Origin of the sequence: Paraburkholderia sp. SIMBA_030 (genome assembly GCF_046535245.1) — a bacterium.
Classification (GTDB): Bacteria; Pseudomonadota; Gammaproteobacteria; order Burkholderiales; family Burkholderiaceae; genus Paraburkholderia.
The window spans coordinates 114481-172151 of the sequence record NZ_JAWRXB010000002.1 but is presented as its reverse complement, the minus strand read 5'-3'; the positions used below and the strand labels follow the sequence as shown (position 1 = coordinate 172151).

The 57671-nt window shown below is 62.9% G+C and carries 50 protein-coding genes and 3 pseudogenes (2 of these 53 only partly in view); 33 read left to right on the top strand and 20 right to left on the bottom strand.

What is annotated here, in order from left to right; translation table 11 throughout:
• From SB772_RS03910 to SB772_RS03900, 3 genes are all read left to right on the top strand, one after another.
• Positions 1-298: the 3' end of a CHAD domain-containing protein gene (locus tag SB772_RS03910; RefSeq protein ID WP_410831968.1), read on the top strand. Its footprint begins 545 nt before the window's first position; 298 of the gene's 843 nt are visible here — the last part of the coding sequence; the start codon falls outside the window, past its left edge; its stop codon occupies positions 296-298.
• Positions 299-612: 314 nt separating this feature from the next.
• On the top strand, positions 613-1275 hold the full coding sequence (locus SB772_RS03905) for a UdgX family uracil-DNA binding protein (RefSeq protein ID WP_410831967.1): 663 nt from the start codon (positions 613-615) through the stop codon (positions 1273-1275).
• Positions 1276-1315: 40 nt separating this feature from the next.
• A complete protein-coding gene (locus SB772_RS03900; RefSeq protein ID WP_410831966.1) occupies positions 1316-2401 on the top strand; it encodes an IS630 family transposase in 1086 nt (361 codons plus the stop codon).
• A 9-nt stretch (positions 2402-2410) separates the two neighbouring features.
• Here the strand turns inward: SB772_RS03900 and SB772_RS03895 are convergent, their stop codons facing one another.
• Positions 2411-3232: a permease gene (locus SB772_RS03895; protein ID WP_410831965.1), complete on the bottom strand. Its 822-nt coding sequence runs from the start codon at positions 3230-3232 to the stop codon at positions 2411-2413.
• Here SB772_RS03895 and SB772_RS03890 point away from each other — a divergent pair.
• Positions 3221-5113, top strand: a complete 1893-nt coding sequence (locus SB772_RS03890; protein ID WP_410831964.1) for an AI-2E family transporter — start codon at positions 3221-3223, stop codon at positions 5111-5113. The two genes, SB772_RS03895 and SB772_RS03890, sit on opposite strands and share 12 nt — an antisense overlap.
• A gap of 228 nt (positions 5114-5341) precedes the next feature.
• On the opposite strand, the gene SB772_RS03885 is transcribed toward SB772_RS03890, so the two are convergent.
• Entirely contained in the window at positions 5342-5743 is a 402-nt protein-coding gene (locus SB772_RS03885) for a hypothetical protein (protein WP_410831963.1), read from the bottom strand.
• An 83-nt stretch (positions 5744-5826) separates the two neighbouring features.
• Here SB772_RS03885 and SB772_RS03880 point away from each other — a divergent pair.
• Together SB772_RS03880 and SB772_RS03875 are read left to right on the top strand one after the other, a co-directional pair.
• Positions 5827-5940, top strand: a pseudogene (locus SB772_RS03880) (bacterioferritin); the annotation flags it as partial.
• A gap of 136 nt (positions 5941-6076) precedes the next feature.
• Positions 6077-6196, top strand: a pseudogene (locus SB772_RS03875) (DJ-1/PfpI family protein); the annotation flags it as partial.
• A gap of 124 nt (positions 6197-6320) precedes the next feature.
• On the opposite strand, the gene SB772_RS03870 reads toward SB772_RS03875, so the two are convergent.
• The 7 genes from SB772_RS03870 to SB772_RS03840 form a co-directional block, all read right to left on the bottom strand.
• Positions 6321-8096: a glycoside hydrolase family 15 protein gene (locus SB772_RS03870; protein WP_410832247.1), complete on the bottom strand. Its 1776-nt coding sequence runs from the start codon at positions 8094-8096 to the stop codon at positions 6321-6323.
• Between the two features lie 16 nt (positions 8097-8112).
• Positions 8113-9123: an SDR family oxidoreductase gene (locus SB772_RS03865; RefSeq protein ID WP_410831962.1), complete on the bottom strand. Its 1011-nt coding sequence runs from the start codon at positions 9121-9123 to the stop codon at positions 8113-8115.
• Between the two features lie 74 nt (positions 9124-9197).
• Complete coding sequence (locus SB772_RS03860) at positions 9198-10841, bottom strand: GMC family oxidoreductase (protein ID WP_410831961.1); 1644 nt, start codon at positions 10839-10841, stop codon at positions 9198-9200.
• Positions 10831-11484: a gluconate 2-dehydrogenase subunit 3 family protein gene (locus SB772_RS03855; RefSeq protein WP_410831960.1), complete on the bottom strand. Its 654-nt coding sequence runs from the start codon at positions 11482-11484 to the stop codon at positions 10831-10833. Before SB772_RS03855 ends, SB772_RS03860 begins: the two co-directional genes overlap by 11 nt.
• Positions 11481-12461, bottom strand: coding sequence for a hypothetical protein (locus tag SB772_RS03850; RefSeq protein WP_410831959.1), 981 nt, complete (start codon positions 12459-12461; stop codon positions 11481-11483). The genes SB772_RS03855 and SB772_RS03850 overlap by 4 nt, the downstream gene beginning before the upstream one ends.
• Positions 12462-12530: 69 nt before the next feature.
• Positions 12531-14327 (bottom strand): thiamine pyrophosphate-requiring protein, encoded by a 1797-nt coding sequence (locus SB772_RS03845; protein ID WP_410831958.1) that lies wholly within the window; start codon positions 14325-14327, stop codon positions 12531-12533.
• A 226-nt stretch (positions 14328-14553) separates the two neighbouring features.
• Positions 14554-16473, bottom strand: coding sequence for a potassium transporter Kup (locus tag SB772_RS03840; protein WP_410831957.1), 1920 nt, complete (start codon positions 16471-16473; stop codon positions 14554-14556).
• 322 nt (positions 16474-16795) lie between these two features.
• Here SB772_RS03840 and SB772_RS03835 point away from each other — a divergent pair, with 322 nt between their 5' ends.
• On the top strand, positions 16796-16975 hold the full coding sequence (locus tag SB772_RS03835) for a DUF2934 domain-containing protein (RefSeq protein WP_410831956.1): 180 nt from the start codon (positions 16796-16798) through the stop codon (positions 16973-16975).
• 108 nt (positions 16976-17083) lie between these two features.
• Here the strand turns inward: SB772_RS03835 and SB772_RS03830 are convergent.
• A pseudogene (locus SB772_RS03830) lies at positions 17084-18007 on the bottom strand (efflux transporter outer membrane subunit); the annotation flags it as partial.
• A 193-nt stretch (positions 18008-18200) separates the two neighbouring features.
• Here SB772_RS03830 and coxB point away from each other — a divergent pair.
• From coxB to SB772_RS03805, 5 genes are all read left to right on the top strand, one after another.
• Positions 18201-19277, top strand: a complete 1077-nt coding sequence (gene coxB / locus SB772_RS03825; RefSeq protein WP_410831955.1) for a cytochrome c oxidase subunit II — start codon at positions 18201-18203, stop codon at positions 19275-19277.
• 16 nt (positions 19278-19293) lie between these two features.
• The gene (ctaD, locus tag SB772_RS03820) at positions 19294-21306 is read left to right on the top strand and encodes a cytochrome c oxidase subunit I (protein ID WP_410831954.1); all 2013 of its coding nucleotides are present in this window, start codon (positions 19294-19296) and stop codon (positions 21304-21306) included.
• Between the two features lies 1 nt (position 21307).
• Positions 21308-21922 (top strand): heme-copper oxidase subunit III, encoded by a 615-nt coding sequence (locus SB772_RS03815; RefSeq protein ID WP_410831953.1) that lies wholly within the window; start codon positions 21308-21310, stop codon positions 21920-21922.
• The gene (locus SB772_RS03810) at positions 21919-22371 is read left to right on the top strand and encodes a hypothetical protein (RefSeq protein ID WP_410831952.1); all 453 of its coding nucleotides are present in this window, start codon (positions 21919-21921) and stop codon (positions 22369-22371) included. Before SB772_RS03815 ends, SB772_RS03810 begins: the two co-directional genes overlap by 4 nt.
• 128 nt (positions 22372-22499) lie before the next feature.
• A complete protein-coding gene (locus tag SB772_RS03805; protein WP_410832246.1) occupies positions 22500-23804 on the top strand; it encodes a c-type cytochrome in 1305 nt (434 codons plus the stop codon).
• A 136-nt stretch (positions 23805-23940) separates the two neighbouring features.
• Here the strand turns inward: SB772_RS03805 and betA are convergent, their stop codons facing one another.
• The 3 genes from betA to betI are packed head-to-tail and all read right to left on the bottom strand — an operon-like array spanning position 23941 to position 27723.
• The gene (betA, locus tag SB772_RS03800) at positions 23941-25626 is read right to left on the bottom strand and encodes a choline dehydrogenase (RefSeq protein ID WP_410831951.1); all 1686 of its coding nucleotides are present in this window, start codon (positions 25624-25626) and stop codon (positions 23941-23943) included.
• Positions 25627-25638: 12 nt separating this feature from the next.
• Positions 25639-27108 (bottom strand): betaine-aldehyde dehydrogenase, encoded by a 1470-nt coding sequence (betB, locus tag SB772_RS03795; protein ID WP_410831950.1) that lies wholly within the window; start codon positions 27106-27108, stop codon positions 25639-25641.
• Between the two features lie 27 nt (positions 27109-27135).
• Entirely contained in the window at positions 27136-27723 is a 588-nt protein-coding gene (gene betI, locus SB772_RS03790) for a transcriptional regulator BetI (RefSeq protein ID WP_410831949.1), read from the bottom strand.
• A 249-nt stretch (positions 27724-27972) separates the two neighbouring features.
• Between betI and fdhA the strand changes: the two genes are divergently transcribed.
• Complete coding sequence (gene fdhA, locus SB772_RS03785; RefSeq protein WP_410831948.1) at positions 27973-29172, top strand: formaldehyde dehydrogenase, glutathione-independent; 1200 nt, start codon at positions 27973-27975, stop codon at positions 29170-29172.
• 102 nt (positions 29173-29274) lie between these two features.
• Here fdhA and SB772_RS03780 read toward each other — a convergent pair whose 3' ends face one another.
• Positions 29275-30270 (bottom strand): GlxA family transcriptional regulator, encoded by a 996-nt coding sequence (locus tag SB772_RS03780; RefSeq protein ID WP_410831947.1) that lies wholly within the window; start codon positions 30268-30270, stop codon positions 29275-29277.
• Positions 30271-30413: 143 nt separating this feature from the next.
• The gene (locus SB772_RS03775) at positions 30414-30701 is read right to left on the bottom strand and encodes a hypothetical protein (RefSeq protein ID WP_410831946.1); all 288 of its coding nucleotides are present in this window, start codon (positions 30699-30701) and stop codon (positions 30414-30416) included.
• Here SB772_RS03775 and SB772_RS03770 point away from each other — a divergent pair.
• The 10 genes from SB772_RS03770 to SB772_RS03725 all read left to right on the top strand — a co-directional run bounded on the left by SB772_RS03770 (position 30700) and on the right by SB772_RS03725 (position 43209).
• A complete protein-coding gene (locus SB772_RS03770) occupies positions 30700-31974 on the top strand; it encodes a serine hydroxymethyltransferase (protein ID WP_410831945.1) in 1275 nt (424 codons plus the stop codon). The two genes, SB772_RS03775 and SB772_RS03770, sit on opposite strands and share 2 nt — an antisense overlap.
• An 18-nt stretch (positions 31975-31992) precedes the next feature.
• On the top strand, positions 31993-32964 hold the full coding sequence (locus SB772_RS03765; RefSeq protein ID WP_410831944.1) for a dipeptidase: 972 nt from the start codon (positions 31993-31995) through the stop codon (positions 32962-32964).
• A 47-nt stretch (positions 32965-33011) separates the two neighbouring features.
• Positions 33012-33548: a DUF5943 domain-containing protein gene (locus tag SB772_RS03760; RefSeq protein WP_410831943.1), complete on the top strand. Its 537-nt coding sequence runs from the start codon at positions 33012-33014 to the stop codon at positions 33546-33548.
• A 96-nt stretch (positions 33549-33644) separates the two neighbouring features.
• Complete coding sequence (locus SB772_RS03755; protein WP_410831942.1) at positions 33645-35708, top strand: FAD-dependent oxidoreductase; 2064 nt, start codon at positions 33645-33647, stop codon at positions 35706-35708.
• Between the two features lie 2 nt (positions 35709-35710).
• Entirely contained in the window at positions 35711-37624 is a 1914-nt protein-coding gene (locus SB772_RS03750; RefSeq protein ID WP_410831941.1) for a (Fe-S)-binding protein, read from the top strand.
• Positions 37625-37628: 4 nt separating this feature from the next.
• Complete coding sequence (locus SB772_RS03745; protein WP_410831940.1) at positions 37629-38798, top strand: electron transfer flavoprotein subunit alpha/FixB family protein; 1170 nt, start codon at positions 37629-37631, stop codon at positions 38796-38798.
• Complete coding sequence (locus tag SB772_RS03740; protein ID WP_410831939.1) at positions 38795-39580, top strand: electron transfer flavoprotein subunit beta/FixA family protein; 786 nt, start codon at positions 38795-38797, stop codon at positions 39578-39580. The genes SB772_RS03745 and SB772_RS03740 overlap by 4 nt, the downstream gene beginning before the upstream one ends.
• A 73-nt stretch (positions 39581-39653) precedes the next feature.
• The gene (locus SB772_RS03735; protein ID WP_410831938.1) at positions 39654-40967 is read left to right on the top strand and encodes an aromatic ring-hydroxylating oxygenase subunit alpha; all 1314 of its coding nucleotides are present in this window, start codon (positions 39654-39656) and stop codon (positions 40965-40967) included.
• Between the two features lie 33 nt (positions 40968-41000).
• The gene (locus SB772_RS03730) at positions 41001-42218 is read left to right on the top strand and encodes an FAD-binding oxidoreductase (RefSeq protein ID WP_410831937.1); all 1218 of its coding nucleotides are present in this window, start codon (positions 41001-41003) and stop codon (positions 42216-42218) included.
• A 133-nt stretch (positions 42219-42351) separates the two neighbouring features.
• Positions 42352-43209 (top strand): glycine betaine ABC transporter substrate-binding protein, encoded by an 858-nt coding sequence (locus SB772_RS03725; protein ID WP_410831936.1) that lies wholly within the window; start codon positions 42352-42354, stop codon positions 43207-43209.
• A gap of 87 nt (positions 43210-43296) precedes the next feature.
• Here SB772_RS03725 and purU read toward each other — a convergent pair whose 3' ends face one another.
• On the bottom strand, positions 43297-44172 hold the full coding sequence (purU, locus tag SB772_RS03720) for a formyltetrahydrofolate deformylase (RefSeq protein WP_410831935.1): 876 nt from the start codon (positions 44170-44172) through the stop codon (positions 43297-43299).
• A gap of 125 nt (positions 44173-44297) precedes the next feature.
• The gene (locus SB772_RS03715; RefSeq protein WP_410831934.1) at positions 44298-45212 is read right to left on the bottom strand and encodes a choline sulfate utilization transcriptional regulator; all 915 of its coding nucleotides are present in this window, start codon (positions 45210-45212) and stop codon (positions 44298-44300) included.
• Between the two features lie 151 nt (positions 45213-45363).
• Between SB772_RS03715 and betC the strand changes: the two genes are divergently transcribed.
• The 9 genes from betC (at position 45364) to SB772_RS03670 (ending at position 54951) form a co-directional block, all read left to right on the top strand.
• Complete coding sequence (betC, locus tag SB772_RS03710) at positions 45364-46911, top strand: choline-sulfatase (RefSeq protein WP_410831933.1); 1548 nt, start codon at positions 45364-45366, stop codon at positions 46909-46911.
• A gap of 63 nt (positions 46912-46974) precedes the next feature.
• Complete coding sequence (locus tag SB772_RS03705) at positions 46975-47925, top strand: choline ABC transporter substrate-binding protein (protein ID WP_410831932.1); 951 nt, start codon at positions 46975-46977, stop codon at positions 47923-47925.
• Between the two features lie 258 nt (positions 47926-48183).
• On the top strand, positions 48184-49332 hold the full coding sequence (locus SB772_RS03700; RefSeq protein ID WP_410831931.1) for a porin: 1149 nt from the start codon (positions 48184-48186) through the stop codon (positions 49330-49332).
• A 583-nt stretch (positions 49333-49915) separates the two neighbouring features.
• A complete protein-coding gene (locus SB772_RS03695; protein WP_410831930.1) occupies positions 49916-50089 on the top strand; it encodes a hypothetical protein in 174 nt (57 codons plus the stop codon).
• Complete coding sequence (locus tag SB772_RS03690) at positions 50086-50358, top strand: hypothetical protein (protein WP_410831929.1); 273 nt, start codon at positions 50086-50088, stop codon at positions 50356-50358. Before SB772_RS03695 ends, SB772_RS03690 begins: the two co-directional genes overlap by 4 nt.
• On the top strand, positions 50358-50753 hold the full coding sequence (locus SB772_RS03685) for a PIN domain-containing protein (RefSeq protein WP_410831928.1): 396 nt from the start codon (positions 50358-50360) through the stop codon (positions 50751-50753). Before SB772_RS03690 ends, SB772_RS03685 begins: the two co-directional genes overlap by 1 nt.
• Before the next feature lie 133 nt (positions 50754-50886).
• A complete protein-coding gene (locus SB772_RS03680) occupies positions 50887-51588 on the top strand; it encodes an AIM24 family protein (protein ID WP_410831927.1) in 702 nt (233 codons plus the stop codon).
• Positions 51589-51632: 44 nt separating this feature from the next.
• A complete protein-coding gene (locus SB772_RS03675) occupies positions 51633-53342 on the top strand; it encodes a tetratricopeptide repeat protein (protein ID WP_410831926.1) in 1710 nt (569 codons plus the stop codon).
• Between the two features lie 427 nt (positions 53343-53769).
• Positions 53770-54951 carry an acyltransferase family protein gene (locus SB772_RS03670; RefSeq protein ID WP_410831925.1) on the top strand — a complete coding sequence of 394 codons (1182 nt, stop codon included), beginning with the start codon at positions 53770-53772 and terminating at the stop codon, positions 54949-54951.
• Here SB772_RS03670 and SB772_RS03665 read toward each other — a convergent pair.
• The 3 genes from SB772_RS03665 to SB772_RS03655 form a co-directional block, all read right to left on the bottom strand.
• On the bottom strand, positions 54948-55214 hold the full coding sequence (locus SB772_RS03665; protein ID WP_410831924.1) for an SDR family NAD(P)-dependent oxidoreductase: 267 nt from the start codon (positions 55212-55214) through the stop codon (positions 54948-54950). The two genes, SB772_RS03670 and SB772_RS03665, sit on opposite strands and share 4 nt — an antisense overlap.
• A 51-nt stretch (positions 55215-55265) precedes the next feature.
• On the bottom strand, positions 55266-56120 hold the full coding sequence (locus tag SB772_RS03660; protein ID WP_410831923.1) for an alpha/beta fold hydrolase: 855 nt from the start codon (positions 56118-56120) through the stop codon (positions 55266-55268).
• Positions 56121-56200: 80 nt separating this feature from the next.
• Complete coding sequence (locus tag SB772_RS03655) at positions 56201-56908, bottom strand: alpha/beta hydrolase (RefSeq protein ID WP_410831922.1); 708 nt, start codon at positions 56906-56908, stop codon at positions 56201-56203.
• Between the two features lie 173 nt (positions 56909-57081).
• Here SB772_RS03655 and SB772_RS03650 point away from each other — a divergent pair, with 173 nt between their 5' ends.
• On the top strand, positions 57082-57671 hold the 5' portion of the coding sequence (locus SB772_RS03650) for a CGNR zinc finger domain-containing protein (protein ID WP_410831921.1). The gene runs 43 nt beyond the window's last position; the window shows 590 of its 633 coding nt (coding positions 1-590); it begins with the start codon at positions 57082-57084; the stop codon falls past the right edge of the window.

The following is a 57671-nucleotide window of genomic DNA, read 5'->3' as shown; positions in this document are numbered from 1 at the left end:
GCGGTCGGATTATGCGTCATTCCACGCCGTGCGCAAGGCGGGAAAGAAGCTCAGGTATCTGCTCGAATTCTTCGAGCCGTCGCTGAAAAAGAAGCAGGTGAAAGGCGTGAGAAAACTCAAGAAGATCCAGAAACGGTTCGGCGAACTCAACGATGTGGTCGCAAGCGAGAACCTCGTCAGGTCCAACCTGGGGGTTTTCCGTGACCGGTCATCCGCCGACCGCGGGCTGGCCGCGCTCGACAAAGAGCGGAACCGGCGCATGAGGGAGGCAGCCAAGCTGCTCAGGCAGGCCGCGTGACGAATGTGTATTGCCTGGGCCGGTCCGCCGCGAAGGTGGGTAATCGCATGATTAATCCTTACAAGGCGATGCAAGTTATACATTGGCGCGGCAAGTGCAGGCGTGCGCGACAACGACGACGTCGCCATCCTCGTTTAATCGCCTGGTGAGCCGGGCATCTCATCCGGTTCGGGTTCGGGCGTGCCTGCTTCGGACGATTCGCCGCCAACAATGCGAGGAACGCGGAATCCGCAAGCCGGAGACCTTTGACGTTCTGAGGTTCACGTACTGCTGCAGCACGCGGCAGTAATGGCAAATTCAAGAGAGGAATGCCCATGGTCGACGAAAAGCCCATCAAGCGCACGCGTGGCAGCGCGCAACCCGGTCCGGAGGTCGACCGCGATCAGCAGCCGGCGATCATGGACGAGTGCCGGCGCTGCGCGCTATGGGCCAACGCCACGCAGGCGGTGCCCGGAGAGGGCCCGGTGCCTGCGTCGATCATACTGGTCGGCGAACAACCCGGAGACGCGGAGGATGTGCAAGGCAGGCCGTTTGTCGGACCGGCCGGCGCATTGCTCGATAAAGCGCTCACGGAGGCGGGCCTTGGGCGCGACAGCGTTTATGTCACGAATGCAGTCAAACATTTCAAGTGGACGCCGCGCGGCAAGCGGCGGATGCATAAAACCCCGGCGCAACGCGAGATCGAAGCGTGTGGTTATTGGCTGGACCAGGAACTGCGCACGGTAGGCCCGTGGGTCATCGTTACCTTAGGCGCCACCGCGCTTAAAGCGGTGCTGGAAGATGCGCATTCACGGTTACAGGACGCACTCGGCAAAACGATCGAACATGGTGAGCACTGGGTTGTAGCGACCTATCACCCGTCATTCGCCTTGCGCGCGCCGGACCCGGCCACCCGCCAGCGCGTATACGCCGCGATCGTCGAGGCACTTCGCACTGCGGACAAGCTAGTGTGGTGCGTCACAAATAATGCAACTTAATCGCGATTTGTGAGTCTCCATGTACATGGAGGGAGAACCCATGAGAATCGCGGCGAAAGTTGAGCTGAGCGAAGCACAGCGCAAACAGTTGGAGACGTGGGCTACCGGCCGGACGATTCCGGTTCGACTGGCCGAGCGCGCCAAGATGATTTTGCTCGCAGCGCAGGGCAAGACGGACAAAGAGATCGGTGCGGACCTTGGTATCTGGCGAGGCACGGTGGCACGCTGGCGCGGTCGCTTTATAGCTGATGGTGTGACGGGGATCGAGCGCGATGAGACCCGACCCGGGCGCCAGCCGAAGATCTCCGCGCGCAAGGTCAAGAGCATCGTGGCACTGACGACGCAGCAGCGTCCAGATAACGCGACGCACTGGAGTACGCGCAGCATGGCAGCAGTGGCTGGCGTCAGTGAAGCGAGCGTGCGGCGCATCTGGCAGGCCCACGGGCTCAAGCCGCATCGGGTCGCGAGCTTCAAGGTGTCGAACGACAAGCGCTTCACGGAGAAGCTGGAAGATATCGTCGGGCTGTATCTCGATCCCCCGGAGCACGCCTTGGTCTTCTGTTGCGACGAGAAGTCCCAGATCCAGGCGTTGGATCGGACGCAGCCGGGTCTGCCACTGAAGCGAGGTCGCGCTCAAACGATGACCCACGACTACAAGCGTCATGGCGTGACGACGTTGTTTGCCGCGATGAACACACTCGATGGGAATGTCATTGGCCAGTGCCAAACGCAACATCGTCACCAGGAGTGGCTGAGCTTCTTGCGCAAGATCGATCGCAACACGCCCAAGAACAAGGAGCTGCATTTGATCGCTGACAACTACGCAACCCACAAGCACCCGGAGGTGAAAGCATGGCTGGCCAAGCACCCGCGATTTCACATGCATTTCACACCCACCAGTGCATCCTGGCTCAACATGGTCGAGCGCTTCTTTCGCGACCTGTCAGAGAACCAGTTGCGGCGCGCGGCCTTCCGCTCGGTACCCGATTTGGTGAGCACGATCGAGCAGTACATCGTGAAGCACAATCGTGATCCGAAACCATTCATCTGGACCGCTAAGGCTTCCGACATCCTGGCAAAGGTCACACGCGCCCGGGCCAAGCTGAATAAGATGCAATCCGTTTGACGCAGACCACTAGGCCATTCGCGCAAGCGGTCCGGCTGATCCGGCGGCACGCGCTGGCGCGCCCGGTTCGGTTGAGATACAGGGTGCCGCTGTGTCATGGCGCCGCGGTTCGGTCAACATTATGAAAACGGCGCCGAAGATAATGTTGAGAATCGCGGTGTAGTTGAAGCTGATCGGTACCCCTGCGCCGAGCGCCCCCGCCACAAGCATCCCCACGCCGACGTCGCGCCAGAGCATCGTCCAGTTCGTCACATAGCTGTGGCTGATGACTGTCCAGCCTTCTTTGGAAGACAGACGCTGCGTCCAGGTCATGGGCTGTTGCGCCATCGACATTGCCGCATGAGCTTGCATCCTTCCGGTGACCCCTTTGCCGGCCTGGCCGATCGCTGCCTGCCTGAGCGAGTCCTTGAGAAAGAACCGGAACAGCACCACCAGTACCGCAATCATGATGGGGCCGCCGATGAATTCTGCGGCGGCGAACTGCCAGGAGATCAGCAGCCACAGCAGCACACCGAGTTCGAGTACGAGGTTCGTCGCCGCGAACTGGAACGCCATCGCGCAAGTGAAGTCGCCTCCTTTTCGCACGATCGAACGAGCCATGGCCACGGCGGCATAGGAGCAGGAGGAGGATGCGGCCCCGAGCAGGCTCGCGACAGTCAACGAGCGAGGCGATGCATCCGGCAGAAGGCTCAAGTACCTTGAGGAAATGGGGTTAGTCCACACAACAAAGTGGCGAAGATTTCCGACGTCGATAGCAAAGCCCGCGCCCGGGAACAGTGTTTGCGTCGTGACGGGCATGTGAATTGCGCCGACCCCTTCATGAAGCCCCATTCACTACCTCAACCGTCGCCGAGGCGGGAAGAAACGGCCCCCGCAGCGCAAAGCTTGCGAGCGCTGAATTCGCTAGCCAGCGGCGTGGTCGTGATCACCGCGCTGTACGTCGGGCGGGGCGTGCTGATTCCGATTACGCTGGCTGTGCTGCTCAGTTTCATCGTTGCGCCGCTCGTCGGGCTGCTCAGGCGGTTCCGCTTCGGCCAGTTACTGTCGGTGATCGTCGCGGTGCTATTCGCGCTTTCCGTCCTGTCGGCTGTCGGTGTGCTGATCGTCGCGCAAGTGGCACAACTGGCGGACGATCTGCCGCAGTATCAATGGACAGTCGAGCACAAGATCAGTGTCGTGCAGGAAAATACTCTCGGCCGCGCGGATACGCTGCTCGCGAGCGCATCGAATGCACTGAAGCGCTTCACACCACCGCGTGGCGACGCACACAGGAAAGATAATCCGGTTTCGACGAGCGATGGTGCGCCGCTGCCCGTCGAAGTGCACGAGCCGACACCGTCGCCGATCGAACTGGCACAGCGCTATCTGTCGCCGGTGGTCAGCCCGCTGGAAACAGCTGGTATCGTGCTGGTGGTCGCGATCTTCATCCTGCTGGAACGCGAGCGCTTGCGCGACCGCATGATCCGGCTATTCGGCTCGGGCGACCTGCATCGCACGTCAACGGCGATCAATGAAGCCGCCACCCGCCTGAGTCGCTATTTCGCGATGCAACTGGCGATTAATGCCGGTGTCGGTGTTTTTGTCGCAATCGGCCTTGCGATCATCGGAATGCCGGGCTCGCTGCTGTTCGGCGTGATGACGGCTCTACTGCGATTCGTGCCGTACGTCGGCGCCTGGATCGCGGCGCTGATGGCGATGGTCATGGCCGCCGCGGTCAGCCCAGGATGGTGGATGGCAGCCGGCACGGCGGGTCTCTTCGCCGTGACCGAGGGCATTTCGAGTCAGTTGATCGAGCCCTTGCTGTACGGGCGCGGCAACGGGCTCTCCCCACTTGCCGTGATCGTCGCGGCGATTTTCTGGAGCTGGCTATGGGGGCCGGTGGGATTGGTGCTATCGACCCCGCTGATGCTGTGCGTGGTCACGCTTGGCCGTCATGTTGAACGGCTCGAATTTCTGGACGTCCTGTTCGGCGATCGACCCGGCCTGACGCCAGCCGAAAATCTCTATCAGAGACTGCTGGCCAACGATCCGATGGAGGCGTTGCAGCAGGCGGGCGAACTGTTGAAAGAGTGCTCGCTGGCGGCATACTACGACGACGTGGTACTGGCCGGTCTGCGGATTGCGCACGCCGACGTCCGGCGTGGTGTAGTGCCGGCGGCCCAGCTCAGGCTGGTCCGGTCGGCGACGCACACGATCGTCGCCGGACTGGAGGAGATCGGCGATGTGACGATGATCGCTGCGGACGGCGCGCCGGTGCAGCCGGTACCCGTGTTATGTATTGGCGGTCGCGGCAAGCTGGACGATCTGCTGATCGCAGTCGCCGTGCAACTGCTGAACCGACACGGTTTCGAGGCTTCGCTAGCAAGCCATGATCGGTTTGCCGCAGGGCGTCTTGATGAAGCGCGGCTGGCGTCGCGTCCAATCATATGCGTGATTTCATTCGACGCGGGCGAGTCTCCGCCATATCTGCGTAATCTGCTGATGCGGCTGAGCGAGGCGCGGATGTCCCGTGAAGTGATACTGGGTATGACGACGGAAGACGAATCCGCCAGCGAGCATTCACCTGTCGCGATACCGGGACGCACGATTCCCGTCGTTGCGTCGTTCCAGCAGTTGCTGCGGACCTGTGCACAGATTGCGCAAATGCGGATGCAGGCACAGGAGCCGGAGCGCGGCAATGCCGGCCATGCACATGCCGGGACGGATGCGTGACGTTCCGGATGCGCCGCCGGCGGCGCGGGTAACGGATACCGGCCGGTTTGCAATTCTTTCGTATGACATCTGGTTCGCATCCCGGATGCCTTGCATTGCACCAGGCATCATTTTCAAACGCGCTCAAAATAGCCTTAAAGAAGTCTTCCAGCCGATAGCATGCCGCGCTCGCGAAAGGCGGTCGTACGGCCGCTCGCCCCACGATGATCGTGTGTTCGACGCTCACCGTTATTGGCCATTTTGCAACGTATCCGGCTTCGGCGGGTTCATGTCGTTGCCGTTCGTGCTGTTCGTGCCATTTGGATACATTGAATTCGTGCCATTCGGCGTCATTGTGTTCGGCGAGGCACCCGTGCCCGTGCCTTGTCCGCCGCCGGTAACAGTACCGCCGGGGCTGCCGTAGCCGCCCATGTTTTGTGCCGGCGTGCCCGGTCGAACCGTGGTGCCACCTGAGCCCGCCGCTCCTCCGCCGCTGATGCCGCCGCCGGTTCCTACACCACCTCCGCCACCGCCTGCGCCCGCGGCAGTACCGCCACTCATTCCGGTGCCGCCGGCCTGCGCGTACGCGCCGCCGGCAAATGCCATCACCAGCGCCGAAAAAATCAGTTTCTTCGTCGAGATTTTCATCATTGGATCCTCCAGAAATAAGGGTTAGGTTGCAGCGAGTCTGGTGACCCGCGTACATGCAAGGCCGCAAGGCCTGTGCCTCACTGGAGCCCAATCTCTCGCCCGACGGACTGCTCTCGCGCAGTCACGCGGAATACGTCGAAGGCAGCACGCTGGTCGACACGATTCGCGAGGACTTGATTGCCGGGCGCGTTGCGATCAAATGAGGAAGCAAGCGCGGCGCGGGCACCGTGCTTGCTCATCCGAATGGAAGGCCGCGCGCCGGGGGGTGAGAGATCCGACCCGATACCAGGCGATCGCGGAATGTCCCTGGTTTTCCCAATGGAGCAGGACAGATGGGTCGACGAGAAGGTTGTCGAGGATGACAACTTCATTACGAGCCGCAAGCCCGACGATCTTCCCGCATTCAACAGGACGCTGATTGCGCAACTATCGAGCCGCCGACGGGGCGCCTGAGATGCGCGCGGGCCGGGCCCGATCGCCTACAAGCGGATCTACGAGCGCACTAGCAAACGGCGCGTTCCGCCCGGTCGGCTCCGCTGTCGTGAATGCGGTCTGCAAAGGGAAGCCGCCGTCATCATCATCGCCGTGGCGCGCGGCGGCTATCCTCATGCAAGCTCAATCCTGCATTGACGAGCGCCACATGCGAGAACGCCTGCGGAAAATTGCCGACTTGGCGCTTGCGGACGTTGTCATACTTTTCGGCGAGAAGGCCGACATCGTTTCGCAGTGCGATTAACCGGCCGAACAGTTCGCGCGCTTCCACAACACGACCTTGCATCTGTCTCACCTGGGCAAGCCAGAAGCTGCATGGCAGGAACGGGCGTTGGTCCTCGGCGCGGCCGCCGTCGACGCCGTCTTCCCGATAGCGCAGCACCAGGCCCTCGTCCATCAGGCCCGCTTCGATTGCCTTCACCGTTCCCGTGACCCGTGGATCGCCGACAGGCAAAAATCCCGTCACGGGAATCAACAGGCAACTCGCGTCGAGCTGCCGGCTGCCGTAGCTTTGCGTGAACGTCTGGAGCTGCCGGTCGAAGCCGTGCGTGAGCACGTCCTGACGGATCTCATCGGCTAGAGCGGACCAGCGCGCCGCCGGAGCGGGCATGCCGAATTCGCCGGCCGAGCGCAGCGCCCGATTGACCGCGACCCATGCCATGACTTTCGAGAACGTGAACTGCCGGGCACCGCTGCGCACTTCCCAGATACCGTCGTCGGGCTCGCGCCAGATGCCTTGCATATGGTCGATCAGGCTCTGCTCAAGCGACCATGCGCCGGCGTCCGGCGGCAACCCGGCGCATCGCGACATATACAACGCGTTGAGCACTTCTCCATACACGTCGAGCTGCGACTGATTCACTGCCGCATTACCGAAACGCACCGGGGCTGAATGCTCGTAGCCGGGCAACCACGGGCATTCCCACTCGTCGACACGACGCGAACCGTCGATCCCATACAGGATCTGCAATTGTGCCGGATGACCTGCGATCGCTCGCACCAGCCAGTCGCGCCAGCGCGCGGCCTCTGTGTGGTAGCCGCCGCCGAGCAAGGCAAGCAGCGTGAAACCGGCATCGCGCAGCCAGCAAAAGCGATAGTCCCAATTACGCGTGCCGCCAATCAGTTCAGGCAGCGAACTGGTAGGCGCCGCGACGATTCCCCCGGTGGTGGTGCTCGTCAATGCTCGCAGGGTGATCAGCGAACGCCGGATAGGCTCGGCGTATTCACCTTCGACCTTGCTCTGCGCGGACCAGCCGTCCCAGAAACGGGCGGTGCCGGCAAGGAGGCGTTCGATGTCCGGACGCGGCGGCGCTTCATCGTATGACCGGCAACATGTCAGAGCGAAGTCCCGCTGCTCTCCCGCTGACATATCGAAGCTGGCGCGCACCGCGTCCTTGTCGCTCGTGCTGCGCACGGTGCTATCGAGCCAGAGTGCCCGCGGACCGCACACGATCTGCACGCGCTCATTCGCCTCCGCGCACCATGGCACCGCCTTGCCATAGTCGAAACGTGCTGCGAGTTTGCTGACAACCCGCACGCTGCCGCGCTCGCAACGCAACTGTCTGACGAGCACGGGTCGCGGAGCGTTCCACGCCATCCAGTCGGTCAGGATGAGGGTGCCGCCCGCGCTTTCGAACCTCGTCTCGAGAATCAGCGTGTCGCCGAGATAGCGTCGCGAGCTGCTCATTACGGGTTCGCGCGGCGCAATCTGCCAATGCCCATTGCGCGGGCCGCCAAGCAGGGCCGCGAAACACGTATCCGCGTCGAACGTGGGCCAGCAGAGCCAGTCGATGGAGCCCCGCCGGTCGACCAATGCCGCGCTTTCACCGTCGCCGAGCAGCGCGTAGTCCTCGATGCGCATGGCCATGGGACACCGCCTAACGAACCGGCCGCCGACGCCACCGATGCCACGTCAACGCTGCGATGGCCAATGCGGCGCCGAGCGCGAACGGCCGGTGGGTGTTCATCCATAGCGCGACGCTGCGGCCGGTCGCTTCCCGGTCGAATGGGCCATGAACGCGATGGGCGCCCGCCACCGGTTGCCAGAGGTTGGAGGAGGCTGTTGCACTGGCCGGCGCCGCTCGCTGCTGCGCCTGATACCCGGTGCGCCCGAGGTAACGATCCAGCCAGCCAGCGGCGACCTTGTTGGCGAGAATGGCCTTCACCGTCGATGTGCCGACATAGACTTCCCGCCGCCGGTGGGTTGCCGCCCACACAATCGCGCGCGCCGCGACTTCCGGCTGAAAGATCGGCGGCACCGGCTGCGCAGCGTGGGGCATGCGGTTCTCGGCCCAGTCGAATTGCGGTGTGTTCAAAGCGGGCATCTGCACCATCGTCAGGTGGACGCGACTGTGCTCGTGCAGCAGTTCACATCGCAGCGCGTCGGTGAAGCCGCGGATCGCATGCTTGGCGCCGCAATAGGCCGATTGCAGCGGAATCGAGCGGTAGGCGAGTGCGGAGCCCACCTGAACGATGCAACCGCGATTGCGCGGCATCATGCGTCTTAGCGCGGCCATCGTGCCCCAGACATAACCAAGGTACGTCACGTGCGTGACCCGCGAGAACTCGTCCGGCGTCAAGCTGGCTAGCGGGCCAAACACGGTGAGCATCGCGTTGTTGACCCACACGTCGATCGGCCCCAGATCCGCTTCCACGCGCCCGGCTGCCGCCTCGAGCGCGTCGGCATCGCTGACGTCGAGCGCAATCGGCATGGCTCGCACGCCGAACCCGCGCAACTGATTCGCGGTGTCGTTCAGCGCCGCCTGGTCACGCGCGATCAGCGCGACATGCGCGCCGCGTCGGGAAAACGCGAGAGCGGTAGCCCGCCCCACGCCCGCGCTCGCCCCTGTGATAACCACGACTTTCGGCCAGTCAAGCTTGCGCCGCATAAGTCCTCCTGGTTTCGATCCTGTTGACGGCCTGCGCGCGCCGGTTTCGCGCCGGTGCGGATTGCGGATTCGCGCTACAGTTCGCCGCGCGCGGCGAGCGCCGCGATGCGGTCCGCTGTGCGGCAGGCAATCGCCTGGATCGTCAGCGACGGATTCACACCGCCCACGGTCGGGAACACCGAACCGTCGCAAATCCAGAGATTACGGATATCCCAGCTTCGGCAGTCGGCATTGACGACGCTTGTTGCCGGATCGTGACCCATGCGCGCCGTGCCGTTCAGATGGCAGGTGTCGTCGGTTTCGCGCCAGATGTCGCAGCCGCCGGCCGCGGCGAGCGCCTGCTCCATGAAGTTAAGCGAATGCGCGATCAGGCGCTTGTCGTTATCGCACCATGAGTACGTCACACGGGCAATCGGTAGTCCGTACTGATCGTTCTCGTCGGCAAGCGTCACGCGGTTGCGCTCCTGCGGCAGCATTTCGCCGACGATCTTCAGCCCCGCCTGATGGTTGTACTTCTGCATCTCGCGAGCCAGCGCGTCGCCCCATAGGCCGCGCTTGTTTTGTGCCGCAACCCACACTCGCGGCAGCGGACCCTGGCTCATGTACGCATAGCCGCCAAAAAAATCCTTGCCCGCGTCGGCGTAGTTCCAATGCTCGGTGATGGCGAGCGAAGGCGGCCCCTTGTACCAGCGGATTTCTTCGTCCAGCGTGCCGTAGACCGCCTGGTTCGACTGCGCCATCAGGTTCTTGCCGACTAGCCCCGAGCTGTTCGCGAGACCGTCGGGATACTGGCTCGTTGCCGACATCAGCAACAGGCGTGGTGTTTCGATCGCATAGCCGGCCACCACCACGTTTTTGGCGCGCTGAAACTGCCAGCGTCCTTCGCGCAGATAGTCGACTCCGTTCACGCGGCCGGCGGCGTTCGTCGCGATCCGGCCGACCATGGCGAGATCGCGGATCTCGGCGCCCGCCTGCAACGCACGCGGAATCCACGTGACCAGCACGCTTTGCTTGGCGTTGGTTGCACAACCGGATATGCAAAAGCCGCGATACACGCAAGGGTGCGCGAGTCCGCGCGGCGCGGACAGGGTGGCGAGCGGCGTCGCGGTCCAGCGGATGCCCATTGCCTCGGCGCCGCGCGCGAGCACCAGCGCCGCGGCATTCAATTCATGCGCGCGGTACGGGTAGCGCGGCCGGGGCGGCCCCCATGGATAGGTGACGGGCCCGGATATCTTCAACGCCTCCTCGACCTGCGCGTAGTAGCGCCACATGTCGCGCCAATCGAGCGGCCAGTCCGCCCCGTAGCCGAGTACGCTGCGCGATTTGAACCACTCGGGACGAAAGCGCAGCGACACCATGGCGAAGTGCACCGTGCTGCCGCCCACGGCCTTGCCGCTATTGTTGTTGCCGAGTTGCAGCGGATTGTCGCCGTCGCAGATGCGCTCGTCGCTCCAGAACAGTTTGGCCTGGTGCGTTTCGTCCGAAGCGAACTCTTCAAGCGGACGCCACCACGCGCCCGCATCGAACGCGACTACCTTGAGGCCCTGTTCGGCGAGGCGGCACGCCAGCGTGCCGCCGCCCGCGCCGCTGCCGACAATCGCAAAGTCGACTTCCTCGTCGTTGCGATACTCGCGCATCGGCACCCATGCGCCAGCGCGGAATACGTCCGGGGCGCGTCCGTCCTTGCCGCGCGGATGATGCAGGGCGTCATCGAGCACGGCGATTCTCCCTGCGCGCTTTATCTTCGACACCGGGACGTGCCTCGGCCGCCTCCCACGGATCGCGCCGGTCGAAATACATGCGCACATAACCACGCGGATTCGCCGGCCCGCCGAAGCCCATTTCGCTCCATGCGTGGGGATGCGAGTAGTACACGCTGCAAATATCGTGCAGCAGGCGCTTGCTGAAAAAAAGCTTCGCCGACATGCGTTGCCATGCGTCGTGATGCATGTCGCCTCGCTGCATCTGTTCGAGCAGCGCGTGCTGAACGGGCTTTTCCAGGTTCGGGAACGGCAAGTCGAACTGCGAGCGGCTTTCCGCATCGAGCGCGGCGAGGCCGATGCGCCAGGCGTCGCGGATCGGCGGCAGGCGCGCGTCACGATAGCCGTCGCCGGCGTTTTCCGCGAGCTTCGCGTCGAGTAGGGCCGCGAGCGGCACCACCGGCTCGGCGTCCGCTTGCGGCACGATGCAGCGGCACAGATGAACCGCGGCAAGCCATTGCACGGCGTTGAAAAATTGCGGCTCATGCGGTGTGGCGAGACGTTCGTCAATGACCGCGCGCGTGGCGTTGTCCCACGACGGCGTACCGCGTTTGTTCAGCACGTCGTAGTCGGGATAGCGAGTGCTTCTGGGGCGGGTCATTTTTCTGTCTCCCGCAGGCGCAGCGCCGCAAGACCGGCCATTGCCAAAGCTGAAAAACCGGGCGGCGCGGGCAAGGGCGGCCCGTTGAAAAGATTCTGGCTCCAATTGCGCCAACCGCCCTGATTGCGGGCAATGCCGCGCGCGTGGAAACCAACGCCGATAAAGCCGAGTGCCGCGGTGACTCGTAGCCATAGCCGCGTGAACCACCGTTCGCGCGGCGCGCCGAGCGCGGCTTGTACGAGCAACGCGGCCGCGACGGGCGGCAGGCTGACGGGTGCGTACATGACCGGGTTCTGGAAGGCGCCGCGAAAATGCAGCAGCCCGACCTCGGCGATCGTGCCGGCAAGACCGGCCGCCACGAGCAGGCCGAGTGCGCGTCCGGCGGGCATGCCGAACAATTGCGGGGCGACGGAGGGTTGGTCGCGCAGACGTTCCGCGGCCGCGCCCAGCGCGCCCGAGAGCAGCAACGCCATGGGCGCGCCGATCGGCGCGGCATGAAACAGGTTGTTCCAGCTCCAGCCGCCGGGACGTTTGATGACGTTGTAGACATGGAACGCGGTGCCCGATACGCCGGCGATAGCCGCCGTCAGATAGACCGCGTGCCGAAGAGCGTGCTGGCGAGAAACCGGATCGCCGCCGTGCAGACCCGCGAGCAGCGAGAGTGCCGACGAGACGAGCGGCGCATACATCGCGGGATTGTCGAATGAGCCGCGATAGTGTTCCATCGCGCTATCGGCGAGCACGGAGAGGGCGAGTAGGGCCGAGCCATGATTGAGCGAGCGCGCGGCGGCGACGTGGGTCAGTTCGCGTGGCGCATGCTGCCGCGCGTGCGCCACGCGAGCAGAGGGGCGTGTAGTGGAAGGGAGGCGTTGCGTGGCTGCCTTGAGGGGCGCGGTTGCATTGCGCGAAGCGACCGCGGTGAGCGCGGCCGCACCCGCCGCGGCGCAAACCAGACCGAGAAGACGTTGAGAACCCATTCGCCAGATCGCTCCGTTCATTGGATCAGATAGCGCTGCGCATCGCGGTGCCTGAATTCGAACGCGGCGTCATTTGTCGCGATGCCCCGGCAATACCGCGTCGAGCACCTGCTTCGCCGTTTCGACGATAACGTTGGCTTCGTTCGGATCGCGCTTGATTAGCGTCGACGCGAATGCTTTTGCTTGCGCCAGCGTGATATGCGGCGGTAGCGGCGGAATATCCGGATCGGCCTTTACATCGATAACCACTGGCCGGTCCGACGCGAGCGCCTCGTCCCAGGCTGCGCCCATGCGTTCGGCGTCGTCGACGTAAATGCCCTTCAGGCCGATCAGTTCCGCAAATCGATGAAACGGCACGGACGGAATATCCTGCGACGCCTCGAACTTCGGATCGCCTTCCATCGCACGTTGCTCCCACGTCACCTGATTCAGATCGCCGTTGTTGAGCACCATGCAGATCCAGCGCGGACTGGCCCAATGTTTCCAGTATTTGGCCACCGTGATGAGTTCCGCCATGTTGTTCATCTGCATCGCACCATCGCCGATTAGCGCGATGACAGGCCGCTCGGGGTACGCGAATTTTGCGGCGATCGCATACGGCACCGCCGCGCCCATCGAGGCAAGACCGCCTGACAGCGAGCACATCATGCCGCGCTGTACTTTCAGGTCGCGTGCGTACCAGTTCGCGCATGAGCCGGAGTCGCTTGTCACGATTGCATTAGCCGGTATGCGCGGGGATAGCTCCCACACACTGCGCTGAGGGTTCATGCCGTTCTTGCCGGTCTCATGCGCACGCCTGTCGAGCGTCTTCCACCAGTCGGCAGTCCAACCCTCGATCTTCTTGCGCCACGTGCGGTCCTGTTTCTGCTCGAGCAACGGCAGCAACGCGCGCAGCGTCTCGACGCTGTCGCCCACCAGGTTGACTTCCATCGGATAACGCAAGCTCAGCATGTCGGCCTTGAGGTCGACCTGCACCCCGCGGGCGGCGCCTTCTTTAGGCAGAAATTCAGAGTATGGAAAACCCGAGCCGATCATCAGCAGCGTGTCGCACTCGCTCATCAGGTCATAGCTGGGCTTTGTGCCGAGCAGTCCGATCGACCCGGTGACCCAAGGCAAATCATCCGGCAAAGCGGCCTTTCCAAGCAGCGCTTTGGCAACGCCCGCGCCGAGTTTTTCCGCTACGGCGATGACTTCATCCGTGGCGTGCAGCGCACCTGCACCGATCAGAATGGCGACTTTCTTGCCGGCGTTGAGCACGTCGGCGGCCTGCTGCAGATCGTCGGGGTAAGGGACGAGTCGCGGGGCGCGATAGCCGACGCCCGAATGCAGGGTGCCGTGTTTGCGGCCCGGCGCTTCGTAGGCCAGATCCTGTAGATCGTTGGGCAGCACGATTGCCGTGACCGTGCGTTCCGAGAGCGCGGTACGTACCGCGCGATCCACCAGATGCCGGACTTGCGAAGGCACGCTTGCCTGCTCCACGAACGCGCCGGCGACGTCCTTGAACATCGACACCAGATCCAGTTCCTGCTGGTAGTGGCCAGCGAGTGCGGCGCGCGCCTGCTGTCCAGCAATCGCCAGTACTGGCATATGGTCCATGCGGGCGTCGTAAAGTCCGGTGATCAGATGCGAGGCACCCGGTCCTGAAGTTGCCATGCAAACACCCAGTTCGCCGGTGAACTTCGCGTGCGCCGAGGCCATGAATGCGGCCATTTCCTCGTGGCGCGCCTGCACGAATTCGATCTTGCCCTGCGCCCGGTTCATTGCCCCGAACACGCCATTGATGCCGTCTCCCGGGTACCCGTAAATTCGTCGCACGCCCCACGCGTGCAGTCTTTCTACAATAAAGTCACCGACGGTTTGGGTCATTGCAGTCTCCACAAACGGATGGCGAGCACGGCTTCACGCATACGCCGTGCCGCGCCCGACGTCACGTATGACGCCGTATCCGTGGCGTCCGACGGCACCGTATCGGGTGCACACAGTCCACCTGCCAGCAATGAATGTACCCGCTTATTTTCTTCAGCTTTCGAGCAGAATTCCCGCGTCGCATCAGGCTTTCACCTGGGGCGCGAAGTGGGTCGGGCGTCGCACGCTACAGCGCAACCTGCACCCCCAGCTCGACGACGTCCTCCGCGCGCAGGCCGTAGTACTCCGCGCTCGACGTCGAGTGAAACGACATTTGTGCAAACAGCGCTTCGCGCCAGCCGTACGGCGCGTCGTGCGCTTCGCTCTTGATGATTTCGTCACGCGGCAGGAAGAACGTCGTGTGCTTCGCATCGAAACGCCAGTCACCGAGCCGGCCGTTCAGCGATTCCAGCAAGCGCGGCAGATTCGGCCGCTCGACGAAGCCGTGCCGCGCCACGACTTCATAACAGCCGTGTCCCAGGTCGCGCGTTTCGATGCGTGTTTTATCGTCGACACGCGGCGCCGACTCCGGCAAGTCCGTAAAAAAGATCGAGGTCTGATGCAGGACGCCGTTATGGCGCACGTTGCTGCGCAGCGCCGCAGGCGTCCGGTCAGGCAGATTGCCGGGGTAGACGGCGGTGCCGCGCACCCGGGCGGGCGGCTCTGCTCCGCCAAGCGCTTCATGCAGGAACGCCTGCAACGATTGTGTGGCGTCCGCGCGCCGCCGCGCGGTTCGCCGGCCGTACCGCCACGTGCTCATCAGCACGAACAGCACACCGCCGACAGTGACGGGAAACCATCCCCCGTGGGGAATCTTCGGCAGATTCGCCGCGACCAGTGTGCCGTCGACGATCAGGAGCGGCACGCTGACCGCTGCCACCGCCAGCCTCGGCCAATGCCAGACGATGCGCGACAGCGCGATCATCTGGATCGTGGTGATCAGCATTGTCAAGCCAACGGCGATGCCGTATGCGGACGTGAGCCGCTCCGAGCTGCGAAACGTGACGACAAGGAACATGACCGCTGCGAAGAGGATCGCATTGACCGCCGGAACATACACCTGGCCGCGCTGCTCACGAGACGTTTCGATGAACCGCAAGCGCGGCAGGAAATCGAGTTCGATGGCCTGGCTCGTCATCGAGAAAGCGCCTGAAATGACCGCTTGCGACGCGATGACCGTGGCGAGCAGCGCCAGCACGACAGTGGGCACGAGTGCCCAGCCCGGTGCCGCATAGAAGAACGGCTGCTGCGCCGAGCCGGGTTGGAACAATAGTGTCGCCCCCTGCCCGAAGTAGCCGATGATGATCGACGGAAGCACGACCGCGAGCCACGCAATGCGGATCGGCTTGCGGCCGAAATGGCCGATGTCCGCATAGAGCGCTTCGGCGCCCGTCAATGCGAGAACCACCGCGCCTAGGATCACGAACGCAATGCCGGGCCGCGACAGCGCGAGCGCCATCGCCCAGCCCGGCGACAACGCGCGCAGCACCTGCGGATGCTGCGCGACGCGATACGCGCCGACCACCGCCAGCCAGAGGAACCACACGCTCATCACCGGCCCGAACCAGCGGCCGACCACTGCCGTGCCGCGTCGTTGAAACGCGAACAGCGCGACGAGGATCGCCAGCGCCGCCGGCACGACGAACGGATCGAATTTCATGCTGATCTGCCGCAGGCCTTCCACTGCGGATAGCACCGACACCGCCGGCGTCACCATCGAATCGCCATAGAACATCGCGGCGCCGAACAGGCCGATCAGCAGCAGCGCGCGCGGCGCGGCCTTGCCGTTCTGCTGGTAGCCGCTTTCGACGAGCGCGCTCAACGCGACGATGCCGCCTTCGCCCTCGTTATCCGCGCGCATCACATAGCAGACATACTTCAGCATGACGACGATCAGCACGGCCCAGACAATCGCCGACAGCACGCCCATGACGATTTGCGCGTTCGAAGCGCCGGCATCGAGCACGCCTTGGCGCAACGCATAGATCGGACTGGTGCCGATGTCGCCGAACACCACGCCGAGCGCGCCGAGGACCAGCGCGGGTGTTCCTGAGCGGTGCTCCTGTCGCTCAGGCCGGGCGTTCCGATGACGTGCGTGTTCGGGCATGAAAGGCGGGCTTTGGTGGTGATCCCGGATGCGACGACATTTAGCAAAAATTGTTCCGCGCGGCGCGCATCGCGTTCGTGTTGCCGAACGTGCACGGCGTGCCGCCGCTGTCTTCAAGCGTTCAACGGGTGGCAAGTCCCTGTTCGGGCGGAACAATTGAGAGGAGAGCATAGTAAGCGACCGCGCCCGCCAGCAGCATGCCCTGGTCCTGGCAAGGAACAGCGCTTGCTAAGCTTCAGGTTGCCGCCGCGCAACCCGTTGCAAACAGCAAGTTCCGCAAATCCGGAGCGGGTCTTTTTTAGGGCTTACGAGGAGCACGAACATGGAATATATGTCGGTGGAAGAACGGATTAGGACCAGGGCTTACCAATTGTGGGAAAAGGCGGCCGAGCCCAAGGGGACACCTGAGGAATACTGGGAACAGGCGCGAGCCGAGATCGACGATGAAGACGCGCATGCGGACGCTTCGGGCATACCCACGGAGCCGCCCGGAACGCTGTGACAGTCTGCCTGTGACGGTCTCCCGCGATCCGCTGCCCCCGCACGGTCCACCCAGCAGTGAGGCAGGTAGTGGCGACGCGTGACGCGACTGCGGCAGTGGACCGCGCAGCTACGGCGCGCGCGGCGCCACTACCGCTGTTGCCGTGTCCTGCCAGCCGCCGCCAAGCGCCTTGTAGAGCGCAACCAGATCGGTACTCACCTGCATCGTGCCCTGCGCGTCTTGCTGACGAGCCTGCGCGAGTTGCCGCTCGGCATCGAGCACGTTGATGAACGTGACAAGTCCCTTGCGGTAGCTGTCGCGCGCCAGTTCGAAAGCGGTTTGTTGCGCGGCGACGTCCGCATCGAGCGCGGCGCGGCGGTCCTGATCGGTACGGTACACCGCGAGTGCGTTGTCGACATCGCGCAGCGCCATCAGCACGGTCTTGCGATAGTCGAGCGCCGCTTCGGCCTGCTCCGCCTGCGACAGGTGCAGGTTCGACACCAGCGCGCCGCCTTCGAACACCGGCAGCGAAATGCTCGGACCGAACGAATAGAACAGATGCGACCAGCGCGATAGATCGCTCACGTGGGTCGCGCGCGTGCCGATCTCGCCGGTGAGCGAGATGTCTGGGTAGAACTGCGCGACCGCCACGCCGACGTTCGCCGTTGCCGCGTGCGGATTGGCCTCGGCGCGGCGGATGTCCGGGCGCCGCCGCGCTAGCGTCGCGGGCAGGCCGACCGGCACCGCGGGCAGCACCGGCGGCACGGCGGCGGGCGCCGAGAGTTCGGCGGCGAGCGAACCCGGCGGTTCACCGAGTAGATAAGACAGCGCGTTTAGCGCCTGGGCGATCTGCTGATCGAACTGCGGCAACTGCGCCTGCGTTTGTGCGAGCTGCGCGGCCGCGCTTTTCACGTCGAGCTCGCTTGCGAGGCCCACGCGTGCCTGGCTTTGCGTGAGCGTCACGATCCCGCTCTGCTGCTCGACGAGGCTTGCGCCGATCTGCCGTTGCGCCTGCGCGCCGCGCAATTGCACATAGGTCTGCCCCACTTCCGCACCGGCTAACGGCCCCACGGCACACCGACAGGTAGGAAGCATTTGACGTGCCCGCGCCGGCGTGATTGCAAGGCCCTTGAGTTTTTCGCAAGCCGATTTGCGGCGCGGCTCATTTTTTGCTTATCGCCCACACGCAGGACGTTCTCCTTTCGAGTGGCCTGCGATGACACCAGGATTGACGGAGATGGGACAGATGCGGGTACGGCAACGGTTCGCGACGGCATTGCGCGACGGCCGTTTAATGCGCGCGTGGGCGGCGCCAGCATGGCTTGCCGCGACGTTGTCAGACGCAACCTCTGCCGCCGCGCAACCGGCACCGGGCATCGCGCCGCTCAACTATTTCCTGCACGCGGCCGGTCCTGCCGCGGCGCCGACCATGTACCTCGGCTGGATGCTCACCGCGCTGGCGGTAGCGGTGTCGTCGCTGGTCGCGGTGCTGTTGTTCGCTGCCATCGTGCGCCGCCGGCCAGGTGCCGATCCGGCCACGCAGCATGCGGATAGCGGCGGGGTTGCGTGGATCTACATCGGCACGGGCGTGTCGTCGGTCGTGCTGTTCATGGCGCTTGCCTACGTGCTGATGACCCTCGAAACCGTCGCGGCGCCCGCCCGGCAGCCGAACCTGACGATCACTGTCACCGCGTACGACTGGTGGTGGAAAGTGTCCTACAGCGACGCGCCCGACCCGGCGCGCAACTTCGTGACCGCCAACGAAATCCATATTCCGGTCGGCGAGCCGGTGAAGATCGAATTGCAGAGCGCCGATGTGGTCCACGCGTTCTGGGTGCCGCAACTGGCCGGCAAGACGCAGACGATTCCTGGCCAGATCAACCAGCAATGGATCGAGGCCGACCGGCCCGGCACCTATCGCGGCCAGTGTTCGCAGTTCTGCGGCGCGCAGCATGCGCACATGGCGTTCGAGGTGGTCGCGCAAAGCGCCCAGGATTTCGACGCGTGGCGCCGCGCCCAGGGGCAGGCCGCGCAACCGGTGAGCGGCGCTGACGCTACCGCGGGACAGAAGCTCTTCGGCGAGCGCTGCGCGGGGTGTCACACGGTGCGCGGCACCGATGCGCTGGGCACCCAGGCGCCTGATCTGACACATCTGGATTCGCGTCGCCTGCTGGCGGCCGGCGCGCTCACCAATACGCCCGGGCATCAGCTCGACTGGATCAGGCATGCGCAACGGATCAAGCCTGATTCGCTGATGCCGTCCATCGCGCTGAGCGCAGCGGATGCCGCTGCGTTGTCCGCGTATCTGTCCACGTTGCACTGACGAAGGAGCTCAGCCGATGGCCGATACCACCGTGTCTTCAGCGCAACCCGAGGCGTTGCGCCTGTCGCGCACGCTGCGCATCGGCCGCATCGAACCGGGCAGCGCTGAGGAAGCGCGCTTGCGGGAACTGTGGGAGGCGCGGCCGGGCTGGCGCGGCTGGTTTTCGACGGTCGATCACAAGACCATCGGCCTGCGCTATCTGGTGACGGCCTTTCTGTTCCTGCTGGCGGGCGGCATCGAAGCGCTGCTGATGCGCGTGCAGCTGGCGCGTCCCAACGCGACGCTGCTGACGCCCGAACAGTACAACCAGCTCTTCACGATGCACGGCATGACGATGATTTTCCTGTACGCGCTGCCCGTACTATCCGGCTTCTCGAACTATCTGTGGCCACTGATTCTCGGCGCGCGCGATATGGCGTTCCCGCGCCTCAATGCGTTTTCTTACTGGGTGTTCGTGTTCGCGGGCCTGTTTCTCTATGTGAGCTTTCCACTGGGCGAAGCGCCGAATGCGGGCTGGTTCAACTACGCGCCGCTATCCGGGCTGGAGTACGACACCGGACCCAACATCGACGTGTACGCGCTCGGAATGGTGCTGCTGGGCATTTCGACCACCGTCGGCTCGATCAACTTCGTCGTCACGCTGCTGCGGATGCGGGCGCCGGGCATGTCGCTCGACCGGCTGCCGGTGCTGGTGTGGGGCACGTTGACCGCATCGGGTGCCAACCTGCTGGCGGTGCCGTCGGTGAGCCTGGCGTTTTTTCTGCTGTGGCTGGACCGGCGCGTGGGTACCCATTTCTTCGACGTGCTCAACGGCGGGCGGCCTTTGCTCTGGCAGCACCTGTTCTGGATTTTTGCGCATCCATGGGTCTATGCGGTCGTGCTGCCGGCGATGGGGATCGTTTCGGATGCGTTGCCGGTGTTCTGCCGCAGACCGCTGGTCGGCTACGGGCCGGTGGCGCTCTCCACGGTGGCGACCATGCTGGTGGGGTTCGTCGTGTGGATCCATCATATGTTTGCGACCGGCATCCCGGCGCTCGCACTGTCGTTTTTTGGCGCGGCCAGCATGGTGATCGCGGTGCCTAGCGCGGTCGCAACCTTCGCATGGATCGCGACGATCTGGACGGGCAGGCCGGTCATGCGCGTGCCGTTCCTGTTCTTCGCCGGTTTTGTGCTCCTGTTCGTGGTGGGCGGCGTATCGGGCGTGATGACCGCCGCCGTGCCGCTCGACTGGCAACTGACCGATACGTATTTCGTCGTCGCGCATCTGCACTACGTGCTGCTCGGCATCAACGTGTTTCCGGTGATTGGCGGCATCTACTTCTGGTTTCCGAAATTCACCGGCAGGATGATGAGCGAGCGGCTCGGCAAGCTCGGTTTCTGGGTCATGTTCGCCGGCTTTAACGCCGCGTTCTTTCCGATGCATATCGCCGGGCTGCTTGGCATGCCGAGGCGTATCTATACTTATCCGGCCGACATGGGCTGGAACACCGTGAACCTGGTGACTTCGCTCGGTTCGTTCGTGTTCGCGTTCGGCGTGCTGATTTTTCTTGTCGATCTGCTCTATAGCGTCAAACGTGGCGCCATCGCAGGCGATAACCCGTGGGATGCGCCGACGCTCGAATGGTCCGTTTCGTCGCCGCCGCCACCGTATAACTTCGCAGTGCTGCCGTTCGTCGCGAGCCGTCATCCGCTGTGGGAAGGCCGGATGGAGGAGGGTACGGCCGGCGAGGCGCCGCGCCGCGGCTCGAAGCTCGACGAGGGTTTCCTGCTGGGCGAAGGCCGCGAGGCGCTCGGCACCACGGCGCTCGAAGGCAAGCCGGATGTGATCCTGAAGATGCCCGACGACTCGTACGCGCCGTTCTGGCTCGGCCTGTTCGCGACGCTCGTGTTCGCCGGACTCGCGCTGCGCGCCGAGTTCTTTACGGCGGCGGCGCTGCTCGCTTGCGCAACAACCATCGTAGTGTGGTTGTGGCCCGAACGCGCGCTGATCCAGCGCGAGCCGCAGACCGTGACCGATGCGGGAGACTGACATGGGCGAACTCACAGCACGTAGCGAATACACCCTGCCGGTCGGCAGTGCCGGCGAACGCTCCGGTGGATGGTGGGGCTGCCTCACGCTGATCGTTACCGAGGGGTCGCTGTTCGGCTATCTGATCTTTTCGTATCTGTACCTTGCGGCGCAAACAGGTCAGCAATGGCCGCCGGAGGGGTTGCCCGAGCTCGGCCTCGGCATTCTGAATACCGGCATCCTGTTGTCGAGCAGCGGCTTCGTCTGGTTCTGCGAGCGCTGCGTGCGGCGCAGACGGCTGCGCCGGGGCGTTGCATCGATGAGTGTGGCGGTCGTACTCGGCGTCACGTTCATCGGCATCCAGTTTCGCGAATGGCATAACCATCCATACGGACTAACTGCGCAACTGTACAGCTCGCTTTACTTCACGATCACCGGCTTTCATATGATGCACGTCGCGGTGGGTATCGTCGTGCTGTTCCTGCTGTTGTTGTGGACGGCGTTTGGCTATTTCGACGAGCGGCGTTGCGTTGCGCTGACGATCGGCGGCCTGTACTGGCATTTCGTCGATGTGGTGTGGTTGTTTATCTTCACTACGTTGTACCTGACGCCCTATCTGTTTCGGGAACCGTCATGAGTCCCGCCAGAACCGATGCACCGTCACCGGCGCAGTCCTCGACGCCAGCTGTCGCGCCCCGCCTGCCCGGTTCGCACGCGCTGATCGGCATGCTCGCCGCTCCGTTCGCATGGGTTGTGCAGATGGGCATCACCGAGACGTTGGCCGCACACAGTTGCTTTCCCCGCGATCGTCCGCTTACGGCTCCGACCTTGCCATGGCTGGATGCCGCCATTCTCGCGGTCAATTTCGTCTGTCTGGCGCTTGGCTGTTGGGGTGCCTTCGTTGCATGGCGCAACGTCCGGTTCGTCAGGCGGATTCGTTCTGGAATGCCAGGCAGTGCGAGCAGCGAACCAGGTCTGCTGGATGGTTTTCTCGCACGGGCGGGGGCGATGAGCAGCATCCTGTTCGGGTTCGCGCTGATCGCCACCGATATCGCGGTGCTGATCGTTTCGCCTTGCCGGTGGTGACGATGAACGCGCGCAAATCCGCACGCCGAGCCATGCGTGGCCGCTTCAATGGCTGGCTCGGCAGGCAGCGTCTGCATGCTGTGCTGGCGGCGGGTTGTGCGGCGGGTTGTGCGGCGGCTTTCGCGGCAATGCTGGCCGGGTCAGCGGCGCTTCGCGCGGTCCAACCGGTCGTGCCGCTTACCGGCGCCGCGCAAGCCGCGCCGGATGCCGCACTGATTGCCCGTGGCGCGTATCTGGCCAAAGCCGCCGACTGCGCGGGCTGCCATACCGCAGCGCCCACCGGTGGCCAACCGGGCCGCAGGACACCGCCCGCTCCCTTCGCCGGCGGGCTGGGCATGGCCTCACCGTTCGGCACGATCTACTCGTCCAACATCACGCCGGATCCCGTCAATGGAATTGGCCGCTATACCTACGGCGACTTTGCGCGAGCGCTGCGCGAGGGGATCGCGCCCGGCGGCAAGCGGCTCTATCCGGCGATGCCGTTTCCGTCCTTCGCGAAGATCAACGACGACGACATGCACGCGTTGTACGCGTATTTCATGCGTGGCGTCATACCGGTCGCACAACCGGCGCCGCGGACGCGCCTGCCTTTTCCGTTCAGCCAGCGCTGGGCGCTGATGTTCTGGGACTGGGCGCTCGCGCCGAGCGGGCAATACGTGCCGCAGCCGGGGCGCGACGCACAGTGGAATCGCGGCGCCTACCTCGTGCAATCGCTCGGCCATTGCGGCGCGTGCCATACGCCGCGCGGTCCGGCCTACGAGGAACGCGGCTACGACGGCGATGCGCGTCTTTACCTGACGGGCGGCACCAACGATCGCTGGTTTGCGCCGAACCTCACCGGCGACCCCGGCTCGGGTCTCGGACGCGTGGCGGCACAGGATATCGCAGCGTTCCTGAGGAGCGGGCACGGTGGGGGGCTCGTCGCGTTCGGCAGCATGGTTCAGGTCGTCGAAGACAGCACGCAGTATCTGGGCGACGACGACCTGGCCGCCATCGCCGCGTACCTGAAGAGCTTGCCGCCGCGCGAGCCGGCCGGACTCTACGACATGCATTCACGCGCCGCGCAGCAAACCATGCAGGCGCTGCGCACCGGCGACGTCGAGCGGCCGGGCGCCGGCATCTTCCAGAGCTATTGCGCGCGTTGCCATCAGTCGGACGGGTTAGGTGTCGTGCAGAAATATCCGCGGCTCGCGGGCAATCCCGCCGTACTCGCGCCGCAGACCACCTCGCTCGTACGTTTGCTGGTCGAGGGCGGCGCGAGCCCGCGCACGGAGAATGGGCCGCCCTCGCGCAAGATGCCGTCCTTCGCGGACAAGCTGACTAGCGCGGAAATGGCTCAGGTGTTGACGTTCATCCGCAATACATGGGGCAACGCGGCGCCACCCGTCACGACGCGCGATGTCACAACCGTGCGCAGCGCAATTCACAAGTAGCGCGGGCGGAGTGGCGCGTCGCGTACACGTGTAGGCGCTACGTAGTTAGCGAACTTTTACATCGCATTGCAACTTGTACACGGCAGCACGTGATACACCGCGTCGTCGCGACGCGTTGTCGGCGAAGAGATCATGCTCAACGAGATGGGCGAGCCCGCGTCCTCGCAACTGCCCCGTTAGCGACAAAGTAAGGCGTCTCCACCCGGGCCAGCGCTTGCCGGCCACGAATCCGGTCGGCGATCTTCTCGGCCAGCATGATGGTCGGCGCATTCAGATTGCCGGTGGTGATCTGCGGCATGATCGACGCATCCACCACGCGTAGCCGGTCGAGTCCATGCACACGGCCCTCGTTGTCGACGACGGCCATCTCGTCATAGCCCATCTTGCACGAGCACGACGGATGAAACGCCGTCTCCGCCCGCATGCGCACGAAGGTGTCGAGTTGCTCGTCGGTCGTCAATTCCGCGCCGGGGTTCAGCTCGCGGCCGCGATAGCGGTCGAGCGCCGGCTGGCGCATGATCTCGCGCGTGACCCGGATGCCGTCGCGGAATTCGCGCCAGTCGAGCGGATCGGACATGTAGTTGAACAGGATGCTCGGATGCGCGCCCGGATCGCGCGACGTGAGCTTCACCCGGCCGCGGCTCGGCGAGCGCATCGACCCGACGTGCGCCTGGAAGCCGTGCATCCTGATCGCGTTCGAACCGTTGTAGTTGATCGCGACCGGCAGGAAGTGATACTGGATGTTCGGCCACAGATCGTCGTCGCGGGTGCGGATGAAGCCGCCGGCTTCGAACTGGTTGCTCGCGCCGATCCCGGTTCCATGCAGCATCCATTCGAGCCCGATCGCCGGCTGGTTCCACCACTGCAACGCCGGGTATAGCGACACCGGCTCCTTGCATTCGTACTGGATGTACATCTCCAGATGGTCCTGGAGGTTTTCGCCGACGCCGGGCAGGTCGTGCACCAGCGGAATGTCGAGTTCGCGCAGCCACGTCGAGCGGCCTACGCCCGAGCGTTGCAGCAGTTGCGGCGATGCGATCGCGCCGCTGCACACCAGCACTTCGCGGCGCGCCTGTGCAGTCACTGCATGGCCATGATGCAGATACGCGACGCCAATCGCCCGCTTGCCCGAGAACAGCACGCGATCGGTCATGGCGTGCGTCACGATGGTCAGATTCGCCCGCGTCTTTGCGCGATCCAGATAGCCGCGCGCGGTGCTCGCGCGCCGGCCGTTCGCGGTGACGGTGCGATCCATCGGCCCGAAGCCTTCCTGCTGGTAGCCGTTCAGATCCTCGGTGCGTGGAAAGCCTGCCTGCACACCGGCTTCGACCATCGCGGCGAAAAGCGGATTGTTGCCGGGTTTGCTCGTCGTCACGTGCACCGGGCCGTCGCCGCCGTGATACGCGTTCGCGCCCACGTCGCGCGTTTCGGCCTTGCGGAAGTATGGCAGGCAATCCAGATAGGTCCAGTTTTCCAGACCCTGGCGCGTGGCCCAGTTGTCGTAGTCGAGCGCATTGCCGCGGATGTAGCACATGCCGTTGATCAGCGACGAACCGCCAAGCCCCTTGCCGCGCCCGCATTCCATGCGCCGGTTGTTCATGTGCGGTTCGGGGTCGGTCTCGTACGCCCAGTTATAGCGGCGCCCTTGCAGCGGATACGCGAGCGCCGCGGGCATCTGCGTGCGAAAGTCGAAGCGGTAATCGGGGCCGCCTGCTTCGAGCAGCAGCACGGTCACGTCGGCGTCTTCGCTCAGGCGCGAGGCGAGCACGTTGCCCGCGGAGCCCGCGCCGACGATGATGTAGTCGTATTCGTTCGAGGCCATCGCGATCGCTCCCTAGAACACCGGTTGATACGGGCCGAGTTCGACCTGCACGGATTTGATGCGCGTGTAGTGTTCGAGCGTCGTGATGCCGTTCTCGCGGCCGACGCCCGATTGTTTGTAGCCGCCTACCGGCATTTCCGCGGGCGACTCGCCCCATGTGTTGATCCAGCAAATGCCGGCTTCGAGCTGATGAATCACGCGATGCGCACGCGCCAGGTTCTCGGTCACGACGCCGGCGGCGAGACCGTAGGCAGTATGATTGGCGCGCGCGATCGCTTCGTCTTCGTCGTCGAACACGAGGATGCTCATGACGGGGCCGAAGATTTCTTCGCGCACGATGCGCATGTCGTCACGACAGCCTGAGAAAACCGTCGGCTCGACATATTGGCCGTTGCCGAAGTGGCCTTCGGCGATGCGCTTGCCACCCGCCACCAGCCGCGCGCCTTCCTGCACGCCGCTTTCGATGTAGCCGAGCACCTTCTGCAATTGCGCGGCGCTCACCAGCGGACCGAAATTGGTGTCGGCAGCGGTAGGCGCGCCGACGCGAATGCGCTTCACACGCTCCAGCACCAGCGCTTCGAAGCGTTCGAGCACGCTGCGCTGCACGAACACGCGCGTGCCGTTGGTGCAGACCTGACCGGAGCTGAAGAAGTTGGCGCTCATCGCAATGTCGGCGGCACGCTCGAGGTTGGCGTCGTCGAAGACGAGCAGGGGCGACTTGCCGCCCAGTTCCATCGTCACTTCCTTGAGCGACGACGCGCCCGCGAGCGACATCACCTTCTTGCCCGTTTCCACGCCACCGGTGAACGAGATCTTGGCGATGTCCGGATGTGCCGCGAGCATCGCGCCGACGCGTCCATCGCCCTGAACGACGTTGAACACGCCGGCCGGCACGCCGGCTTCGGTGTAAATCTCCGCGAGTTTCAGCGCGGACAGCGGCGTGATTTCACTCGGTTTGAAGATCATCGCGTTGCCGGCCGCCAGCGCGGGCGCCGACTTCCAGCACGCGATCTGGATCGGATAGTTCCATGCGCCAATCCCCGCGCATACGCCGAGCGGTTCGCGCCGCGTATAAACGAACGACGACGGCCGCAACGGAATCTGCTGGCCCTCGATGGCGGTGGCAAGCCCCGCGTAATACTCGATGACGTCCGCGCCGGTGACGATATCGACCGCCTTGGTTTCGGCGATCGGCTTGCCGGTGTCGCGCGTTTCGAGCGCGGCGAGTTCGTCGTTGCGTTCGCGCAGGATATCGACCGCGCGGCGCAGAATGCGCGAGCGCTGCATCGCAGTCAACGCCGCCCATGCGCGCTGACCGTCGCGCGCCGATTGCACCGCGCGATCGATGTCGGCCGCCGAGGCCTGCTGCACCGTCGCCAGCGTTTCGCCGGTGGCGGGGTCGAGCGTGTCGAAGGTTTCGCCGCCTGTCGCGTCGACGTAGGCGCCACCTATATAGAGACGTTGCGTTGCGAATGCCGGCATGGCGTGCTCCTTCCGATAAGAAAAAATTCAGTTGCGTGCTGAGAGAACCAGGTCGATGTAGTCGTTGGCCACGCGCAGCGCTGCTTTGGTGTCGAACGGCTCGCCGGACAGCGCGCCGCGCAGCCATAACCCGTCGATCAGCGCGGCCAGGCCGCTGGCCGCGCGCCGCGCCGCAGGCCGCGGCAGCGCTTTCGAAAAATCCGCGCACAGATTCGAGTTCAGGCGGCGCGTGTTCACGTATTGCAGCCGCTGCAGTTGCGGCTTGTGCATGCTCTCGGACCAGAACGCGAGCCACGTCTTCATCACCGGGCCGCTGGTCTGCTCCGCGTCGAAATTGGCCGCGACCACGGCGCGCAGTTTCGAGCGCGGGTCCGCCTTCGCCGCGCGGCGCCGGCGCGCGGTGGCGTGCCACAGATGGCGCAACACGTGACGCATGGTGGCTTCGAGCAAGCCGTCCTTGTCGCCGAAATAGTGGCTGACGATGCCGGTGGAAATGCTCGCGCGCTGCGCGACCGAGGCGAGCGTCGCGCCGGCCAGACCCGCCTGATCGATGGTCAGGAGCGTCGCGTCGATCAATTGCGCGCGGCGGATTTCGCGCATTCCGAGTTTGGGCATGGCGTGACAGGCGATAGGCCGAGCTGGGTTCGATGGCGCATGTTAGGTTTTTTATATTGAACGGTCAATCAATAAAAAACGGGTTGCATCAACGTGCGCAAGGGTTACGCCGCGCGTGTCGGCTACGGCCAAACCGGTGTCGCGTTCGATACATGTCCTTTGTCGCGGCGGGCACTACGCTCGTTGAACGGCGCGCGAAGTCGGCGAGGTCGAATCAAGCGCGCCGCTCACAAGACATGGAGACGAACAATGAGCAGCAATCGTGGCGTCGTGTATCTAGGGCAGGGCAAGGTGGAAGTGCAGTCGATCGACTATCCGAAGATGGTCGATCCGAGCGGCCGGGCGATCGGCCATGGGGTGATTCTGAAGGTGGTGAGCACGAATATTTGCGGCTCCGACCAGCATATGGTGCGTGGCCGCACGACCGCCGAAGTCGGCCTCGTGCTCGGCCACGAGATTACCGGCGAGGTGATCGAGATCGGCCGCGACGTCGAAACGCTGTCGATCGGCGACCTGGTGTCGGTGCCGTTCAACGTTGCCTGCGGGCGCTGCCCGACCTGCAAGGCACAACATACCGGCGTGTGTCTGAACGTGAATCCGTCGCGGGCGGGCGGTGCTTATGGATATGTCGACATGGGCGGCTGGATCGGCGGCCAGGCCGAGTACGTGATGGTGCCGTACGCCGACTTCAATCTGCTGAAGTTTCCCGACCACGCCCAGGCGATGGCAAAGATCCGCGATCTCACCTGTCTGTCCGACATTCTGCCGACCGGTTATCACGGCGCGGTCATGGCGGGCGTCAAGCCCGGCGCCACCGTTTATATTGCAGGCGCGGGGCCGGTGGGGATGGCTGCGGCCGCGTCGGCGCGCCTGCTCGGTGCGGCGTGCACGATCGTCGGCGACATGAACGAGGCGCGTCTCGCGCATGCCCGCAAGATGGGTTTCCAGACCATCGACCTGTCGAAGGATGCGACGCTGGGCGAACAGATCGAACAAATCCTCGGCAAGCCCGAGGTGGATTGCGCGGTGGACTGCGTCGGCTTCGAAGCGCACGGCCACGGCAGCAGCGGCCAGCACGAGGAAGCGCCGGCCACGGTGCTCAATTCGCTGATGGAAATCACCCGGGCCGCCGGTGCGATCGGCATTCCGGGCCTCTACGTGACGGACGACCCGGGCTCCGCCGATGCCGCCGCGCGCAAAGGCAGCCTGAGCATCCGCTTCGGACTCGGCTGGGCCAAGTCGCACTCGTTCCACACCGGGCAGACGCCGGTGATGAAGTACAACCACAATCTGATGCAGGCCATTTTGTGGGACCGGCTGCCGATCGCGGATATCGTGAACGTGACTGTCGTGTCGCTCGACGAAGCGCCCGAAGGTTACCGGCAGTTCGACGGCGGCGCACCACGTAAGTTTGTGCTCGATCCGCATGGGCTGTTGAAGGCGGCCTGACGCAAGCCGTTGCATCATGCATGCGTTGGGCGCTTCCCGCGTTCAACGCATGCATATCCACGACGACGGCAACACGACCCGAGCCGCCCCAGCGGCCTGGACTCACGCCGCCATGACAGGCGGCGCGGCGAGGGAAGGCGCCCGCTTGCGGCGCTCGCGCGTCGGCGCGGTGCCGAACGCGTCGCGATAGCTCTTCGAGAAGTGGCAGGCCGACTGGAAACCGCAGGCCATCGTGATATGCATGATCGACATGTCGGTCTGCAGCAGCAATTCGCGGGCGCGCCGCAGCCGCAACGTCAGATAGTAATGCGTCGGCGTCATGCCGAGATGCTCGCGGAACAGCCGCTGCAATTGCCGTTGCGACATGCCCGCCAGCCGTGCGAGTTCTTCGCGTGAAAGCGGCTCCTCGATATTGTTCTCCATCAGCGAGATCACTTCGAAGAGCGACTTGTTGGCCGAGCCGAGCCGCGCCACCAGCGGCATTTTCTGCTGCGCACTCGTATCGCGCACGTGTTCGACGATGAATTGCTCCGCGATCTGCGTGATACGCGCCGTGCCGACTCGCGGCGCGATCAGGTTCAGCATCATGTCGAGCGGCGCGACGCCGCCCGTGCAGGTGACGCGATCGCGATCGATCACGAACAGTTCTTTCAGAAAGCGCGTATCGGGAAACTCCTCCTTCAGCGCCGACATGTTCTCCCAGTGAATCGCACACGCGTAGCCGGCCAGCAAACCGGCGCGCGCCAGCGCATAAGTGCCGGTGCACAGGCTGCCGAGCACGCTGCCCATGCGGGCAAAGCGGCGCAACGCGGAAAGATGGGCGGGCGTGGTCGCGCGCTGCACGTCGATGCCACCGACCACGAACACGATATCGGGCACGCCGACGCATTCGACCGGGCCGGTGTCGACCGCCAGGCCGTTGCTCGCCGTCACCGGCCCGCCTTCGGGACTCACGATCGACCAGCGGTAGAGCGTCTGTCCAGACAGGTAGTTCGCCATGCGCAGCACTTCGATCGCGTTGGTAAACGCGATCATCGTGAAGTTGGGAACCGGCATGAACGCGAAGTGCGACAGCGCCGCAGTGCGATCGGTGGACATGGGGGAAATGAATCCTTCAATCTGTAATGTCGTGTCGCCGTGGGGCGCGGCGAACCCTTTGATTTTGAGGACTAGGGCAACTACCGTGCCATCGGGCTAAACCCTCGGTTGCGCTTGAGTTGCGCGTCAAACGGCTTGGATAGCTAAATAACTGGCACCAGAACGGCGCCGCAGCCGCCCGCTGACGCACCCGAACAGCGCATGAAGTTCAGCTGCAGTGCAGCAATATCATCGTCGCCGTGAACACGAAGCGCCGACTTGTGGAAAAAGGACGTGCATGGCGGAAAAGGCAAAGAACGCGTCTGAATTCGTAAATTGACGCGCGAGGCGAGCGTCAAGAATAGATGCAATGCAGACCGGTACTGGCGGGCCTTCAGGGCCGCTTCCGGCACTCCGTCAACGCCTGTTTCCTGAACCCACGGACCTTCCATGTCGAACCCGAATCCTTTCTTTGAAGAATCGCTGGCCACGCGCGATGCGTCGGTGCGCGGCGCTATTTTGAAAGAGCTGGAGCGCCAGCAGTCGCAAGTCGAATTGATCGCGTCGGAAAACATCGTGTCGCACGCGGTGCTCGAAGCGCAGGGCTCGGTGCTGACCAACAAATATGCGGAAGGGTATCCAGGCAAGCGTTACTACGGCGGCTGTGAATACGTCGACGTAATCGAAACGCTGGCGCTCGACCGGATCAAGCAGCTGTTCAACGCGAAGTTCGCCAACGTGCAGCCGCATTCGGGCGCGCAGGCGAACGGTGCGGTGATGCTCGCGCTGGTCAAGCCCGGCGATACGGTGCTCGGCATGTCGCTCGACGCGGGCGGCCACCTGACCCACGGCGCGAAGCCGGCGCTGTCGGGCAAATGGTTCAACGCGGTGCAGTACGGCGTCAATCGCGACACGATGCTGATCGATTACGAGCAGATCGAGGAACTCGCGCAGCAACACAAACCGGCGCTCCTGATCGCCGGCTTCTCGGCTTACCCGCGCGCGCTGGACTTCGCACGGCTGCGCGCGATCGCGGACGGCGTCGGCGCGAAGCTGATGGTGGATATGGCGCACATCGCCGGCGTGATTGCAGCGGGGCGCCATCAGAATCCGGTCGAACACGCGCATGTCGTCACGTCCACTACGCACAAGACCTTGCGCGGTCCGCGCGGCGGCTTTGTCCTGACGAATGACGAAGACATCGCCAAAAAGATCAATTCCGCGGTCTTCCCCGGCTTGCAGGGCGGCCCGCTGATGCATGTGATCGCCGGTAAGGCGGTCGCCTTCGGCGAGGCGCTGCAACCGGGCTTCAAGACTTACATCAACAACGTGCTCGCCAACGCGCAGGCGCTGGGCGAGGTGCTGAAGGCGGGCGGCGTCGATCTGGTCACCGGCGGCACCGACAACCATCTGCTGCTGGTCGATTTGCGTCCGAAGGGGCTCAAGGGCAATCAGGTCGAGCAGGCGCTGGAACGCGCGGGCATCACCTGCAACAAGAACGGCATTCCGTTCGACACCGAGAAGCCGACCGTCACGTCCGGCGTTCGCCTCGGCACGCCGGCGGGCACGACACGCGGCTTCGGCGTCGCCGAGTTCCGCGAGACCGGGCGGCTGATCGTCGACGTGCTCGATGCGCTGCGCGACCATCCGGAAGGCCATGCGGCAACCGAACAACGCGTGCGCCGCGAGATTTTCGCGCTGTGCGAACGCTTTCCCATCTACTGAGCACGCCTGGAGCAAACGATGAGCAACCTGCACGACAACAGCATCATCATCGACGGTCTGAACATTTCGAAGTTCGAGCGCTCGGTGTTCGAGGACATGAGGAAGGGCGGCGTAACCGCGGTGAACTGCACGGTGTCGGTCTGGGAAAGCTTCCAGAAGACGGTCGACAACATCGCCGAAATGAAGCAGCAGATTCGCGAGTACGGTGAAATCCTCACGCTGGTGCGCACCACCGATGACATTTTCCGCGCGAAGAAAGAGAACAAGACCGGCATCATCTTCGGCTTCCAGAACGCGCACGCGTTCGAGGACAACCTCGGCTATATCGAAGCGTTCAAGGACCTCGGCGTGAACGTGGTCCAGCTTTGCTACAACACGCAGAATCTGGTCGGCACCGGCTGTTATGAACGCGACGGCGGACTGTCGGGTTACGGGCGCGAAGTGATCCAGGAGATGAACCGCGTCGGCATCATGGTTGATCTGTCGCATGTGGGCGGCACGACGTCGTCCGAAGCGATTGCCGCGTCGAAAAAACCGGTGTGCTACTCGCATTGCTGCCCGTCGGGACTGAAAGAGCATCCGCGCAACAAGTCCGACGAACAACTGAAAGAGATCGCCGATGCGGGCGGTTTCGTCGGCGTGACGATGTTCGCGCCGTTCCTGAAGCGCGGCCCGGACGCGACGGTCGAAGATTACCTCGAAGCGATCGAATACGTGGTCGATCTGATCGGCGAAGACCAGGTCGGTATCGGCACGGACTTCACGCAAGGCTATAGCACCGAGTTCTTCGACTGGATCACCCACGACAAGGGCCGTTATCGCCAACTGACGAACTTCGGCAAAGTCGTGAATCCGGAAGGCATCCGTACGATCGGCGAGTTTCCGAACCTGACGGCCGCGATGGAGCGCGCCGGCTGGAGCGAGACGCGCATCAGGAAGATCATGGGCGAGAACTGGGTTCGAGTGTTCGGCGAAGTGTGGACGGTCTGATCTCCATTCGCCGATAAAACCGCCCACATATAAAACGGAGTCTCCACATGCAACCTCAACTGCCTATCGACGTCGATCCGAACACCGGCGTCTGGACCACCGACGCGCTGCCGATGCTCTACGTGCCGCGTCATTTCTTCACCAACAATCACACCGCCGTCGAAGAAGCGCTCGGCCGCGATGCGTATGCCGAGATTCTCTACAAGGCCGGCTACAAGTCCGCGTACTTCTGGTGCGACAAGGAAGCGAAGCAGCACGGCATTGCCGGCATGGCGGTGTTCGAGCATTACCTGAACCGCTTGTCGCAACGCGGCTGGGGCCTCTTCAGGATCACGGAAGCGGATCCGTCCAGCGCGCGTGCGCGCATCGAACTGCATCACTCGTCGTTCGTGCTCGCGCAGCCGGGCAAGGAAGGCAAGCTTTGCTACATGTTCGCCGGCTGGTTCGCGGGCGCGATGGACTGGGTCAACGACACCGCACCGGATGCGGTGAAGAAGGGGCCGCCGTCCTGGTCGAAGGAAGCGCAATGCGCGGCTGAAGGCCACGATCACTGCGTATTCGAAGTGTCGCCGCTCGCGTCGTAATGGCGCACTAATCCGCCCACGAAAGCGCCCACCAAGCGCCCACGAAAACGCGCCCGGCACAGCGCAATAAGCCTATCCATTCCGAGGTCGATCGCGATGCGTTACCCGAACCTTTTCAAGCCTCTCACGCTGAACCAGTTGACCTTGCGCAACCGCATCGTCAGCACTGCGCATGCCGAGGTCTATGCGGAGCCGGGCGGTTTGCCGGGCGACCGTTATATCCGTTACTACGAGGAAAAGGCGAAGGGCGGCGTCGGCCTCGCCGTGTGCGGCGGGTCGAGCCCGGTTTCGATCGACAGTCCGCAAGGCTGGTGGAAGTCGGTGAACCTCTCGACCGACAAGGTCATCGATCCGCTCGCGCGCCTCGCCGAAGCGATGCACCGGCACGGCGCGAAGATCATGATTCAGGCCACCCACATGGGCCGCCGCTCGGCATTTCACGGCGAACATTGGCCGCATCTGATGTCGCCGTCCGGCGTGCGCGAGCCGGTGCACCGCGGCAACGCCAAGATCATCGAAGTGGAAGAGATTCGCCGCATTATCAGCGACTTCGCGGCGGCCGCGAAACGCGTGAAGGATGCCGGCATGGACGGCGTCGAAATCTCGGCGGCGCACCAGCATCTGATCGACCAGTTCTGGAGCCCGCGCACGAATTTCCGTACCGACGAATGGGGCGGCTCGCTCGAAAACCGGCTGCGTTTCGGCACTGAAGTATTGAAGGCGGTGCGCGAAGCTGTAGGTGCCGATTTCTGCGTCGGACTGCGCATGTGCGGCGACGAATTCCATGAAGACGGCCTCGACCACGAACAACTGAAAGAGATCGCCCAGGCCATGGCGGAGTCGGGCCTGATCGATTACGTCGGCGTGATCGGGTCGGGCGCGGACACGCACAATACCCTGGCGAACTGCATGCCGCCGATGGCGCTGCCGCCCGAGCCGTTCGTGCATCTCGCAGCCGGCATCAAGTCGGTGGTGAAGCTGCCGGTGATGCACGCGCAAAGCATCCGCGATGCAGGGCAGGCCGAGCGGCTGCTGGCGAGCGGCATGGTCGATCTGGTGGGCATGACGCGCGCGCAGATTGCCGATCCGCACATGGTGATCAAGATTCGCGACGGCCGGGAAGACGAGATCAAGCAGTGCGTCGGCGCGAACTATTGCATCGACCGGCAGTACAACGGGCTCGACGTGCTGTGCGTGCAGAACGCGGCGACTTCGCGTGAAGCAACCATGCCGCACGTGATCGCGAAGACGCGCGGGCCGAAGCGCAAGGTGGTCGTGGTCGGCGCGGGTCCGGCCGGACTCGAGGCGGCGCGCGTCGCGAAGTCGCGCGGTCACGACGTGGTGCTGTTCGAGAAGAACGATTACGTCGGCGGGCAGATCATGCTGGCCGCGAAAGCGCCGCAGCGCGAACAGATGGCGGGCATCGTGCGCTGGTTCGACATGGAGACGAAGCGGCTTGGTGTCGACCGCCGCCTTGGCGTTGCCGCGGACGAAAAAACCATCATGGCGGAGAAGCCGGACATCGTCGTGCTGGCCACAGGCGGCTCGTCGTTCACGTCGCAAGTGGCCGCGTGGGGCGTCGAGCAGGGACTCGCGGTGAGTTCGTGGGACGTGCTGTCGGGCAAGGTCGAGCCGGGCAAGAACGTGCTCGTCTATGACGGCGTCAGCACGCATGCCGGCGCGGGCGTCGCGGATTTCATGTCGAGCCGCGGCTCGAACGTCGAGATCGTGACGCCGGACGTGAAGGTGGCCGACGACGTCGGCGGCACCACATTCCCGATTTTCTATCGCCGCCTCTATGCACAAGGCGTGATCCACACGCCGAACTACTGGCTCGACAAGGTGTATGAGGAAGACGGCAAGAAGATCGCCGTGATCCGCAACGAGTACACCGAGGAGCAGGAAGAACGCGCGGTCGATCAGGTGGTGATCGAAAACGGCAGCACGCCGAACGACGCGTTGTACTGGGCGCTCAAGCCGGAGTCCGTGAATCGCGGCCAGGTCGACGTGCATAAGCTGTTCGCGTCGGAGCCGCAGCCCTCGTTGAGCGAGGAACCCGGCAACGGCCGCTTCCTGCTGTTCCGCGTCGGCGACTGCATTTCGATGCACAACATTCACGGCGCGATCTACGACGCGCTGCGCCTTTGCAAGGATTTCTGACGATGAGCCCCGTGTTTGTCATCACTGTCCTGCTGTGGGTTTCGGTGGCCGGCCTGGCGTTCGCACTCGCAAAACGCGCGGCTTACTGGCGCGAAGGCCGCGCCACGGCGGCGGGCGCCTATGGCTGGACCAACCTTCTCGCGATTCCCAAGCGCTATTTCGTCGACCTGCATCATGTCGTCGCGCGCGATCCGTACATCGCGAAGACGCACGTCGCGACCGCGGGCGGCGCGATTCTCGCGATGGCGCTGGTGTTCGTCAACTACGGTCTGGCGATCTACTCGCCGTGGCTCGACAAGCTGATCTTTCTGGCTGCGCTCGTGATGCTGGTCGGCGCGGTGTTCGTCTGGCGCCGGCGGCATGGCGCGAAGGCGGTGCCGGCGCGGCTCTCGCGCGGGCCTTGGGATCATCTGCCGCTGCTGCTGGGTTCGTTCGCGCTCGGCCTGGTGCTGTTTATCGCGTTGCCCGCCGCCGCGATGTCCGGGGCGCTTGCGATCATCGTCGCGTTGCTGATCGCCGCGGGTGCTTTCACGATGACGTTCGGCGCAGCGCGCGGCGGCCCGATGAAGCATGCGCTCGCCGGCTTGTTGCACCTCGCGTTTCATCCGCGTCAGGAGCGCTTTGCCGAGCGCAACGACCACGACGTCGTGCCGCCGACCGCATTGAAGGCGCCGCTGCTCGACGCGAAGGAATACGGCGTTGGCAAGCCGGTCGAGTTTCGCTGGAACCAGTTGCTGAGCTTCGACGCCTGCGTGCAGTGCGGCAAGTGCGAAGCGGCGTGTCCCGCGTTCGCCGCCGGCCAGCCGCTCAACCCGAAGAAGCTGATTCAGGATCTCGTCACCGGCATGGTGGGCGGCACGGACGCCGAATATGCGGGCAGCCCGACGCCCGGCATTCCGGTCGGCCAGCACAGCGGTGCGCCGGGCAAGCCGCTGATCTCGAGCCTGATCGAAGCGGATACGCTGTGGTCCTGCACGACCTGCCGCGCCTGCGTGCAGGAGTGCCCGATGCTGATCGAGCATGTGGATGCGATCGTCGACATGCGGCGCAATCAGACTTTGGTCGAAGGCAGCGTGCCAGGCAAAGGCCCGATCACGCTGGCGAATCTGCGCGAGACCGGCAGCGCGAACGGCTATGACATCGGCGCGCGTTACGACTGGGCCGTCGATTTGCAGGTGCAGGTGGCACAGCCGGGGCGGCCGGTCGACGTGCTGCTGATCGCCGGCGAAGGCGCGTTCGACATGCGCTATCAGCGCACGCTGCGCGCTCTGGTCAAGGTGCTGAATCGCGCGGGCATCGACTACGCGGTGCTCGGCGGCGTCGAAACCGATACCGGCGACACGGCGCGGCGTCTCGGCGACGAAGCGACGTTCCAGCAACTCGCCACCAAGCTGATCGGCACGCTTTCGCAGTACGCGTTCCGCAAGATCGTCACCGCCGACCCGCACGTGCTGCACAGCCTGCGCAACGAATACCGCGCGCTCGGCGGTTTCTACGAGGTGCAGCATCACACGGCGCTGATCGAAGAACTGGTCGCGAGCGGCAAGCTGTCGCCGCGCGCGGTCGCCGCATTCGCGGACCGCAAGATCACCTATCACGATCCGTGCTATCTGGGCCGCTATAACGGCGAGACGGAAGCACCGCGGCGCTTGCTGAAAACCATCGGCATCAAGGTGGTCGAGATGGAACGCAACGGCATGCGTGGACGTTGCTGCGGTGGCGGCGGCGGTGCGCCGTTGACCGACATTCCCGGCAAGAAACGCATTCCCGATATCCGCATCGCCGACGCGCGCGCGGTCGGCGCCGAGATCGTCGCGGTGGGCTGCCCCAACTGCACGGCGATGCTCGAAGGTGTGGTCGGCCCGCGTCCGGAAGTGCTCGACGTCGCCGAACTGGTCGCTGCTGCGCTGGAGTAACGCGATGAATAACCTCAAACGAATCGATCCGCGCCGGCCGTTCACGATCACGGCGGATGGGCTCAAGCGCATTACGCTCGGCGTGACGGGTGCAGCCGGCTCGATGGAATTTTCGATCGCGGGCGCTGCGCATCGCGCCCAGGTGAAGCCGCGCCGCACGACGGCCGCGCCGCAACGCGTGCTGTTGGTCGCCGCGCACGCCGAGCGCGGCGCGCTGGACGACCACGCGCGCCAGACCTTGGCCGCCGCCGCGCTGATCGCGGATGCGCAGAGCGAAGTCGTGCTGCTCGTATTCGGCGAATTCGGCGACGATGCCGCCGCGCTCGGCGCTGACAAGCTGATCGAGTTGCCGATGTTCGACCGTCGTACGTTCTCGCCGGTCGACGAATTGAACGCACTGGCCGCGTGCATCGCGGCGTATGCACCCGTGCACGTTTTCCTGCCCGACAACGCAACCGGCGACGGCGATCTTGGCCGCCGTTACGCCGCTGCTGTGAACGCGAGCGTCGCGACGCATGTCGTCGAGATCGATGCGACGCACGTCGCGACGTATATCCGGACCAATTCGGCATTCGCGGCGCGCGCGCTGCCGGAGGTCGTTCTGCTCGCGCCGAACGCCGTCGATCCAAAATTGCCGTTTGTCGGCGCGGGTGAGCGGGTCGTGTGGCGCTTCGATGGCGAGCCTGTTGCGTCCAAAGGTTCCATTCGCGACCTCGGCATCGAGGAAATCGATGCCGCTCAGCTTGCACTGGAAGAAGCGGATTTCATCGTATCGGCGGGTAACGGCGTGAGCGACGTCGCCGCGTTCGAGCGTCTGGCGGCCACCCTGGGTGCCGCGATCGGTGCGAGCCGCGTCGCCGTGGACGACGGCAAATTCACCCGCGACAAGCAGATCGGTGCGACCGGCAAGACCGTCGAAGCCAGCGTCTATATCGCCTTCGGCATTTCTGGCGCGGTCCAGCATTTGCAAGGCATCAAGGATTGCCGGCACGTGATCGCCGTGAATCTCGACGCCAGTGCGCCGATCGCCAAACGCGCCAATCTGACCGTCATCGCCGATGCGCAGGAAACCATTGCGGCGCTGAACGATGCCGCGGCGGCCGCGCGCAGTGCGCGCGGAACCGGCGCCACGCTATTGAAGTCCCCGGCTGCCGCGGAAGGAGCCCTCGCATGAAGATCGCCGTACTGGTTTCCGTGGGCCGTCATCCGGTCAGCGGCACCGCGCGCTACAGCCGTAACGATGCCGCCGCGCTGACGATCGCGCTCTCGCTCGCAACAGCGCACGGCGCGACGCTCGATGTGTTGCATGCGGGCGATCCGTCGAATCCCGCGCTGCAGGAGTATCTCGCGCTCGGCGCGCGCTGTGTCGAAGTGCTCGACGTGCGCGATGTGCCTTCAACGCCTGATTTGCAGGGCGATGCGGTAGTGCCGCTTGCCGCGCGTCTGCAAGGCTACGATCTCGTGCTGACCGGCACCCGTGCCGAGGGCGCGTTCGATAGCGGCATGTTGCCGTACCGGCTCGCTAGCACGCTCGACATTCCGCTTGTCGGCGCTGCGGTCGATCTGACGATCCGCGACGGTAGCGCGGAAGTTCGGCAATTCATGCCGAAGGGCTTGCGCCGGCGCGTCGAGGCCAAGCTGCCCGCGCTGGTCGCCGTGCATCCGCTGGCGAACGCCGCGCCCAGCTACGCATATGCACGGCTGCGCGAAGGCACGATCCGCCCGGTCGCAACACAAGCCGGCGGCAACGCCGACGACCTCGCCTGGACGACCCGTCCCGCGACTGCCAAACCGGTGCGCCTCGCCGCCGCCGAAAAGCGTTCCGGGCACGCCCGCATGCTGTCGGCGACAACAACCGAAAGCCGCGGCGGCAGCGTCGTAATTGAAGGGAGTTCCGTCGAAAAAGCACAAGTGATTCTCGCGTATTTGCGCGAGCATCAACTCGTGGATTACTGATTTCCGGTTCAGGCGAGCATGCGACCAGGAGGGCCTGGCGCGGCGCCAGATGTGACATGCAACGGAGCACACCATGAAAGTTTCCGCAGACGTTCGCGCAATGATCGAACGCCGCAAAAAGAACTACACGCTGGAAGCGCCTTTCTATACGAGCGAGGAAATTTTCGCGCTCGACATGGACGCGATCTTCCGGCAACACTGGATTCAGGTCGCCGTCGAACCGGACGTGCCGGAGCCCGGCGACTACATCACAGTGGAAATCGGCCACGATTCAATTTTGATCGTGCGCGACGACGACATGCAGGTGAGGGCGTTCCATAACGTCTGCCGCCATCGCGGCTCGCGGCTGTGCAATACGGATAAAGGCTCGCTCGGCAATATCGTCTGCCCGTATCACAGTTGGACCTACAACCTGAGCGGCGACCTGATGTTCGCCGAGCACATGGGCGACCAGTTCGACCGCTGCAAACATAGTCTGAAGACTGTCCACGTCGAGAATCTCGCCGGGTTGATCTTCATCTGTCTGGCGGACAATCCACCCGCCGACTTCGCCGTCGTGCGCGCGGCAATGGAGCCGTATCTGCTGCCGCACGATCTGGCGGGCTGCAAGGTCGCTGCGTCGATCGACATCATCGAGGAAGGCAACTGGAAGCTCACGATGGAGAACAATCGCGAGTGCTATCACTGCGTCGCGAACCATCCCGAGCTGACGGTTTCCCTCTATGAATACGGCTTCGGCTATCAACGCACGCCGGACAACGAAGAAGGCATGGCCGCATTCGAAGCGACCGTCGCGCGCCGTACTGCGCAATGGGAGGCGATGAAGCTGCCGTCCGCGGAGATCGAACGGCTTGCCGACCTCGTCACCGGTTTCCGCACGCAACGCTTGCCGCTCGATCGGGACGGCGAATCGCAGACGCTGGATGCGCGCGTCGCGTCGAAGAAACTGCTCGGCGGCTTCGAGCAGGCCGATCTCGGCGGCTTGTCGTTCTGGACGCAGCCGAATTCGTGGCATCACTTCATGAGCGACCACATCGTGAGTTTCTCGGTGATTCCGCTCTCCGCGGGTAAAACGCTGGTGCGCACCAAGTGGCTCGTGCACAAGGACGCACGGGAAGGCGTCGATTACGACGTGAACAATCTCACGGCCGTGTGGCGCGCGACGAACGACCAGGACCGCGCGCTCGTCGAGTACTCGCAACGCGGCGCGACCAGCAGCGCCTATGAGCCGGGTCCGTATTCGCCGTTCACCGAAGGGCTTGTCGAGAAATTCTGCGAGTGGTACATCGGCCGCATGGCGGATTACAGCAATGCACCCCAAACAACAGATGCCGGCGATGTTGCGCCGGCTGCGCACGGCGAAAAAGTCGTGTCCTTCAAGCGCTGAGCGCGACGCCGCAACCAGGAGCGGGAGAAAATAATGATGCGCGATCAGGCGACGTTTCAGCTCAGCCCGGAGCCGGTGCCCAACCGCGTTACCCAGCCGCGGTTCTGGGAGACGCTGCCCGCGCGCTGGAACAGCGATACCGACGACACGCTGGTGTGCTGCCAGGTCCGTCAGGAAACGCACGACGTCAAAAGCTTTTTCTTTCGTGCGCCGTCCGAACGGGCGTTTGTCTTTGAGCCCGGTCAGTTCATTACGCTGGAACTCGACATCGATGGCGAGGCGGTGAATCGCTGCTACACGATCTCGTCGCCGCCGACGCGCCCGCACACCATTTCGATCACCGTCAAGCGGGTGCCGGGCGGCAAGGTGTCGAACTGGCTGCACGACAATCTGCACGCCGGTGCGCAGGTTCGCGTGCTCGGGCCATCCGGTGAATTCACCTGCGCACGGCACCCGGCGCGCAAGTTCCTGTTCCTCTCAGCCGGTTCGGGCATCACGCCGCTGATGTCGATGAGCCGCGCGCATCACGAACTCGGCGAGGATAGCGACATCGTGTTCGTGCACAGCGCGCGTACGCCGGACGACATCATCTTCGCGCGCGAGCTGGATCTGATCGCGTCGAATCAGGCCAATTTCCGCACGGCGTTCGTGTGTGAACGGCTCGGTGCGCGCACCAACTGGCCAGGCGTAACGGGCTTTCTGACGTTGCCGCTGCTGAAGCTCATCGCACCGGATTTTCTGGATCGCGAGATTTTCACTTGCGGGCCCGCGCCGTACATGCAGGCGGTGCGCAATCTGCTCGATGAGGGCGGCTTCGATCGCCGCCACTATCACGAAGAAAGTTTTTCATTCGAGACAGTCGGCGAAGTGGCAACACAGTTGACGACCGTGCTCGTCGCAGACGCGTTGCAGACCGCGGATGTGGAGCGTTTTGCGGATGCACGTGAACAGGCGCCGGGTTTCGCGCCGGCTCCAGTCGAGACGGAAACGAAATTCAAGGTGAGCTTCGCGAAGAGCAATCGCGAGATCGAATGCGGCAGCGGGCAGCACGTGCTCGACGCCGCCAAAAAATCTGGCGTGCGGCTGCCGGCGTCTTGCACGCAAGGCATGTGCGGCACCTGCAAGGTCAAACTCGTATCCGGCGAAGTCGCTATGAAACACGCGGGCGGGATTCGCCAGCGCGAGATCGACCAGGGGATGGTGCTGCTGTGTTGCAGCAAGCCGCTGAGCGATCTGGTGGTGGATAAATAAGACAATAAAACGAGTGCGGGGAGCGAAGTCGCGTCCTGACAACTCGATGTCGGAAATGAACGTTACCCGGTAATTCTGGCTAGCGATTCTTAATGCTTAATGGGTAGTTTGGATGGCGAACGGGAGAGCGACGATGAGACTGATCAGGAAGGTATTGGTATTGAGCGCGTTGGGCGCAGCGCTGGCTGCAACCAGCGCGGGTGTGTCGGCCGATGCGAAGCCGACCATCAAGATCGGCTATGTGGAAGGCTGGGACGACAGCGTCGCGACCTCGAACGTGGCCGCGCGCGTGATCGAGAAGCGGCTCGGCTACCAGGTGCAACTTGTGCCGGTCGCGGCCGGTGTGATGTGGCAGGGCGTGGCGCGCGGCGACCTCGACGCGACGTTGTCCGCGTGGCTGCCGATCACGCACGGCGCGTACTGGAATAATTTCAAGGACAAGGTCGTCGACCTCGGCCCGAACTTCAACGATGCGAAGATCGGTTTGATCGTGCCTGAGAACGCCGACGTGAAGACGGTCGGCGATCTGGAAGCGAAGAAGGCGGAGTTCGGCTCGCGCATCGTCGGTATCGATGCCGGCGCGGGCGTGATGCAGAAGACCAGCGAGGCGATCAAGGCCTACAACCTGAATTATCAGTTGATGCCGAGTTCGGGCAGCGCAATGACCGCGGAACTGGCGCGCTCGGAAGCGGCGAGCAAGCCGATCATCGTGACCGGCTGGAAGCCGCATTGGATGTTCGCGAAGTACAAGCTCAAGTTCCTCGACGATCCGAAGAAAGTGTTCGGCGAATCGGAGCACGTGGATAGCGTCGTGAATCCGGATCTCGAGAAGAAGGCGCCGACGGTGGTTGCGTTCCTCAAGAAGTTCCAGTGGAAACCGGGCGAGATCGACAGCGTGATGCTGGCCACGCAGAACGGCGAGAAGCCGACTGCTGCTGCCGATGCGTGGATTGGTGCGCATGCGGATCGTGTGGATAGCTGGGTGAAGTGACGCCGAGGTGATGCGATTGATTGCCGAATGAGTTGCCGCTTTGGAGCGGCAACACTTCTAAAAACGCCGCTAAATAGCGGCGTTTTTTTATTGCAGCACGACAGTTCGATCGCCATTGATGAACACCCGCCGCTCGATGAATGCCTTCACTGCGCGCGCGAGCGTGATGCACTCCACGTCGCGCCCCGTCGCGAGCAAGCGTTCCGGGCTGTACGAGTGATCGACTCGCTCCACCACCTGTTCGATGATCGGGCCTTCATCGAGATCGTCGGTGACGAAATGCGCGGTCGCGCCGATCAGTTTCACGCCGCGCGCATGCGCCTGATGATACGGTTTCGCGCCCTTGAAGCCGGGCAGAAACGAATGGTGAATATTGATCGCACGTGCCGCGAGCGCGCGGCTCGTTTCGCCGGAAAGAATCTGCATGTAGCGCGCGAGGATCATCAGTTCCGCGCCCGAAGTCTCGAACAGATCGAGCAGACGCGCCTCCTGCTGCGGTTTCGTGTCGGCGCTGATCGGCAGATGATGGAACGGCAAGCCGTGCTGCTGCGCGAGCGGTTCGAAGTCGCGATGATTCGAGCCGATGCCGACGATATCCATTTTCAGTTCGCCCATGCGCCAGCGGAACAGCAGATCGGCAAGACAGTGTTCCAGCTTCGATACCATGATCAGCACCTTGGGACGCGTGCCGACGTCGTGCATCGCCCATGTCATCTGAAAGCGTTCGGCGATCGGTTCGAACTCGCGCTGTAGCGCACCGACGTGCAGCGGCTCATCACGCTCGACGCCATGAAACACGCAACGCACGAAGAAGCGCTCGCTGAGGTCGTCGTCGAACACGGTCAGTTCGTCGATATAGCAATGGTGCCGGTCGAGAAAGCCGACGACGGCGGCGACCTGGCCCGCCGCGCTCGGACACGCGACGGTGAGAACCAGTTGATCGGGACGGGAATCGGCGGACATGCGCTCTCCACTTAGGCGATAGGGCAACGCCGCGGGGCGCGGCATGCATCGTCGAAGTAGAGCAAATCAGCGATACCCACGGATAGAAGCTAACCGCCGTCGCGCTGGAATGGGAGCGTCAGCGGCTACTCGGCATCGAGCCCGCACTCGCCCAGCAGCCATTGGCGGAATGCGTTGATCGCGGGTGTAGCCGCGCGCTGCGTGACGAGCAGATAGCCGCGTTCGGTGACGACCGGCGTATCGAACAGTTCGACGAGTTGCCCAGTCGCGAGAAGTTCGTCAACTAACGGTGCCCATCCGAGCGCGACACCCTGGCCCATGATTGCCGCATGCGCCACCAGCGTAAAGCTGTTGAACGTGATGCTGCGATGCGCGGCCGGCGCGTCGAGACCCTGCGCGGCGAACCAGTCGGCCCACGACAGCCAACGTGCCGGATGGGTCGGTTCGAGATGCAGCAGCGGCAGCCTTGTCAGATCGGACGGCGAGCGCAACTGTGGATGTGCGGCGAGAAAAGCCGGACTGCACACCGGCGTGACGCGCTCCGGGAACAGTTTGACTGCGCCGCGGGCGGTCCAGTCCGCATCTTCATCGCCGAAAGCGATCGCAATGTCCGCCTGATTGTGCGATGGATCGAACACGTTCTGCGACGTGATGATCTTGACGTCGACGTCCGGCATCAGCGCCTTGAATTGCGACAGGCGCGGCATTAGCCAGTAGGTCGCGAAGCCGAAGTCGGTGCACAGCGTGAGCGTTTGCGGCGTGTGCCGTGCGCGGATCCCGGCGGTGGCGAGGCGAATCGTGTCGAGCGCGTTACGAACTGCTTCGAAAAGGCGCACGCCGTCTTCCGTCAGCGTGACGCCGCGGTGGCCGCGCTCGAATAGCGGCGCGCCGAGCGCTTCTTCGAGCTGCACGACGCGCTGACTGACCGCCGGCTGTGTCGAGCCCAGTTCGCGCGCGGCCGCTGTGAAGCTGGCCAGGCGCGCTGCCGATTCGAACATCGTCAACGCCTGCATCGGCGGCAAGCGATCCTGCCTCGACATAATCCCCCCTTATAGGCACATAACGATTTGCTGTCTTCACAGCGGCGAATTGGACGGCAATAGTAGTGCGCATGCCGGGACCGCACTCACGTCCCGCTACTTGCTTCAACACTTGCACCGACACTTGCGATTCTATTCGAGGCGCGCTCCAATGCTTGACACGAAACCGAATATCCTTATTCTGATGGCCGATCAGATGACGCCGTTCGCGCTTGCCGCATACGGGCATAGTCTGACGAAAACCCCCAATCTGGACCGGCTGGCGAAGCAGGGCGTCGTGTTCGAATCGGCGTACTGCGCGAGTCCTTTGTGCGCGCCGTCGCGCTTTTCTTTTTTGTCCGGCAAGCTGCCGTCCGCAATCGGCGCCTATGACAACGCAGCAGAATTTCCGTCGCAAACGCTGACGTTCGCGCATTATCTCCGCGCGCAAGGGTATCGCACGATTCTCTCAGGCAAGATGCATTTTTGCGGCGCCGATCAGTTGCACGGTTTCGAGGAGCGCCTGACCACCGACATCTATCCCGCCGATTTCGGCTGGACACCCGACTGGGACAATTTCGAGACGCGTCCGACGTGGTATCACAACATGAGTTCGGTGATCGACGCCGGTCCCTGCTTGCGCACGAACCAGCTCGACTTCGACGATGAAGTCACGTTCACCACGCGTCAGAAGCTCTTCGATATCGCGCGTGAGCGTCATGCAGGTAAAGATGCACGGCCGTTCTGCATGGTTGCCTCGCTGACGCATCCGCACGACCCGTACGCGATTCCGCAAAAATACTGGGACATGTACCGCGACGAAGACATCGACATGCCCATGCATCGCGATTCGTTCGATGAAGCCGATCCCCATTCCAAGCGCCTGCGCCATGTATGCGAAACCGACCGCACGCCGCCGACCGTCCAGCAGATCCGCAATGCGCGCCGCGCTTACTACGGCGCGATCTCGTACGTCGACGACCAGTTCGGTGCGATCCTCGAAGCGCTCGATCAATCGGGGCTCGCGCAGGACACGATGATCGTGGTGACGTCCGATCATGGCGAGATGCTCGGCGAGCGTGGCCTCTGGTACAAGATGACGTTTTTCGAAGGCGGCTGCCGCGTGCCGCTGATCGTGCATGCGCCCAGGAAGTTCGACGCGCATCGCGTGAGCGAGTCGGTGTCGCATCTCGATCTGCTGCCTACGCTCGTGGAGCTGGCGCGCGGCGAACGGCCCGCCGCATGGCCCGATCCGCTCGACGGCCAAAGCCTCGTGCCGCATCTGCTCGGCGCACATGGCATACATGGTGGCCATGACGAAGCGATCGGCGAATATCTGGGCGAGGGCGCCATCGCGCCGATTGTGATGCTGCGGCGTGGCCGCTTCAAGTTCATTCACACGCCGGCCGATCCGGACCAGCTGTACGACGTCACTGCCGATCCGCTGGAACGCGAGAACCTCGCTGCGCACGCGGAGTACGCATCGCAAGTCGCGGCGTTTCGCGCCGAGATCGCCCGGCGCTGGAATCTCACCGTGCTGCACAACGACGTGCTGAGCAGCCAGCGGCGTCGCCGTTTTCATTTCGAGGCCACGACACAAGGCACGGTCGCGTCATGGGACTGGCAACCGCATGTCGATGCAAGCCAGCGTTATATGCGCAATCACATCGACCTCGATACGCTCGAAGCGATGGCGCGTTTCCCGGCCGTGGTTCGTTAGTGCGTATGTCAGTGCGTTCGTAAGCGATTCATCTCACTCTCATCTCACCCTCAGGAAGCCGACATGAAAAAACTCTTCAAACAGGCGGTATCCAGCGTCGTGCTGCTATGCGCGGCGACCACGTTCGCGTCGGCGGCCGAGCCGCAATCGTGCACCCAGGTCAACATGGCCGGGCCCGGCTGGACCGACATCGATGCGACCAATGCGATGACCGGCGTTCTGCTGAAGGCGCTCGGATACCGGCAGAACGTGGCGAACCTGTCGGTGCCGATTACTTATCAGGGTTTGAAGAAAGGGCAGATCGACGTGTTTCTCGGCAACTGGATGCCCGCGCAGGCGCCAGTCGTCAAGCCGTTCGAGGACGAAAAGTCGATCGAGGTCGTGCATCCGAATCTGAGCAACGCGAAATTCACGCTCGCGGTTCCGGACTACGTGGCAGCGGCCGGCGTGCATTCGTTCGCCGATCTCGCGAAGCACGCCGACAAGTTCGACAGCAAGATCTACGGCATCGAGCCGGGCGCGCCGGCCAATCAGAACATCAAGAAGATGGTCGATGAAAAAGCGTACGGGCTCGGTAACTGGAAGCTCGTCGAGTCGAGCGAGACCGGCATGCTCACCCAGGTCGAACGTTCGGTTCGCGAGAAGAAATGGATCGTGTTCCTCGCGTGGGAGCCACATCTGATGAACACCAAATTCAAGCTGACCTATCTCGACGGCGGCGACAAGTACTTCGGCCCGAACTATGGCGGCGCCACGGTCAATACCGTTGCGCGCACGGGTTACGCCGAACAATGCCCGAACGTCGGCCGCCTGTTCCGGCAACTGACGTTCAACGTCGATCTGGAAAACGGCGTGATCACCGATGTGCTGGAAAAGAAGACCGGCGTTGACGTGGCCGCCGCCGATGCGCTCAAGCGCCACCCGGAATTATTGAAGTCATGGCTCGAAGGCGTGAACACCGCTAGTGGGGCCAATGGCCTGCAAGCCGTGCAGACTGCACTCGGCATGAAATAACAACGGCATTCCTAACCACCAGGTCGCTACTCGACAGATTTATGTCGCATCCGGTCGAATCCCCATAAATCTGGACCCGTATTCTTGGTCCGTCGATGCATGCTGGACACATTGCATGCATCGCCTCCAGCTTCACTCGGTCTCAATCAGTATAGTTCTGCCCGTCATGCGAGAAGCGCCGCGCGTAAGAAGGTATTGCACGCAGCAGGGATCGCTTTATCCAACGAAATACGCAGGCAAAGAGCAGGGGAGAATTAAATGAAGAAGAGAAATGCCGTCAGCCTTTCGGGGCTTGCTCTCGCGGCAAGCGCCGCATGCGCGCCCGCGGCTGTCCACGCGCAGAGCAGCGTCACGCTATACGGTATCCTGGATGCGGGTATCACTTACGTGAACAATGCCGGCGGCGCCCATCAGTTCAAATTCGACGACGGCGTTTCGTACGGCAACCGGATCGGCTTCAAGGGTATCGAGGACCTTGGCGGCGGCTTGCAGGCTGTATTCGTGCTCGAATCGGGTTTCCATCTTGGCAACGGACAATTGGGATTTGGCGGTGCGGAGTTTGGACGGCAGGCGTACGTGGGCTTGAAGAACAACTGGGGTACGCTCTCGTTCGGCAACCAGCTGGACATGACCGATGAGTTCGTCTATCTGTACAACATCTCTTCGTGGGCGAGCGGCTACGCGATCCACCAGGGCGACTTCGACCGCATGAACGGCGATCGTCTGCCGAATTCCGTCAAATTCGTATCGAACGATTTTTCGGGCTTCAAGTTCGGCGGCATGTACTCGTTCGGCAATACTGCCGGCGACTTCCATGAGAAGAGCGCATGGAGCGTGGGTGCGTATTACGAGCACAGCACGTTCAACATCGGCGCGGCGTATACGCAGTTGAACAATCCGTACGGCATCTATGCGTTCGACCCGTACGCGATGATCGGCACGCGGACCTTCCTCGGCCAGCCGACCGTTTCCGTCAATCCGACGACCGGCGCGGTAACCGATCTATATAGCTCGTCGGCGTTCCCAGTCGATAAGCAAGGCGCGTTCGCGATCGGTGCGGCCTATACGATGGGCAACCTGATGCTCTCGGGCGATTTCACGTACACGACAATCAAGGGTTTCGGGCAGACCTCGCACATGCAGGTCTATGAAGCGGGCGCGTCGTACAACTTCACGCCGGCGCTGGTTTTGTACGGCGGCTATCAGCACACGCGCTTCGAAGGAAACCACTGGAATCAGGGCTCGCTCGGACTGCATTACCTGTTATCGAAACGCACCGACGTTTATATTTCCGGCGACTACCTGCGCGCATCGGATGGCGTGAATGCGGTGATCGGCTATAGCTTTACGCCGTCGACGTCGAATACGCAGAGCGATGTGCGGATCGGGATGAAGCATTCGTTCTAGTCGAGTTGAGTGAGAAACATGGCGGCATGAGTTAGGTCGCCATGTTGACTTGGCCTTGACGAGGCTTGATCTGTATTGGTCCGGTGCGGCATGATGGCTTAGGCGGCGAGGGGCAGGAAATCGTTTGCGGGAATACCGTGCCGTTTCCTGCGTTGATAATTTTACATAATATAAATTATCAACCCTTTTGGTATGTTTGGGACTGTTGCGTTTTTCGGGCATCCTGCGACGGTAGCTCAAGGCTTCCAGCCGGATTCTGCGCAACAGAAACGGCCACGCATGCGACGCAACGGTTCCTGTTGGTTTTTCCTTGCAAAACATTACTCAGGCGTCGATAAACGCTGACATGGACCATTCTCTTTGTCGCGCAACATCTCGCCGTAGGTACCAAGAATCAACAAATCTGGTGTCAGGGCTTTATAGAAATGTCGTGTCTGAGCTAAATGGGGTTGTCGTACTTTCCGTGCAAAATATGGCGGTAGCAGCGCACAGAGCCGCTCGCAGCAAGCCTCGGCCGATCGGTAGCTTTCGCGCACTCAGCAATTTCGCAAGTACTTGATCAAAATGAATTTTCAGGATCAAAATGCCAGATTTTGCACGGAAAGTACGACAAACCCTGGTAGCGCTGGACCACTCGCTTGACACCGTTCAGTTGCTGCTCGGCCATTCGCATCTGGATCATGTCCTTCCCTATATTGAAGTGTCCGCACGCGAGCGCCGTGAGGCTATGGCCGCTTTCGATGACGACTGCGATTGACGGTCTGTCAGAGCGAGGCTTGGCACACTGAAGTCTCTGCTTTAACGACCGATAAAGCTGGACAGGGAGATAAAAAGCCGACTTCAGACCTTGAACTCCCCGTCGCCTTACCTCAAAAATTCGTCCTCAACGAGACCACCGGTCGCTACGAGTTGGTGCCCGCGACAAAATCAGTGGAATCGCTCAAAGGGCTTGTCGGGAAGCCGGCCAAGCCTGTGTCCGTTGAAGATATGAATGCCGCCATCGCTGCGCGCGGAGCCGGTGCTTAATGATCGGTCTTGATACAAACGTGCTCGTCCGCTACATCGCCCAGGATGACGTAGCACAGTCTCGGAAGGCGAGTATGCTGATCGAGTCGCTGACGGCCGACGAGCCCGGTTACGTAACGCAGGTTGCTCTGGTCAAAGTTGTGTGGGTTCTCTCCAGCTTGTACGCGGCGGATCGTGACCAGATTGCAAAGGTGGTCGAAGGTTTTCTTCGGACTAAGGAATTGCGCGTTGAAGCTGCCGAGACAGTCTGGAAAGCCCTTCGCGTGTTCACTTCCTCGAAGGCCGATTTTGCGGACTGCCTGATCGAGCGCGTTTGCCATGATGCACATTGCGAGTACACGGCGACATTTGACGCGAAGGCCGCCAAGTCAGCTGGCTTGCGATTAATCAAGTAAAGCGGAAAAGTTAAAGCATGGACTGGAACGTTTTAGCCACGATCTCTGCCCCTAATCGGAAAAGCACAAGGCGATTTTCGCGTGCGCGAGATAAGGAAACCTCTCGCATCACGTGTGCACAACGGGGTCAAGGATGAACCAGTTACCGACACTCATGCCCACTAGCGCCGCCGACGAAACATATGGCGGGGTCACGTATCACATTGGCGGCGAGCTTGTGCCGGTGCTCTCGGTCGACGTGTCGCGTCAGTCGGTCTTCTTCGAGCACCACATCTTGCTCTGGAAGAATTCAAACGTGAAGATTGGCTTGCGCCCGATGAAAGGCGCATTGAAGCGCATGATGGCGGGCATGCAGATCTTCGTCACCGAGGCGAGCGGCAATGGCACGATCGCTTTCAGTCGGGATGGGGCGGGACACATCGTTCCGATTCACCTCGGGAGAGGCGAGGAACTGCATGTACGCGAACATCAGTTCCTGGCGGCGACTGCAAACGTCGAATACACCTTCGAACGCGTGCGCGGTTTCAGTAACATGCTTTTCGGCCAAAGCGGCTTTTTCATCGATAACTTCCGGAGCGAGTCGAGTGAAGGTGTGCTCTGGCTACACGGTTACGGGAACGTATTCGAGAAAGAGCTCGCGGCCGGCGAGACCATTGATATCGAACCGGGTGGTTGGCTGTACAAGACACCAGGCGTCAAAATGGAAACAGTGGTTGACAAGCTCACGAGCGGGTTCTTCGGAGCCGGCATGAATTTCATCGTGAACAGATTCACAGGACCGGGACGCGTTGGCATTCAATCAATGTACGTCAATTACGAGACTGCCGACAATTGAACTGTAAGGAAATGAGTGCGCGCAAAATTCTGTCGGGTGTGGCGATGGCCGTGCTGTCCGGAGGATATCTGGCTGCGGACGCGGCGAGTTCGTGTTCTCCGGCATTGTCCGAGGTCGATGTCGAAGACGGCCTCAAGGTACAGTCCGATTGTGGATTCCCCGTCCGAACCCTCAACCGCATGACCACCGAGTTGAACCATGCGGTGAAGGGCGCCAGACTCTCCAGTGCCCAGATAGTCTCGCTCGCGAGAGCGACGAACGTGATACTGGGTGCCGTACATGCGCAATCGGGCCGCATTGAGCGCAAGACCGATACTGTGTTCACCAACATCGAACCGCTAATCGAGCACCTTGCCCAGCAAATCAGGGCGCGGCCCGATGCAGACCTGGTAGCCGAAGCCCGGAAATGGGCCGCACGTTACGAGGACCTGCTGAGCAGATCGTCGATCGCACGAAGTTCCGATCCTCTTGAACTGCAGAGATACGACGCGCTCGAGCGCGTCGATCTGGACGGCGCATCAAAACTGATGACCAGGCTGCTTGCCGAAAAACAGAGCACCGTGCAGGTGTTCGCGGCGCGCTGTTATGAGGCTGGCGAAATCGAGTTGCTGCGCTTCACGCCGCAGAATGCACTGCCGTATCTGGAAAAGGCCTACGCATTGCAACCGGAAGACACCGACATTGCGACTGCGTTTTCCGACACTTTGCAAGAGCAACGCGAGTTCGAACGTGCGGAATCGATTTACCGCACGCTGCTGTCACGCTATCACGTGCTTGCACAGGAGAAGCCCGCCGCCTACCAACCCCAGATTGCGCGCACGCTGGACAAGCTTGGCAACCTCTACGTTGGGCTGCAGCGGCCCAAGGAGGCGGAGCTCGCCTATCTGCGGGCGCTGGAGATCTATTGGATGCTGGCGCGGCAGAACCCTGTGGCCTATGGGCCCGCTGTGGCGGAAACTTTCGACAACCTCGGCGTCCTATATCGCGATACACAGCGCCTGAAGGAAGCCGCGGATGCCTACCGCGAGGCGCTGGACATCGACCGTGCACTGGCTTATCGCGACCCCACGACCTACAAGCCTGATATCGCGACGACGCTTAACGACCTCGGCATCCTGTACGTCGCCACACAACGCACGAGCGATGCGGAGAAGGCGTATCGCGAGGCGCTCAATATCCAGCAAGCTCTCGCGCGCGGCAACCCCGCGGCCTATCGCCCGGCACTCGCGCGTACGCTCAACAATCTCGGGAACCTCTATAGCGCTATGCAGCAACGCCCGGAAGCAGAGCATGCCTACAAGGAAGCGCTAACGATCCGGCGGCAGCTTGCCCGGAAGAGTCCGGCACTCTATCGGCCCGACGTGGCGCGCACGCTCACCAATCTTGGCGCGCTCTATCGTGCCACGCAACGGCCGAAGGAAGCACGGCAGGCTTATCAGGATGCGTTGCAAATCTATCGAGCGCTCGCGCGAGAAAGCCCCGCTGCCTACCAGCCGGACGAAGCGCGAACGCTGAATAATCTAGGTGTCCTTTTCAGTCACACCGGGCGCCCACGCGAGGCGGAAGACGCCTACCGGAACGCGCTGGACCTTTATCGGACTCTATCGCGAGATAATCCCGTGGCCTACCGCCAGGATGAAGCACGGACGCTCGGCAACCTGGGTACGCTCTACAGTCAGATCCAGCGACCGCGTGAGGCCGAGCAGGCAAGGCGTGAAGCCGCCCGTCTTCTCGACTCAACGGAAGCGCCGTAGAGCGCACAATCGGCAGAAGCGGGGACGCCTGTTGTCGGTCGCAGCAGTCAGTGCGCTCAATCACGGCCAGAACTCCGTCACCCTCCTCGACCGTATCGTTGTCTCCGTCGGCCAACCTTGCTTCGATGACCATCGATCTGGCCACGCGCAAGGTGTCGCACTTCGTGGCGCGTGATTCCGGCATACCTGTGCCCGCCGCGCGGATTCGAGATTTCGCCAAAGGCTGGAACCGCAAGAACTGACGACAGTTCCATGCAGCAGACTGCAAGCCGTCCGTCAGAGCGTCGCGCGACTGGTGTTGAGGTCCGCAACGCCCCCTCCTCCACACGCACCCCGAAAAAACCGGGAACTCCGCTGCAATGTCTGCTGTCAACGGACCTCGCTGCCGATACGACGGTGGCACATGCAGCGAGGAGGCGCATTATCGATGGAGAAAGGACGCATTGCTGCGCTCGACGCCGGACGATCCATCGCGGTCGTCGGCGTTGTGGCCGTTCACCTGTCATTCCAGTTTCCCAACCTGCCGGACAGCGTCGCGCTAATCGCGCGCATGGGCCAGTACGGCGTGCAGTTGTTCTTCGTGATCAGCGCGATCACGATCTTCATGACGCTCGAAGCCGATCGCGAGCGTTTCTCCGCAGCGCGTCACATCACATTGCGTTTTTATATCAAGCGCTTCTTTCGCATTGCGCCGCTGTATTACGCGGCCATCGCGATCTACGGGCTCATCAGCTGGGCGGCGTGGCGTTCGGGCTACGAACGCGCGTGGGTGCTCGGCGCCCACAGCCCTGCCGACATCCTGTTGAACGTGCTGTTCCTGCATGCGCTGTCGCCGTCGGCGATCAACAACGTCGTGCCGGGTGGATGGTCGATCGGTGTCGAAATGCTGTTCTATCTGCTGGCGCCGCTGATTTTCTTCTTCACGCTGAACGGTGTGCGGCTCGCGATCGCGTCGGTGTCGGTGCTCGCGATGTCGGCGGCCGTGATGTGGGTCGTCGGTTGCAACGGTGCACCGGATTGCCATGTCGCGAACAACACGTTTCTCTATTTCTGGCCACCGGTGCAGGTGCCCTGCTTCATCGTCGGGATGTGGACATGGTTCGCCTTCCGCCGGTATCTCGCAGGCGCGTCCAGTGTCACGCGTCGTGTCGCGTGGCTGTCGCTCACGACAGCGCTCGCGTTCGCGCTCGCCACGGCCGCGCTGGGCGTGTGGCTCGCGAAGGGCCACGAATTTGCACCATTCTTCGCGGCGTGCGCCGGAGCCGGGTTGCTGCTGTTCGTGTGTTCGCACCGGGGGCGCGACGCCGGCCAGCTCGGGCAGCGACTCTTCAAGCCCTGTGCAATGGCAATCGGCCGTCAGAGCTACGGCATTTATCTCTGGCACTTCATTTGCACTTACGCGACTTTTCATTTCTTTGAGCGCGTGTTTGGGCGGACCGACAAACACATGTCGTTGGCGCTTTTCATTGTGACGATCGCCATTGTGCTCGTGGTTTCCTACGCGCTTTCGCGGCTCTCCGACCGGTTTATTCAGGCACGGGCCTCGCGCTTTTCGCACCGGCTGCTTGCCCGGATCGACGAACGTTTTCGCGTTGCCAGTCGTCGCTAAACGGGCGGCAAAGTCCACTGCATACGCAGCGCGCAGGCGAGCGTCTGGTCGACCACTTGCCGTGCAGCCTCGGGTTGAGAGAGGTCGACGTCGATAACGAGAGTTTCAGCGCCGGCCGTCTTCACCTCGATGCCGGTCTCTTCGAGGTTCGCACGGTTGCGCGCAACGAGCACGATCGAGTCAAAATCCCGCGCCAGTCTGATGGCGGTCGAACGACCGATACCCTGGCTTGCGCCCGTCACGATTGCGACTTTGCTGGACATGATGCTTCTCCTGATTGGTTGAATGAAGCACGGTTCCATGCGTCGGATATTTCAGTGGTCGAGGAAGTCCGAAATGGCTGCGGCGATTTCCGTGGCATGCGTCTCCAGCGCGAAGTGGCCGGTATCGAGGAAGCGCACCACGGCGCCCGGAATGTCGCGCCTGAATGCGTCGGCGCCGGCGGGCAGAAAGAAAGGATCGTTTTTCCCCCACACCGCGAGCAGAGGCGGCTGATGCGTGCGGAAGTATTCCTGGAATGCCGGGTACAGCGCGACGTTGCTTTGATAGTCGCGGAACAGATCGAGTTGTACCTCGTGCGCACCCGGCCGGTTCAGATAGAAGTCGTCGAGCGAGTAACCGTCGGGCGACACGGACGCCGTGTCGGGCACACCATGCGTGTACTGCCAGACCGTCGTCTCGTGTGTGAGCAGTGCGCGAAGCGCGTCCCGATTCGCGAGCGAAGCGTCTTGCCAATACGCACGGATAGGATTCCAGCCTTCGCTCAATCCTTCTTCGTAAGCATTGCCGTTCTGCGAAATGATCGCGGTGATCCGCTCGGGATGTCTGATTGCGAGGCGGAAACCCGTCGGCGCACCGTAGTCGAAGACGTAGACCGCGAAGCGGTCGAAGCCGATCGCCTCGGTGAAATGCTCGATGACGTTGGCGATGTTGTCGAACGTGTAAGCAAAACCGTCGCGGCTCGGCATATCGGACTGGCCGAAGCCGGGCAGATCCGGCGCGACGATATGGAAACGGTCTGCGAGCTTCGGAATCAGGTCCCGAAACATATGGCTCGAGCTTGGAAAGCCATGCAGGAGCAACAGCTTTGGGGCGCCTGGGCGCCCGGCTTCACGGTGGAACACCTTGAAGCCGTCGACGTCGGCGTGGCGATAGGCAATAGAACTCATGATCTCCCTCCAAAAGGGAACGGGGTCAGACGGGTAACAAGAGGCGCCGTGCGATGTTCGGCATCGCAGGCCGCACGCACCTAGCGGATAACGTTACCGGGCAGAACCGACTGCACAGCCTCGGCGATGACATGGGTCACAGCGTCAGGAGCCGTCACGATCGGCGTATGGTCGGCCAGATACGACCGCAGGTACGCATTCATGCGACCTGCCATGAAATGCTGGGTGACAGGGTTGATCATCCGGTCCTGTTCGGCGATCAGGAACCAGCTCGGACGGTCTCTCCACAGCGGACGCCCGACCGCTTCGCCGATGCACGACACGGAAATCGGACGCTGCACCGCAGCGAGCACCGCCAACTCCAGCGGCGTCGCGTGCTGGGCAAACGCCTGCGCGAACGCTTCTTGCGGCAACCATATCAATCCGTGCCGATCCGGCGCGAGTTGCGGCGCCTGCGGATGCGTTTCGCCGCGGTAGAAGACGTCGCCGACGGTTTCTCCTTCATCAGGCGCCAATGCGGCGACGTAGACCAACGCCCTGATTTTTTCGGACCTGCTCGATCCGATCACGGCGCCGGCATACGCATGGCCGGCCAGCACCACCGGACCTTCGATTCGCTCAAGCGTCCGGTCGAGCGCGGCCACGTCCTCGCTCAACGACGTGAGCGGCAACGGCGCCGCAAGTGCATCGATCCCCTGTTCCTTGAGACCCTCGATTACCTTGCTCCAGCTTGATCCGTCCGCCCATGCGCCGTGCACCAGCACCGCGCTCACATTGCCGAAAGACATGTCCTGCTCCTTTGAGGATGGTGAATGCTGCTTGCGAAATACGCACAGGTTCCCTCGCGTCATGTAACCTGACTGATCTTATTTTAAAGGTTACTAATTTGACATGTAACTTGTCAAGAGCATTTTTAGCGGTTACGATGCTGACATCGTCATTGCACATTGATTACAAGAAAATGGACTATCGTCAGATTCCCGCGATATTCGTAGCCGATGCGCCGGGCCTCGATTTCCTGAACTCGGTCGCGACACCGGTGGATGAACAGGTCGATTGGATCAGCGATGGAGAAGCGTTGCTGGCCTGGATGGAAGAGGCTGGAATGGCACCGCGCGCCGCGCTCGCAGCCCTGCGGTCGCAGTCCACGCCGGCCGAACTCGACGCCGTTGCGGCGCAGGCTCGCGCGCTGCGCGAGTGGTTCAGGGGTTTTGCGCAGAAGAGGAAGGGGCGGCCGTTGAGCGCCAGGGATTTGCGCGAGCTCGCGCCGCTGAATCAACTGCTCGAGCGGGACGAGCGATATGGAGAAATCGTCGCCGATGTCACGGGCGGGGCGTCGCCTTTTGAACTCCGCGCGAATCGGCGTTGGAAGTCGCCGGAGTCATTGCTGATGCCCATTGCCGAAGCGTTGGCGAACCTGGTGTGCGACGAGGACTTCACGCACGTGAAGGCATGTGAAGGTCCGCGCTGCACGTTGATGTTTGCGGATCACACGCGGGGTCACGCGCGCCGCTGGTGCAGCATGGCCATTTGCGGGAACCGTGCGAAGGT

Excerpts from the sequence above, each read along its gene's own strand:
- SB772_RS03730 (WP_410831937.1), top strand. The coding sequence starts at position 41,001 with ATGATGCGCGATCAGGCGACGTTTCAGCTCAGCCCGGAGCCGGTGCCC.
- SB772_RS03680 (WP_410831927.1), top strand. The coding sequence starts at position 50,887 with ATGAACCAGTTACCGACACTCATGCCCACTAGCGCCGCCGACGAAACA.
- SB772_RS03905 (WP_410831967.1), top strand. The coding sequence starts at position 613 with ATGGTCGACGAAAAGCCCATCAAGCGCACGCGTGGCAGCGCGCAACCC.
- SB772_RS03765 (WP_410831944.1), top strand. The coding sequence starts at position 31,993 with ATGAGCAACCTGCACGACAACAGCATCATCATCGACGGTCTGAACATT.
- ctaD (WP_410831954.1), top strand. The coding sequence starts at position 19,294 with ATGGCCGATACCACCGTGTCTTCAGCGCAACCCGAGGCGTTGCGCCTG.
- SB772_RS03845 (WP_410831958.1), bottom strand. The coding sequence starts at position 14,327 with ATGACCCAAACCGTCGGTGACTTTATTGTAGAAAGACTGCACGCGTGG.
- SB772_RS03770 (WP_410831945.1), top strand. The coding sequence starts at position 30,700 with ATGTCGAACCCGAATCCTTTCTTTGAAGAATCGCTGGCCACGCGCGAT.
- SB772_RS03775 (WP_410831946.1), bottom strand. The coding sequence starts at position 30,701 with ATGGAAGGTCCGTGGGTTCAGGAAACAGGCGTTGACGGAGTGCCGGAA.
- SB772_RS03900 (WP_410831966.1), top strand. The coding sequence starts at position 1,316 with ATGAGAATCGCGGCGAAAGTTGAGCTGAGCGAAGCACAGCGCAAACAG.
- SB772_RS03780 (WP_410831947.1), bottom strand. The coding sequence starts at position 30,270 with ATGTCCACCGATCGCACTGCGGCGCTGTCGCACTTCGCGTTCATGCCG.
- SB772_RS03665 (WP_410831924.1), bottom strand. The coding sequence starts at position 55,214 with ATGTCCAGCAAAGTCGCAATCGTGACGGGCGCAAGCCAGGGTATCGGT.
- SB772_RS03705 (WP_410831932.1), top strand. The coding sequence starts at position 46,975 with ATGAAAAAACTCTTCAAACAGGCGGTATCCAGCGTCGTGCTGCTATGC.
- SB772_RS03760 (WP_410831943.1), top strand. The coding sequence starts at position 33,012 with ATGCAACCTCAACTGCCTATCGACGTCGATCCGAACACCGGCGTCTGG.
- SB772_RS03865 (WP_410831962.1), bottom strand. The coding sequence starts at position 9,123 with ATGCGGCGCAAGCTTGACTGGCCGAAAGTCGTGGTTATCACAGGGGCG.
- fdhA (WP_410831948.1), top strand. The coding sequence starts at position 27,973 with ATGAGCAGCAATCGTGGCGTCGTGTATCTAGGGCAGGGCAAGGTGGAA.
- SB772_RS03895 (WP_410831965.1), bottom strand. The coding sequence starts at position 3,232 with ATGGGGCTTCATGAAGGGGTCGGCGCAATTCACATGCCCGTCACGACG.
- SB772_RS03725 (WP_410831936.1), top strand. The coding sequence starts at position 42,352 with ATGAGACTGATCAGGAAGGTATTGGTATTGAGCGCGTTGGGCGCAGCG.
- SB772_RS03735 (WP_410831938.1), top strand. The coding sequence starts at position 39,654 with ATGAAAGTTTCCGCAGACGTTCGCGCAATGATCGAACGCCGCAAAAAG.
- SB772_RS03685 (WP_410831928.1), top strand. The coding sequence starts at position 50,358 with ATGATCGGTCTTGATACAAACGTGCTCGTCCGCTACATCGCCCAGGAT.
- betI (WP_410831949.1), bottom strand. The coding sequence starts at position 27,723 with ATGCCCAAACTCGGAATGCGCGAAATCCGCCGCGCGCAATTGATCGAC.
- SB772_RS03850 (WP_410831959.1), bottom strand. The coding sequence starts at position 12,461 with ATGGGTTCTCAACGTCTTCTCGGTCTGGTTTGCGCCGCGGCGGGTGCG.
- SB772_RS03810 (WP_410831952.1), top strand. The coding sequence starts at position 21,919 with ATGAGTCCCGCCAGAACCGATGCACCGTCACCGGCGCAGTCCTCGACG.
- SB772_RS03740 (WP_410831939.1), top strand. The coding sequence starts at position 38,795 with ATGAAGATCGCCGTACTGGTTTCCGTGGGCCGTCATCCGGTCAGCGGC.
- SB772_RS03815 (WP_410831953.1), top strand. The coding sequence starts at position 21,308 with ATGGGCGAACTCACAGCACGTAGCGAATACACCCTGCCGGTCGGCAGT.
- purU (WP_410831935.1), bottom strand. The coding sequence starts at position 44,172 with ATGTCCGCCGATTCCCGTCCCGATCAACTGGTTCTCACCGTCGCGTGT.
- SB772_RS03695 (WP_410831930.1), top strand. The coding sequence starts at position 49,916 with ATGCCAGATTTTGCACGGAAAGTACGACAAACCCTGGTAGCGCTGGAC.
- SB772_RS03675 (WP_410831926.1), top strand. The coding sequence starts at position 51,633 with ATGGCCGTGCTGTCCGGAGGATATCTGGCTGCGGACGCGGCGAGTTCG.
- betB (WP_410831950.1), bottom strand. The coding sequence starts at position 27,108 with ATGCCGGCATTCGCAACGCAACGTCTCTATATAGGTGGCGCCTACGTC.
- coxB (WP_410831955.1), top strand. The coding sequence starts at position 18,201 with ATGCGGGTACGGCAACGGTTCGCGACGGCATTGCGCGACGGCCGTTTA.
- SB772_RS03670 (WP_410831925.1), top strand. The coding sequence starts at position 53,770 with ATGGAGAAAGGACGCATTGCTGCGCTCGACGCCGGACGATCCATCGCG.
- SB772_RS03835 (WP_410831956.1), top strand. The coding sequence starts at position 16,796 with ATGGAATATATGTCGGTGGAAGAACGGATTAGGACCAGGGCTTACCAA.
- SB772_RS03660 (WP_410831923.1), bottom strand. The coding sequence starts at position 56,120 with ATGAGTTCTATTGCCTATCGCCACGCCGACGTCGACGGCTTCAAGGTG.
- betC (WP_410831933.1), top strand. The coding sequence starts at position 45,364 with ATGCTTGACACGAAACCGAATATCCTTATTCTGATGGCCGATCAGATG.
- SB772_RS03715 (WP_410831934.1), bottom strand. The coding sequence starts at position 45,212 with ATGTCGAGGCAGGATCGCTTGCCGCCGATGCAGGCGTTGACGATGTTC.
- SB772_RS03745 (WP_410831940.1), top strand. The coding sequence starts at position 37,629 with ATGAATAACCTCAAACGAATCGATCCGCGCCGGCCGTTCACGATCACG.
- SB772_RS03885 (WP_410831963.1), bottom strand. The coding sequence starts at position 5,743 with ATGATGAAAATCTCGACGAAGAAACTGATTTTTTCGGCGCTGGTGATG.
- SB772_RS03870 (WP_410832247.1), bottom strand. The coding sequence starts at position 8,096 with ATGCGCATCGAGGACTACGCGCTGCTCGGCGACGGTGAAAGCGCGGCA.
- SB772_RS03890 (WP_410831964.1), top strand. The coding sequence starts at position 3,221 with ATGAAGCCCCATTCACTACCTCAACCGTCGCCGAGGCGGGAAGAAACG.
- betA (WP_410831951.1), bottom strand. The coding sequence starts at position 25,626 with ATGGCCTCGAACGAATACGACTACATCATCGTCGGCGCGGGCTCCGCG.
- SB772_RS03855 (WP_410831960.1), bottom strand. The coding sequence starts at position 11,484 with ATGACCCGCCCCAGAAGCACTCGCTATCCCGACTACGACGTGCTGAAC.
- SB772_RS03750 (WP_410831941.1), top strand. The coding sequence starts at position 35,711 with ATGAGCCCCGTGTTTGTCATCACTGTCCTGCTGTGGGTTTCGGTGGCC.
- SB772_RS03700 (WP_410831931.1), top strand. The coding sequence starts at position 48,184 with ATGAAGAAGAGAAATGCCGTCAGCCTTTCGGGGCTTGCTCTCGCGGCA.
- SB772_RS03755 (WP_410831942.1), top strand. The coding sequence starts at position 33,645 with ATGCGTTACCCGAACCTTTTCAAGCCTCTCACGCTGAACCAGTTGACC.
- SB772_RS03840 (WP_410831957.1), bottom strand. The coding sequence starts at position 16,473 with ATGCCCGAACACGCACGTCATCGGAACGCCCGGCCTGAGCGACAGGAG.
- SB772_RS03655 (WP_410831922.1), bottom strand. The coding sequence starts at position 56,908 with ATGTCTTTCGGCAATGTGAGCGCGGTGCTGGTGCACGGCGCATGGGCG.
- SB772_RS03805 (WP_410832246.1), top strand. The coding sequence starts at position 22,500 with ATGCTGGCCGGGTCAGCGGCGCTTCGCGCGGTCCAACCGGTCGTGCCG.